Here is a 55568-nt window from a genome sequence, read left to right as displayed (position 1 = left end):
TCATCGAATTTAACATCAAAGAAAAAGCTGAAAATCCGGGGTTTTGGCGCTAGCGGACGTGATGTTGAAGGAGGAAGACATGGACGTTTTCAAAGACTATTTATCAAGTATCGACAGCCCTGACCATCGTCTGCGAATGGAGGAAATCCTGTCGTGGACGTCTGAGCAATTCCCGGGTTTAACACCGCAGATCAAGTGGAACACGCCGATGTTTACCGATCACGGCACGTTTATTATCGGCTTTGCGGCAGCAAAGCATCATGTAAGTGTTTCTCCCGAAGAAGCTGGAATTGCGCATTTTGCCGACGACATTGCCCGTGCCGGCTACAGCGCTACTTCCCGTTTGTTCAGAATTCAATGGACTGAACCGGTGCATTATGAGCTGCTTGAAAGCATGATTCAATTCAATATTCAGGATAAGGCGGACTGCTCAGCGTTTTGGCGGAAATAATGAAAGAAATGTTAAAAAAACAACCCTGAGGAGGGCTGTTTTTTTATTAAACGTAATCCGAAAAATAAGGGATTTGCGTATCCGGCAGACCCTTACGAAACGCACGATGACAGAAATCGTGCGTTCAAAATTCTTTATTTGACGACAGACATGCTGACGCTGCTGCCTGACACTGTCAATTTGGCAAAATCCTGTGTATCAATCACAGGTGTGACTGCTTTATTGTCGATCGTGATGTTCGTAAAGGCTGTCGAGAAGTTTGATTTGATGTAAGGGCGCTGATCCTCTGATGTGACCGCGACGGTGGCGAGCGCTTTCCATTTTGAGACAGAGCCTACATTGGTTTGGGCGAGTTCTGAGATGATGCGGCCGGTGTATCCGTCATTATTCGTGCCCCAATATGTGGCGCGGGTATTGCCGTTCAGATTTTTGTAAATGGTCAGCTGTACGGTGCTGCCGGGCCGGAAGCCTTTCGTATAAGTGAATTGGCTTTCTCCTTCCAGATACCGGACCTGGCCTTGTCCCTTTGAACCGACTTTCATGATCGGTTTCCATACATGATAGGTGTCACTGTACTGAAGCCCGATATCAGCCTCTGTGCCTCCGGTAAATCCTGAGTAAATATAGGCTGTCCCATTTGACACCTGAATCGAGCTTGGAAGCTGAATTTTCGTGACGAGAACTGAGCCCGTGCTGTTCAGATAGGCCCTTCCGCCGATTCCTTTACTGAGCTGGGACGCCGCTTCCGCCGTATTGGGACTGATCACCCCCGGAATATCCGCCGTACATGCGCCGAATAGAACGGCTGTAGTGAGAACACCCGCAACAAGCCCTTTTTTCATCATCATTTCTCCTCCTATCATCATAGTCAGATAGCGCTATCAATTCATATTATAAAAGGTTTTGGGAAAAATTCCATAAAAGATATACGGGCGGACGTAAATTGAAACTATTTTCCTATTCATCTTGTAAATGGAGATTATTTGAACTATGATATGTTCAGTCATACAACATGATTCAGGAAAGGGGATAGGATAGAAATGAAAAAGACGGCAGCTGTGCTTTTGTCTTTCGGCCTGGTGTTCGGTTGTTCATACGGAGCGGGGCAGACGGCAGAAGCGAAAACAAAGGTAAAAACGTATCAAAACTGTAAGGCGCTGAATAAGGTGTATAAGGGCGGCGTGGCCAAATCGTCGAAAGTGAAAAACAAGGGCGGCAGAACAAAGTACAAGCCGTATGTATCAAAAGCGCTTTATAATGCAAATAAAAGACTTGACCGGGATAAAGACTATATCGCATGTGAGAAATAAAAAAACAAGCCTCTTTAAAGAGGCTTGTTTTTTTAAATGGATTCGGCGGTGACGGCGGTTCCGTATCCGATTAATTCGGATGTGTTCTGTCCTGCGGTCAGTTCGAACCGCAGGCCGACGATGGCGTTCGCTCCGAGCTGATCCGCCTCTCTGATCAGCCGCTCTTTCACCGCTTTTTTGGAGTCTTCCAGCATTTCGGTATAGCTTTTCAATTCGCCGCCGACGACAGATTTTAAGCCTGCAAGCAAATCTTTTCCGATGTGACGGGACTGGACGATACTGCTTGTCACCAAGCCTTTTACTTCCGTAATCTGTTTTCCGGCGACGGTTTCGGTCGTTGTCATGATCATGCGGCTTTCCCCCTTCATGTGTCTTACCGCTATTTTATCATTAAGCCGCCTTTTCGGCTGCGCTGATTTGTTTTTTTCTGACTGCGGCGCTGACGGCAAACATGACGGCAATGTTCAGAACCAGCGCGATGATGCCTGTATTCATATCCTTAACGATCTGCGGAAGAAACGGAAAGAGGGTTCCGACGGTTGATTCGGTCAGCGTAATGAAGGCCACTGTTCCGACCCCGGCCGTTATGCCGGCAAAAGCGCCGTGGCTTGTGATGAAACGCCGCTTCGGCAGGCTGAATAAGAGGGCGGGGAAAAGCTGGGTGACAAGGCTGTAGCCCATTAAAAGCAAGGTGACGATGGTATTTCCGCCTTTCAGCGTAAAATATACGGAAATCAGCGCGATAACGGGTACGGCGTATTTTGCGAGCCGTGAGACTTTTTCGTCAGTCGTGCCGGGCAGAATGGCTTTGTACACATTTTTGGCGAACAGCGTGCTTGAGGCCATTAATATCATTGAACCGGGTACAAGCGCCGTCAGGATGCCCGCCGATCCGATCAGCCCGACAAACCAGGGATCAAAGGTTTTCACAGACAGCTTTAATAAGGCGAGATCCGTGTCCGCCCCTTTTAAACCGGGCACCTGCAGAATCGCCGCAAATCCGGTAAAGATGACAAACAGCAGGACGAGCTGATAAAGAGGCATGATGATCGCGTTTTTCCGAAACACCCGCGGATGCTCCGCCGAATAGGAAGCGGCAAAGGTATGAGGCCACATATAAAAGCCGAGGGCGGTCAGCAAAACCGTTGAGCTGAACCAGGAAACGCTCTGTCCGGTTTCCGGCAGCGTGAGAAAACCGGGTTTTGCGGCGTCAATTTGTTTGAACATCTCCGTAAACCCGCCGTAATAATGAATGGGCAGATAAATACCTAAATACAGGACGATGCCTAAAATCATGATATCTTTGACGACGGATATCCACGCTGAACCGTGGATTCCTGAAACCATCACATAAATCGTGATGGAGACAGCGCCGATCCAGACAGCGGCGGAGGGCGGAATCTGTCCGTATGACGTTGCTGAAACAATTAATCCGAGCCCTTTCAGCTGCAGGACGAGATAGGGGATGAGGGATGCGATGCCGACGAGCGATACGAGAATGCCGAGGAGCGGGCTGTTGTATTTTGAAATGAAAAAATCTGATTGCGACATCAGTTTGTGTTGTTTGGCGTAAGTCCACACGGCTGGCAGAAGCCAATATGACAAAATGTAGGCAAGGCAGCCGTACGCGATAATATAAAAGGCCGGGCCTCCTTTTCCGTAAGCCCATCCGCTTCCGCCGAGGAATGTAAAGGTCGTGTATATTTCTCCCGCCATTAATAAAAAGACAAACATCGTGCCGAAGCCGCGTCCGCCCACCGTCCATTGTTCAAGGTCCATATGTTTTCCTTTTCGGGCCCGGATTCCGAGATATACACAAAACAGGAGCACGGCGGCCATTACGGGAAATGCTGCATTCATTCCGTCTCACCCGCCTTGTTTTCTTTGTCCAATTTGTAAACGGCGGCCATCAGAACGGAAGTCAGCACCGCCCAGATGACGACATATGCAAGAATGAAAGGCATTCCGAAAACATAAGGCGTCACCCGGTTGGCAAATGGAATGCCGGCGAGAATTCCGAAAAAGGGCAGGGCGGCGAGAACATGAATCAGTTTCATAACATTCCTCCTTTTCATTGAAAACAGCGTGTCCCGATTATAAAGAAAATCATGTCGAATGTATAGTGTGAATAGTCTGAATTTTATTATCTGAAAAGGAAAAGCAGGCCCGGCTGCTTTTTAAATGGTCGCAAGAGACAGGTAATATTCCAATAAGGCGGTGACCTGTTCCCGTATTCTCGGGTTGAAATAACGGTGTTTTTCTTCATAGCCGTTAATGGTGCATATATAAAGCGTAAATGCTTCGTCTCTTTCCGCTTCGTATATTTTAATTTTACGCTTTCTTAACTCTTTTCGAACATCACTCAAATCCTTTTGTGCTAATTTTAAAGAGCAGCTGATAAGCTGTTTATAGGGTTGTTTTAATTTGAACGGGCACGAATCAAGCGCTTCGAGGTCCCGGTTCAGGATGGCTGCCGCCATGGGCAGAAACAGCCCTTTTTCGATGAGATCGCGGGTGCCGCTCCGAATGTCAGGCATAAATACTCCTTCTTTCTTAAAAACGAGAACGTTTGTTCTTATTTTATACTCGCTTACACGATATTTCAAGACGGAAAATCTCGTAAACATTTTCGTTTTTTGGAGATAATGTGTAGAATAAGGATAGACAAACTCGTTAAGGAGTATAAACGTTGGAGCAATTTTTATCATATTTGACTGAGGAACAGCTGACGGAATGGTTCCAAAGCTATAGAGCTTTCGGCCCGGCGGCTGCGGCTGTATTGCCTTTTATTGAAGCGTTTCTTCCGTTTTTGCCGCTCGTTGTATTTGTGGTGGCGAATACGAATGCATTTGGTTTGTGGGAAGGTTTTTTTCTGTCATGGCTCGGGTCTGCGTCAGGATCGATGCTGATGTTTTATGCCGTCCGCCGTTTCGGACAGAAAAGAGCTTTCGGTTTCATCCGCAGGCATCAGACCATAAGGCGGATGATGCTCTGGGTTGAGCGGCACGGTTTCGGTCCGCTGTTTATTTTACTTTGCTTCCCCTTTACGCCGTCCGCTGCGGTTCATATCGTTGCCGGTCTGTCACGGGTAGGGGCGCTGCAGTTTATATCAGCAGCCGCGATGGGGAAAATGGTTATGATCTTTATGATCAGTTTTATCGGGTATGATCTTCACGCACTCATTACACAGCCTTTCAGGATGGCGGGCGCCATAATGGTGATCGCGGTGCTGTGGTATGCCGGAAAGCATATCGAACGGCGTTTACAGACGAGAATCAGTCAGCATGAGAAAGACGGAGGGAGACAGGAATCTTGAAAAAACGATTTTGGTTTATAGCCGGCGTGCTTATCGTTGTTTTGGCCATACAATTAAAGAATGCCATTTTTATTGATTATAAAGTCGAAGGAATCAGCATGAATCCGACCTTTAAACAAGGAAATGAGCTGATGGTCAACAAGTTTTCCCATCGTTACAAAACGATCCGCCGTTTCGATATTGTTCTGTTTAAAGGCCCGCACCGCAAAGTGCTGATCAAACGTGTCATCGGGCTCCCCGGCGAGTCAATCGCATACAGGGAGGATCAGCTGTATGTGAATGGAAAACGGGTGGCGGAACCGTTTTTAAAACCGTTAAAGTCATCATTGTCCGCCGGGAGCCATGTGACCGGTGATTATACGCTGAAGGAAACGACCGGGCGCAAAAGCATACCGAAGGGACAATACTTTGTTATTGGCGACAACCGCATATACAGCCTCGACAGCCGTCATTTCGGTCCGATTAAGGATAAAGACATTGTCGGAGTCATCAGTGAATCAGACGCCAAGTGAACGGCGTCTTTTTTTCGGAAATGATTGTAAAAAAGCGGAGGAAAGACTATAATGAAAATTGTTACGCGCGAAACAAAAAAGGAGGCGTTTTATTTTTCGTATTTTTGTTACGCGCGCAACAAAAATATGAAAGAGGGCTGATGAAATGAAAACACAGGCTGCCATTATCGGGGGAGGTCCGGTCGGGCTTATGCTTGCATCAGAACTGGCGCTGGCCGGAGTGAAAACGACTGTCATTGAACGATTGAAGAAGACGGTGCCGTATTCCAAAGCGCTTATCATGCATCCGCGCACACTTGAGCTTTTTGCCATGAGAGGCATATTGGAACGCTTCTTGGAAAAAGGGACGAAGGTGTCTTCCGGCCATTTTTCCATGCTGGATACACGGCTGGATTTTTCTCGGCTGGATACGAAGCAGAATTATTCGTTAATGCTGCCACAGGCAGAAACGGAGCGGATGTTGGAGGAGTATGCATCAAGTCTCGGCGCAGACATCATCCGCGGGGCGGAAGCGGTGGCTGTTACCCAGACGGATGACGGAGTGGAGACGGTGTTCCGGGACGAAAGCGGAATCCGCACTCTTCACAGCTTATATGCCGCGGGTACAGACGGAGCGGGGAGCATTGTCCGGAAACAGGCGGGCATCGCTTTTTCGGGCACTGATGCCGACTTAACAGGAACCCTTTGTGATGCCGCTTTGAAACATCCGCCCGAATCTTCCTTTTTTTCAACGTGCCGGCTGGAGGGATCGGTTGTGATTATCCCTCTTACGGACGGACTTTTCCGCGTCCTCATCGTTTCTCCGCACGTCCCGCAAAAGCGGAAGGAAGAGCGGGTCACCGAAGATGAGCTGAAAGAAGACCTGCGGCGGATATGCGGCACTGATTTCGGATTGAGTGATCCGGTATGGATGTCGCGGTTCGGCAATGCCGAGCGTCAGGCTGAGCAGTACCGCTCCGGCCGGATTTTTGTGGCCGGGGATGCGGCGCACATTCATTTTCCCGCAGGCGGCCAAGGCCTGAATACGGGGCTTCAGGATGCCGTCAATCTCGGCTGGAAGCTGGCGGCGCAAATGAAGGGAAAAGCGGCGCCTCATCTTCTGGACAGCTATCATCAGGAAAGGCACAGCACAGGAAAAGAAGTGCTGCACAATATCAAAACGCAGATAAAGCTCATGGATTTTACCGAGTCGGGGATGGCATTAAGAGAAACGATGACCGCTTTGCTGGATTTTCAGGAGTCCAACCGTTTATTGGCGGGAAAAGTATCCGCGCTTGATCTGCATTATGAACCGGATGCGGAGCTGCCGCCGCATACCCTGAACGGAAAACGCCTGCCGGATATCGAACTGACCCTTCATGACGGGCGGCCGGCCCGGCTGTATGATTTTCTCCGCAAGGGCGGCTTTGTGCTTCTGTCATTAAGAGGGAGCATTCCCGCCGGTATTGATACGGACAGCGTGGCGGCAGTCAGGGCGGAGCTTGCTGAAACACGTGCCGATTGGAATGACGTCCACACCGTTTTAATCCGGCCGGACGGCCATGCGGCATGGGCAGCCGGCGGCTCGGGACGTGAAGCGGAAGAAGCCGTTCTGGCCGGTTTGGAGAGATGGGGATTATTCATCTGATAACCTTTTTATGCGCCTGTGTGATTGTTTCTTATGTAACAAAACGTTATAGTAAAAGAAACAATCAATACGGAAGGGTGACTCAGCAGTTGGACAGAAGACAGCCAGACCATGCAAAACACATGATTCTTGAAGGGCTGACCGATATTTTTCACGAGCAGGAGAGGTGTCAGGAGGATATCAGGGCGTCGTTGGCCGGACGGATGGATGAACTCCGCGAAGGAAACGGGAAAAAATTACAATTGACCTTGACGGAAATTCACATTTTGTCGTGTATCGGAGATCATGAACCGATCAATGTCACGTCAATAGCGGAAAAAATGAAGACGACAAAGCCGACCGTGTCGAGAAGCTGCGCGAAGTTTTTGGAAGCCGGCTTTCTGCGCAGAACCCGGCTGAGCGACAATAAAAAAGAAGTCTATTTCCGGCTGACTCCTGCCGGGAAAGAGCTGCATTCCCTTCATCATGAATATCATGAATTGATAAAACAGCGGCTCTTGGCGTTTTTAGACCGCTATACAGATGAAGAACTGTTATTTGCTGAACGGCTGTTCCGTGATCTGTCAGCAAACTGGCGGTCTGTAAATGGCGGCGGAGAGCTGTTCAAATAAAAAACACGCATATGGATGCGTGTTTTTTTATTCGGATCATGTTCCTCTTTCTGCCCGGCCTCTTTCGCCGTGTGCCCGTTTCAGCTGAGAAAGGTGGTGCAGCAGCCGATAGAAGGGCGGAAGCATGGCGATGACGAGAACGATCCGGATGACCTGAACCGCGACGACGAAAGTCGAGTCTTCGTGCAGGGTGATCGAAGTCGCCGCCATCTCGGCGATCCCGCCGGGAGAAAAGGCGAGAACAGATGTAATCATGGAGATGCCCGTTAATTTAGAAACCGCAACCGCGCTCAGAATCATGGCGGCGATTAATCCGACGGAAGAAATAAATCCGACGGTCAGCACTCTCGTCACACCGGTGAACATGCTTTTGTACATTTTTGATCCGATTGTGGCGCCGAGAAAAATTTGTGACAGCTGGTTCGCTTCCGGCGGCCACCAGGCCAGCATGTCTTTGCCCGCCAAGGCGGACACGCCGATTTCCGCAGCAGCAACGCCGATCATGCTGCCGAGCAGCCAAGGGGCGGGGAATTTCAGCCGTTTTGCGCCTTTACTTGCAAGCCAGGCAGCTAAAATAAATCCGGCCGTTAACAAGACGGGAATAAGGCCCGGATGTGAAGCTCCTGCTGAAACGGCTCCGGCTGATGTCTGAGCCGCACCGTTTTGTTTAGTAAATAAGAAAATGACGAGAAACGGTATTGTCATGACGACCAAAAGGACGCGCGTCAGCTGAATAAGGCTTACAATCGCGGTGTTTGCGCCGACTTCCTGGGCGATACCCGGCATGGCGGATAAACCGCCCGGCGCCGTTCCTACAAAGCTTGTCATCATGTCCGTCCGGCTGAACCGAAAGAGCACATATCCGGAAACAAGCGCCATCACGATAGAGAAAATCAGCATGAAGCCTACCGGAAGCCAATGCTCCCGTAAAACCGACAGAACGGACAGGTTCAGTTTCTGGCCGAGTTCGATGCCGAGGATCATTTGTCCCGCCGCAAGCCATCTGCGGTGAATCCCTCTTCTGTCAGGCGCCATGAACAGCCAGCGGGGCCTCGTCATGGAGAGGATGCAGCCGGCGGCAAGCGTTCCGAGCATCCAGGCGATCGACATCCCTGTGAGCGAAAGAAGAAACCCCCCTGCCGCACTGATGAGAATAAACCAGATATCCGTAAGGAGATGTTTGTCTTTCTTCAATGAAAACCCTTCTTCCTGAAACATTCATATTAAATTGTTAAGCTCGTTAACCTTACTATTACTATAGTATAGATTTTGAGATAAATAAATAATGAATTATTTCTCATAATCCATTCATTTTTCTTATCGAAAACACAAAAAAAGCTCCGGAGATGGGTGAGTGCACCCTACTCCGAAACCTCGCCCGCTTTTCCTTTCCACACAAGCGTCAATCCCAGACCGAGAAATAAAACCACACCTGCGAACAGAAACGGGAAGTGAATATTCATATCAAATAAAATACCGCCCAGAGCCGGGCCGAAAATGGTGCCCAAACTCGTGTATGTTGAGTTCATACCGGCAACAAACCCCTGCTGATTTCCTGCGATCTTCGATAGATAAGTAGTCAGTGCCGGGCGCAGTAAATCAAACGCAAGGAAAATGATGCAGGTGACAGCGAGCACGGGCAAAAACCCTGACATCACCGTAGAAACGAAAGCCAGCACAGCGCCGATGATCAGACAAAGCTGAATGACTTTTTTCTCCCCGAGGAAGTTGACAAGTCTGCCGAACGCGAGCACTTGAATGAGGACTGCCACAATGGAGCTGAACGTAATAATAATGGCGATATCCTTTGGCGTGAAGCCGAATTTATGGTTTGTAAATAAGCTGAACACCGTTTCATACGCCGACAGCCCGAATGCCAAAACAAAAACGATGATAAAGGCGATCAAGTAGCTTGGATGAATCGACTTTTTCAAATCTTTTAAGAAGGTTGATTCTTTGGCGCTTTCCATCTGCTTTGCGCGTTCTTCTTTAGTTAACGGCTCTTTCAGCATAAAGACAGAGGAAATCACTGCGATAAATGCAATTCCCGCCGCAAAGAAAAACGGCATACGAACGCCGTGATCGGCAATAAATCCTCCTATGCCGGGCCCGATGATAAACCCTGTGCTGATGGCGGCAGATACATAGCCCATCGCCTTCGATCTTTCCTGCACCGTCGTAATATCTGCGACATACGCTGTAACGGCGGGCATGATAAAAGCGGCACTGATGCCCCCCAGCACCCTTGCGAAATATAAAATAGAGACATGTGTGCCCAATCCGAAGGTCAGCTCGGATAATGCGAACAAAAACAGTCCGGCGAGAATCATGATTTTTCTGCCGAAGCGGTCAACCCATCTCCCCGCAATGGGGGATGCAATTAATTGCGCGACGGCGAAGGCAGCGACAAGGTATCCCATTGTGCTGCCCGTCAAGTGCATCACATTCATAAACAGCGGCATAACGGGAATGATCAATCCGATGCCTAAAAACGCAATAAATATGTTGCTTAATAAGATGATGAGTACAGCCTTTTGTTCTCTGATCGGTTTTTGCATGTTGTTTCTCCTTTGTCAGCTGTCATTCAGTTTATCAGCGTTGATCGACCCGTGAATAAACACGGAGATGGCTTCTTTTTGCAATTCGATTCTTTGCTGAATGGTATCGTTTTTATATAACACATCTAAACCGTAGAAGACGGATAGCAGGATTTTTACTTTTGATTCGACATGATGAATGGACCAGCTTCCGTCTTGATTTCCTTCTTCTAAGATCTCTCTCATCACATCGTCATATTCAATATCAATTTTGTTGAGCCGCTTTACGACCTCCTCTGACGTAAACGCACTCGCATAAAACTCTTCACTTGCTCTCATAAGCGGGTAATTGATGCTCATCCGGCTCAGCAGCTCCGCAAAGCCCGTCAGCTTTTCGGCAGCATCTTTCAGATCAGCTTCCATTTCCCTCCACGTCTCGATCATCACACGGTGATCCTCTTCCATGATATGAAGAAACAGAAACTCTTTTCCTTTAAAATGGTGATAAAGATTGCCTTTACTGATCTCGGCCGCCTCTAAAATATCCCGAATCGATGTTTCTGAATATCCTTTTTTTGCAAATAAGTCACGCGAAGCGGATACGAGCCTGTTCTTCGTCTTTTCGCTCTTTCCGGCACCGCCTTTTGTATTTGTCACTTCACACAGATCCTTTCCGCCTCATTCATATCGTTGTCCCGGCAAAGCGGGGCTCGGTTCGTTTAAAACCGACCAGTTGGTTTATTTTATTATAAAGGGTTTTTGCTGACTATACAATGAAGAAGTTATCCATTGTTTAGTGGAAGTATAAAAACGGCTCGAAAAATAAACCCCATTCTCTCCTGTTGAAAGAACGGGGTTTGCCGTCTATGACTCCCAGCGGGGAGCGTCTGAATCGTTATTTTCCGGTATTTACCTCGGTGTAGCTTGTGTTCGGCGCGTTTGATACCGTTCCCCCTGTATGGTGGAAAGGAGAGTGGGCCATATCGTATAAAAACCAGACGGCATGACGCTGCTCGTCAAATGCCGTGCGGGCAAATAACCGTTTCGCTTCCGGATGCACCGCTCTATCGGATGCCTGTAAATAAAAATCATTCGTTTTCTGCTCATCATAAAACGCCGCCCTCAGTCCTTCTCTGTATGTGTGCGGACAATGCTCCGTCTGTTTCGGCGTCAACTGTTTTCCGGTAATTGACGTATACAGTGAAGAGAAAGCGTGCATGTGGCGCACTTCTTCCTCTCTGATATGTTCGATTCGTCTTCTGATTTCTGCGGTCGGCGCTTTTTCGGCTAATATTGAGTAGCAAATCACAGCGCTGTATTCACCGTTTATGGATTTTACCAGATCCTTTATAAGCACAGAATCGTCACTGCAGATGGCTGTATAATGAAAAAAATTCTCGTGCATTGGACTCACCCCCGGATGTTTATAGGGTATTATACGGCGGCAGCCCGTGACATGTGCGGATGTCATTTTTATTCTTGATCCAGCGGCGATGTAATATGGTCGTCGTATGTGTCGACAAAAAGCCGGCCGTTGCTTCCGCGCACAGCGTATACGACGTCTTCCGGTTTGAGGTTTCTCTTATCCAATTCTTCTCTCAGCCATTTTTCCGATACGTGGTTTTCTTCCAGATTTTTCATCACCAGCCGGCCGTCCATAATCAGCTCAACGGCAAAGTTCTTTTCATGTCCGGCAAAGATGCCGAGATCCTGCCTTGTAACGGGCGCAAATTCCGGTTTGACCTCCACTGACATGCTGCCGTTTGTTTCAATGATGGCAGTCTGAACCTGAGAAATGTCAAATACATCATTTTCACGAAGCTGCTGGTTCAAGTAGTCGAGGGTATAGCGCATCTTTTTCATATTATGCTCAAGTATTTTTCCGTTTTGAATGATAATGGTCGGTTTGCCTGCAAAGAAACCCCTGGCAGCTCTGTTTTTCATAGAAAGATATGCGACAAGATAAATGATAACCACAAAAATCGTGTAAGCACTGACAGTAAAATGAATCGGCAGTTTTGTATTAAACGACAGATTGGCTGTGATGGCGCCGAGCGAGATGGCCGCAATGAAATCAAAAAGCGTCATCTGTGAAATGGTTTGTTTTCCGAGTATACGGGCGCCGATAAACAGAATGCTGAACGACAGAATCGTTCGCACAATCACTTCGGGATATTCTGACATCATATTTAATCCTTTTTTTCTTTAATTTGGTCAAAAACGATATGTTTTAAAACAGTCATCCCGTTTTTACCAGCAGATGAGATTGGTCATTTTCGTCAACTTTCGATAAAATGTAGAAAGATAAAAAGAGAGGGGTCTTCTAATTTGGGTGTTGAGTTTTTAGTAGGCAGATCGGGGAGTGGGAAAACGAGGCTGATTATCGACAGCATTCAAGATGAACTGCGCCGGGAGCCGTTCGGGAAACCGATCATTTTTCTAGTCCCGGATCAAATGACGTTTTTAATGGAATATGAGCTTGCTAAAACGCCGGATATCGGCGGCATGATACGCGCTCAAGTGTTCAGTTTTTCGCGTTTGGCGTGGCGCGTGCTTCAGCATTCCGGGGGCATGAACCGTCCGTTTGTGACGACGACGGGTGTGCAGATGCTTTTAAGGAAACTGATTGAAGAACATAAGCACGATTTTAAAGTGTATCAAAAAGCGAGTGACAAAGCCGGATTCACTGAGCAGGTGGAACGGATGCTGACAGAGTTTAAGCGGTACTGTATTGAGCCTGAAGACGTCCGCCGCATGGCGGAAAGCGGAACGGCGTCAGAGTATCGCGGAGAGCGGATGCTGTCTGAAAAACTTCATGACTTAGGCATTTTATATCAGCAGATGGAAAGAAGCCTCGCCGGACACTATTTGCATTCGGAGGATTATTTGACGCTGCTCGCTCAGCAGATTCCTTTGGCGGACGTTGTAAAAGGCGCCCGTGTTTACGTCGACGGATTCTATCAATTTACGCCGCAGGAATTAAGGGTGCTGGAGCAGCTGATCATGCATGCTGAACATGTCACATTCTCGCTGACGGCGGACAGCCCTTCGGCGGAACAGGCACCGGATGAGCTCGATCTGTTCAGAATGACGGGAAGCACATACTATAAGCTTTATCAGACGGCAAAGGAATTGAATGCCGATATTTCCTGCAAGGAACTGCATGGCACGAAGCGGCATCGGCATGTGCCGGAGCTTGCCTGCATAGAGTCGCAGTACGATGTGCGCCCCGCCGCGGCGTATACCGGCGGACAGGAAGCTTTTACCGTCATGCAGGCGCAAAACAGAAGAGCTGAGCTCGAAGGTATTGCCCGGGAAATTCAATCGCTTGTCCGGGACGGAGGATACCGGTACAAAGATATGGCGATTCTCATCCGTCAGCCGGAAGATTATAAAGATTTGCTGAAGGAAGTGTTTGCCGATTACGGGCTTCCTTATTTTATTGACGGAAAAGCTTCTATGCAGCATCACCCGCTTATTGAATTCATCCGTTCAAGCCTGGATGTCGTGAAGGGGAACTGGAGATATGAAGCGGTGTTCCGCTGTGCGAAAACCGAACTGTTATTCCCGCTTGATCAGCCGGAGCAGAAAATAAGAGAGCAGGTAGATCAGCTTGAAAATTACTGTATCGCCTACGGCATTAAAGGGGAGCGCTGGACGAACGGCGAGCGGTTTGTATACAGGCGCTTCGTATCGCTCGATGAGGATTTCGCGCAGACGGATCAGGAAATCGAGATGGAACACATGCTGAATGAGACGAGAGAGTGGATAGCTGCACCCCTTATCCGGCTGCAGAACCGGATGAAAAAAGCGAAAACGGTTCAAAGCATGGCGGAGGCTCTTTATCTCTTTTTGGAAGATACCGATGTTCCCCTGAAGCTGGACCGGAAAAGGCAGCGTGCCGAAGAGGCCGGAAACATGATCGAAGCGCAGCAGCACGGCCAGGCGTGGGATGCCGTTATCCAGCTTCTCGAGGAGTTTGCCGGCATGATGGGTGAAGATGAAATATCTTTGGCGCTGTTCCAGCAAATGCTTGAAACGGGAACGGAATCGCTTCATTTTTCTTTAATTCCTCCTGCGCTTGACCAAGTATTTGTAGGGAATATGGATCTCTCAAGAATATACGGCACGTCCTGCACATTCGTCATCGGGGCCAATGACGGCGTTCTTCCGGCGCGCCCGGATGAAAACGGCGTGCTGTCTGATGATGACCGGGAGTGGCTGAAAGCGGTCGGAGTGGAGCTGTCTTCCGCGGGGCGTGAGCGGCTGCTTGATGAGCATTTTCTCATCTATATGGCGCTGTCGAGTCCGTCTGACCGTCTTTATGTGTCATACCCGATTGCCGATGCGGAAGGAAAAACGCTCCTGCCGTCAATCGTTGTAAACAGGCTTGGCGAGCTGTTTCCCGATCATCAGGAAAAGCTGTCAGCGGCTGATCCCGAGCAGGTAAGCGAAGAAGAGCAGCTTCAGTATCTCGTCAATAAACAGGTGGCTCAGACGTATACGGCAAGTCAGCTCAGGCTGTGGACAAGAGAGTACGAGATCAGTGACGTATGGTGGAGCGCATACAATGTGCTGATGAAAGAGTCTGATCACCAGCGTGCGAAAAAGCTGTTTTCAAGCCTGTTTTTCCGCAATGAGGCGAAGCGTCTTGAACGGCCTGTTTCGCGCCAGCTTTACGGCGAGCATATTAAAGGAAGCGTCTCCCGGATGGAGGCGTTTAATGCCTGCCAGTTTTCTCATTTTGCATCTCACGGGCTGCAATTAAAAGAGCGGCAGTTTTTCAAGCTGGAAGCGCCGGATATCGGCCAGCTGTTTCACTCCAGTCTGAAGCTGATTTCAGACCGGCTTCGTGAGCAGAAGCTGGAATGGCGCGATCTGACGAAAGATCAGTGCCGGAATTTCTCCTATGAAGCGGTGGAACGGCTTGCGCCAAAGCTGCAAAAAGAGATTCTGCTCAGCTCAAACAGACACTTTTACGTGAAGGAAAAACTGCAGAAGATTGTCACGCGTGTTTCTGGCATATTAAGCGAGCATGCGAAGGCGAGCGGTTTCGTCCCGGTCGGTCTTGAACTCGGTTTCGGCGGAAGCGGACCGCTGCCTCCGCTCACTTTCACGCTGAAAAACGGCTGTACGATGGAACTCGTCGGACGGATCGACCGCGTGGATAAAGCGGAAAGTTCAAAAGGCCTGCTGCTGAGAATCGTTGATTATAAATCAAGCGACAGGGGGCTTGATCTGGCTGAGGTGTATTACGGGCTCGCTCTGCAAATGCTCACATATCTTGACTTATCGATTACACATTCTGCGGATTGGCTCGGCATGAAAGCGACCCCGGCAGGCGTTTTGTATTTCCATATCCATGATCCGATGATTCAGGCCAGTCTGCCGATGGGGCTTGATGAAATCGAGCAGGAAATTTTCAAGAAATTTAAAATGAAAGGCCTTCTCCTCGGTGACCGGGAGGCGATCAGCCTGATGGACACGACTTTGGAGGAAGGGCGTTCAAATATCGTCAATGCCGGTTTGAAAAAGGACGGGTCTTTAAGATCCGACTCAGCGGCGGTCAGCGAACAGGACTTTCATCTGCTGACAGACCATGTGCGGCGGACATTTGAACAGGCGGGCGAAGCGATAACGGACGGGCTTGTGTCCATTACCCCGTATAAGCTGAAAGATAAGACGCCTTGTACGTACTGTGCGTTTAAATCGGTGTGCCAGTTTGATGAGTCGCTTAAGGAAAATGAATACCGCAGCCTGAAAGCGGAAAAAGACGGCACCATACTGGATTGGCTGAAAAAGGAGGCGGATGATGATGCAAATTCCTAAACCGAAAGACAGCATATGGACGGATGACCAATGGAGCGCCATCGTTTCTTCCGGCCGCGATATTCTTGTCGCTGCCGCAGCCGGATCAGGTAAAACGGCCGTGCTCGTGGAACGGATGATCAGAAAGATAACCGCGGAGGAAGATCCTGTTGATGTTGACAGGCTCCTTGTGGTGACCTTTACAAACGCCTCAGCAGCGGAGATGAAGCATCGGATCGCTGAAGCATTAGAAAAAGAGCTCGCCAAAAATCCGGGATCTCTGCATATCAGACGGCAGCTCTCTCTATTAAATCGGGCGAGCATTTCGACGCTTCACTCTTTCTGTCTGCAAGTGCTTAAAAAATATTATTATATGATTGATCTTGACCCCGGTTTTCGGATGGCTGACCAGACGGAAGGCGAATTGCTCGGAGACGAAGTGCTTGATGAGCTGTTTGAAGATAAATACGCAAAAGGGAATCAGGCGTTTTTTGAGCTTGCGGACAGATATACGACAGACAGGCATGATCTGGATCTTCAAGACCTTGTCAAACGGGTGTACGAGTATTCCCGGTCGCATCCTGACCCGGAAGCGTGGCTGCAGAGCTTTGTCCGCTTGTATGACGTGACGGAAGAAAGCAAAATGGAAGAGCTTCCGTTTTACCAGTATGTGAGAGAAGATGCGGAAATGGCGCTCTTCGGGGCAAAACAAAAGCTTGAGAAGGCGCTTGAACTGACAAAAGCGCCCGGCGGGCCGGCCCCGCGCGCTGGTCATTTTCTGGATGACCTTCAGCAGATAGAAGAGCTGATCAGCTGCCGGCATGACTTCGATGCGCTGTATGAACGGGTCCCCGCAGTCTCATTTAAGCGGGCGAAGCCGGTAAAGGGTGATGAATTTGACAAAGCGCTTTTGGACGAAGCGACCGATTTGCGAAACGGCGCGAAGAAACTGATCGAAAAGTTAAAGACCGATTACTTTACAAGAAGTCCGCAAGATCACTTGAAGAGTTTAACAGATATGAAGCCTGTCATCGAAACGCTCGTTCAGCTCGTGATATCGTACGGAAAACGATTTGAAGCGGCGAAACAAGAAAAATCAATTATTGATTTCTCAGATTTGGAACATTACTGCCTGGCAATTTTAACTGCAGTTGATGAAGAAGGCCGGCGGGTGCCGAGCGAAGCGGCCGTTTATTATCAAGACCAGTTTCATGAAGTTCTGGTTGATGAATATCAAGATACCAATCTTGTGCAGGAGTCTATCCTGCAGCTTGTGAAAAGCGGGGATGAAGAGGCGGGAAATCTGTTTATGGTAGGCGACGTTAAACAATCGATCTACCGTTTCAGACTTGCTGAGCCGCTGCTGTTTCTCGGGAAATATAAAAGGTTTACAGAAAGCGGGGAAGGCGCGGGGCAAAAAATTGACCTGAACCAAAATTTCCGCAGCCGTTCCGATATTTTGGACAGTACGAATTTCTTGTTTAAGCAGCTGATGGGCGGAAAAATCGGCGAAGTGGACTACGATGAACAGGCGGCATTGAAGCTCGGCGCATCGTATCCGCCGAATGACGCGGCAAAAACGGAACTGCTGCTGATTGACAGCGCTGATGACGCAGACAGCTCCGAGGATGCCGAAGACTTTGAAACCGTGCATTGGGAAGCGAAAGCGATAGCCGGGGAGATCCGAAAGCTTGTCTCGTCTCCGTTTAAGGTCTATGACGGCAAAACAAAAACACACCGGAATATCCAGTACCGGGATATCGTGATTTTGCTGCGCTCCATGCCGTGGGCGCCGCAATTAATGGAAGAGCTGAAAAACCAGGGCATTCCGGTGTACGCCAATTTGACGTCGGGTTACTTTGAAGCCGTGGAGGTGGCTGCGGCGCTTTCAGTCTTGAAGGTGATTGATAATCCGTATCAGGATATTCCGCTTGCTTCCGTGCTGCGCTCGCCCATCGTCGGCTGTGACGAAAATGAACTTGCGCTGATACGCCTTGAAAAGAAAAAAGCGCCGTTTTATGAAGCGCTGAAAGCATATATAGCGAACGGTGACAGGCATGATGAACTGTATCAAAAACTGAGAACCTTTTATGACAGTCTGCAAAAGTGGCGGTCATTTTCGACGAATCATTCGGTGTCTGAGCTGATTTGGGAAGTATACCGCGATACCGGATATTTTGACTATGCAGGCGGCATGCCCGGCGGAAAGCAGCGCCAGGCCAATCTGCGCGTCTTGTATGACCGGGCGCGCTCGTACGAAGCGACGGCGTTCCGCGGGTTATTCCGCTTTTTGCGGTTTATTGAACGGATGCAGGAGCGCGGCGATGATCTGGGGACCGCCCGTGCGCTCAGCGAGCAGGAGGATGTCGTTCGGCTGATGACGATCCACAGCAGCAAAGGACTTGAATTTCCCGTCGTTTTCACCGCCGGACTCGGCAGAAGTTTTAATATGATGGATCTCAACAAATCATACCTGCTTGATAAAGAGCTCGGTTTCGGCACGAAGTATATTCATCCGGAACTCAGAATCAGCTATCCGACTCTTCCGCTTGTGGCGATGAAGAAAAAGATGCGCAGAGAGCTCTTATCCGAAGAATTGCGCGTATTGTATGTGGCGCTGACCAGAGCGAAGGAAAAGCTGTTTCTCGTCGGTTCCTGCAAAAACCGGGAAAAACAGCTGGCCAAATGGCAGGCGCAAGCAGACCGGGCCGATTGGCTTCTTTCTGAATTCGACCGCTATCAGGCGTCATCTTATTTGGACTTTATCGGGCCGGCGCTCATCCGCCACCGTGACATGGAGGCGCACAGGACGCCGGGACTTTCTTCGACTGAGGATATCGCGCGCGACCCGTCGCGTTTTCACATCCGGATGCTTCAGCAAAGTGAATTGCTGGAAGAGAATCCAAAAGAACGTGCTGAAGAAAAGAGCAAACGTCTCAAGGCGATACAGCAGGGCGAGCCGATTCCTGGTTCGTTTTCATTTGATGATCAGGCGCGCCGTCTGCTTGAATGGGAATATCCGTACCGAGAGCTGACGGCTATCAGAACGAAGCAGTCAGTTTCTGAGCTGAAGAGAAAGCAAGAGTACGAGGATGAATACAGCGGCCGCTCTCTCATCAAACCGTCAGGAGACACGCTTTTATACAGGCGTCCCGGTTTTATGATGAAAGAAGGGCTGACAGCCGCCGAAAAAGGGACGGCGATGCATACGGTGATGCAGCACATACCGCTGACGCACGTTCCGACTGCCGAAGAAGCAGAGCGGACGGTCCGGATGCTTTACGAAAAAGAGCTGCTGACAGAAGAGCAGCAGGAAGCCATTGATATAGAAGAAATTGTCCGGTTTTTCGGAACTGAAATCGGTAAAGACCTTCTCGGAGCGCTGCGGATTGACCGGGAAGTGCCGTTCAGTATGGCGCTTCCGGCCGGCGAGGTGTACAAGGATGCCGAAACGGCCGGTGAACCGCTGCTCGTGCAAGGGATTATTGACTGCCTCTACGAAACTGCGGACGGTCTCTATTTGCTGGACTATAAAACAGATCGGATAGAGGGGAAATTCCGGAATGGATTTGAAGGCGCGGCTCCGATTCTGCAAAAAAGATATGAAACACAAATCGAATTGTATACAAAAGCGGTTGAACAAATTACAAAAACGAAAGTGAAAGGGCGTGCGCTCTATTTCTTCGATGGAGGTCACGTTCTTACACTGTAACGAGATCCGAAGCTCCTTTTTGGAGCGGATCTTTTTTTCTATCAAAAAGTGAGGTGAATGCGGTATGCGCATTTTACATACAGCTGACTGGCACCTCGGCAAAACGCTGGAAGGCAGAAGCCGGCTGAGCGAGCAGGCCGAAGTACTGGAAGAGCTGAATACCATTGTCAAGGAAGAAAACATTGATGCGGTCATTATGGCGGGGGATGTATTCGATACGGTCAACCCGCCTGCGCTCGCTGAACAATTGTATTACGAAAGTCTTTCCGCGCTTTCTGACGGCGGAAAACGCCCGGTTGTCGTCATTGCCGGAAACCATGACAATCCCGACAGGCTGGCGGCGGCTTCTCCGTTAACAAATGAGCGCGGCATTCATTTAATCGGCTATCCGCGGACAGAACCCGTCCATATTGAGGTGCCGTCGGCGGACGAGCTGTTAGCCGTAGCCGCGCTGGCATATCCGTCAGAGGCGAGATTAAACGAAGTGCTTTCTGATACGTTTGAGGAAAAGCTTCTTCGCGATCATTACGATGTGAAAATCAGAGAGGCGTTTGCTCACATGTGCGGGCTGTGCCGGAACGATGCCGTGAAAATCGCGGCGAGCCACATTTATGTCGCGGGGGGAAATCAGACCGATTCAGAGCGCCCGATTGAAGTCGGGGGCGCTTACACGGTCGCCGCTGACAGCCTGCCGGCTGATGCGGCTTACGTGGCTCTCGGCCATCTCCACCGTCCGCAAACGATCAAGCGCGCCAAGACGGCTGCCCGTTATTCAGGCTCTCCGCTCGCATACAGCTTTTCGGAAGCCGGTTATGCCAAATCGGTGACAGTGGTAGAAGCGAAGCCCGGCGGAGAAGCGAAGTGGGAAGAGATTTTCCTGTCTTCCGGTAAACCGCTCGTCAAATGGAAAGCGCAGGGGCTGAGCGAGGTTCACGGCTGGCTTGATGAAGGGCGTGACCGGAATGCCTGGATCGATCTTGATATCCATTTGACGGATCAGCTTTCTCTCGAGGAAATTCATCGGCTGAGAAAGGCGCATCCCGGCTTTATCCATATCAGGCCGGTTTTTGAAGAAAAAGAGACCGAAAATGACCGGATTGAAGTGAAACACACATCAATTGAGGATCGATTTAAGAAGTTTTATGAAAAACAAACGGGCGGCGGCGTGCCGGATGAGGAGATGGTCAAGCTGTTTTTAGAGCTTGCGTCAGCAGATGATGAGGAGGATGCGACATGAAGCCGATTCTGTTAACGATAAAAGGGCTCCACAGCTTCAGGGAGGAACAGACCATTGATTTTGCCGGACTGTCAGGAGCCGGGGTGTTCGGGATTTTCGGGCCGACCGGAAGCGGAAAATCGTCGATCCTTGATGCCATGACACTCGCTTTATACGGAAAAGTGGAGCGCGCCGCAAATAATACGCACGGCATTCTGAATCATGCCGAAGATCAGCTTGCCGTCTCATTTACATTCGCGCTTCAATCCGGCCACCGGGTTTCCTACAAGGTCGAGCGCGTTTTTAAGAGAACGGATGAAACGAAAGTAAAAACCGCCCTCTGCCGGCTGATTGAAATCAAAGACGAACAAACAGTGCTGGCCGATAAAGCGAATGAAGTGAACAAAAAGGTAGAGGAGCTTCTTGGCCTGACCATTGACGACTTTACAAGAGCCGTCGTGCTGCCGCAAGGAAAGTTTGCCGAGTTTCTGTCGCTTAAAGGCGCGGAAAGAAGACATATGCTCCAGCGCCTGTTTAATCTGGAACAGTACGGGGACAGGCTTGTCAAAAAATTGCGGCGGCGGGCGCAGGAAGCGGCAGCGAAAAAAAATGAAATGCTGGCCGAACAATCCGGCCTCGGAGACGCAGGAGAAGATGCGCTGAAGCAGGCTGAACAGCAGTTTCACGAAGCGAACGAACGGCTTGAAGCAGCTGAGAAGAAACGGGTCCGGGCAAAAGAGCGTTTTGAAAATCACCAGGAAATTTGGAACTTGCAGACAGAAAGAGATGAATATGAGCGCCGGGAGAAAAAGCTTGAGGAAAGACGCCCGTACATCACGGATTTGACTGAGCGTCTTAAAGAGGCGGAAACAGCTCTCGCCCTTGAGCCGTACGCAGACCGCTGCACCGAAGCCGTCCGCCGGAAGCAGCGCGCCGAACAGGAACACGAACTGGCCAAACGGAAATCAGAGGCGGAAACCGTTTCATTTACCCGGCAAAATGAAGCCTATGAAGCATGGCGCGCCCATAAGGCCGAACAGGAGCCGAAACTTGTCAAGGAAGAAGAGCTGTATCAAAGACTTTCAGCCATTGAACAAAAACTGCTTGAAGCGAAAAAAGAAGCGGAAAAAACAAATGCGGAGCACAGCAAAAAAGAGGAAGAATACGAAGCCGCCTCGAAACAGCTGGCCGCAGTGAAAGACCGCCTGACCCGCGGCCAAAACAGGCAGAATGAGCTGAAAGAAGAGCTGAAAGCAGTTCAAGTGACCGCCGATGAACGGAAAAAATGCCAGACCGCAGCACAGCTGGCGGCGGGCTTTCAGCAGACACAGGAACAAATCACGAAAGAGCGGGCCAATCTGACAACGCAGCTGAAAAACGTGGAGAAGCTCAACGGAGAAAGCGAGTCGCTCACAGCGAAAGCGAAAACGGAAGAGGAAGACATTACGCGCGCTTATCAAACGCTGCAAACCGTTTACCATATGATCTGTGAAACGGAACGTTCACTGAAAGCCGCAGCCGAACGGGCTGAAAAAACGCAAGCCGATCTCCGCAGGCGCTCAGAGGAAGCGAGAACGGCTGCATTAACAAAAGAATTATCGGAAAAACTGATCGAAGGAAAGCCTTGTCCTGTATGCGGCTCGACGCAGCATGACCGCCCGCGTTCCGCTCATGAAACATTCTCGCCTGATACCGCTGTGCAGGAACATTTGCAGCAGGTGGAAGCACTGCTTTCTGAGGCGGCGGCTCTTTCTCAGGAAGTGCTGACAGCCAAGGTTGCATTAGAAGAACAGTCGGGGCGTTTTACCGAAGAATGTCCGTTTCTGCAAAGCGCCCGGGTTCCGGAGCTGGAAGCCGCTTCTTCCATCAGCGGACGCCCGCTTGATGAAGCGTTCAGCGCCGTCCGCTTGGAATGGAAACAAATGAAACAGGATATGCTGTCGGTAAAAGAGAAGGTCACAAGACTGATCAGCGCGCATCAGCAGACGGTAAAACAAGCTGAGCAGCTTGCCGAACGAATCCGCTACGAGGAAAAAGAAGCCGACCGTCTCAGACATTCATTAGAAGAGCTTGAATCGCTGTCAGAAAGCCGATTGAATCAGTACAACGAAGTCTGCGGTCATATTCCGCCAAACCGGATTGACGCCTGGCAGGCTTCGATAGATGAGAAGGACAGGCAGGCAGAAGAATGTGAGAAGCGCATTGAAACAAGCATCGCATTCCTCAAGGAACATGAAGAGGAGAAAGAACGCCTGCAGGAGATGAAGCATCGGCTTGAACGGGAACGGCTCGAGCTTCACTATGCGTCTGAGCGCCTGCAGCAGGTGATTGACGGATATGAACAAGAGCTCGGAACAGCAGCTGAAGAAACATCAATTTCCGCAAAGCTTGAAGCGGTGCGGCAGGAATTACAGCTGTTAAAATCAAAAGAACAGTCCCTATTCGATGCGCTGAAGCAGGCGCAGCAATCGCTGAATGACGCAAAAGGCCGGGAATCAGGGAGTCTCATGTCACTCAGGGATGCTGAGGCCTCTCTTGAGAAAGCGCAAAACGACTGGCGCGTGAGGTCAAAAGACACCGGGTTTACCGAACCGGACCAAGTTAAAAAAAGTCTGCTTCCGCAAGGGCGTGCAGAGGAAATGAAAAAAGAAATTGATGAGTTTCTGGACACCTCAAAACAGCTATCGGCAAATATCAGCCGTGTTACTGATAAATTAGCCGAGCGCCGGATATCGGAGGAAGAATGGACAGCATCCGTTTCTCTGCTGAAGCAGGCAGAGGCTGAGTCAGGCGCCGCCATGGAGGAAAAAGGAGCACAGGCAAAAGCCTTCGCGGTTATGCAAAAACAGCATAAGCGCTTTAAAGAGATTGAAGCCGAACTGAAAAACTGGCAGACACAGATTGACAGGCTTGATAAGCTCCAGTCTGTATGTAAAGGCAATACATTCGTCGAATTTTTAGCGGAAGAACAGCTGGAAAGCGTGGCTCGGGACGCCTCTGCCCGTCTCGGAGCGCTGACAAGGCAGCGGTATGCCATATTAGTCGATTCAGAAGGCGGTTTCGTCATGCGTGATGACGCGAACGGAGGCGTCAAACGGCCCGTATCAAGCCTTTCCGGCGGGGAGACGTTTCTGACATCGCTGTCGCTTGCGCTGGCCTTGTCCGCCCAGATTCAGCTGCGGGGGCAATACCCGCTGCAATTCTTTTTCTTAGATGAAGGATTCGGGACTCTTGACCAAGGGCTCTTAGACACCGTTGTCACAGCGCTCGAAAAGCTGCAATCGGACAACTTATCCGTCGGAGTGATCAGCCATGTGCAGGAGCTGAGAGCGCGTCTGCCGAAAAAATTAATCGTTCATCCGTCCGAACCGGGCGGGAAAGGCACCCGGGTCACATTAGAGATCATGTAGAAAGGAGAAGGAATTATGGCTGATTCTGCCGAGGGCACATGTGAATTATGCGGCCGCCATCATGTGCGGCTGACGGAGCACCACTTAACGCCTAAGGAAGAAGGCGGCACATTCCTTCCGACCGCAATGCTCTGCATCCCTTGTCATAAACAGGTTCACGCGCTCTATACGAATCAGGAGCTTGCGGCAAGGCTCGCGGGAATAGAAGAGCTGCGGCGTGACCCGAAACTCGCGCGGTTTGTGAAATGGATCAGAAAACAGCCGCCGGAAAAGCTTGTAAAAACAAAAAAAGCAAATGAACGAAAATAACGCTGAACCAAAAGCAGCCCTCTTCTGAAAGAGCGGCTGCTTTTTAGGCGTTTCCGACCACATTTTGATCGCTGACATCGGGGTCTATATAGTTTGTCGCATTGACAACGTTGTTTAATAACAGGAAATCTCCGGTATTGCCTGCTCCCGAACCGAGCGCAGATTTAGAAGAGCTTTTTGGAGAAAGGTAAAAGGAATCACCAAAGTTTACGACTCCGCCCGATATGGAATTGATAGCTATAGGTCCGGTAATTGCTGGCATAAACGACACCCTTTATAGAAGTCTCACCGTCATTATATGTCAGGGCTGCTGTGATTGTGAGCTTGGCGTGAAGATCTGCCTAATATGTTTCAGCCGCGAATCTCCCAGAACGACCGACGTCGATCCGATTTGAACCACGGACGCTGACGATACCCCTTGAACTTTCACATTCCTTACCCGAATTGAAGGATTTTCATGGCAGAATGCGCTTTGGACTCCCGTTTCCGGTAACGGCATGACGGCCGGCTGCCGAAAGATCTGGTATTCTTTTTTGTTAAATGAGCCTTCATCATCTCTGTATACAGCAAGACTGCGCTGATCGGCCAATACTTTGATCCGCATATTGATTTCATTCGTATCGCCTGCTTGAAAGACACTCGCAATCCCGACTGAATTGATTTTGGCGTTCCGGAGGCGTGAAATGCGCTTTAACATTATTCCGGCGCCAGCGGCACAAAAGGCCCGATAATAAGAGATTCCGGAGGCGTGTCAAAGATGGAAGACAGATAGACGGAATCGGTGTCGCCGATTAATAATAAGGAAGAACTGGATACACCGGTAGACCGGATGTCGCCGACTTCAATATTCCGGTTAATCACTGTAAAAATCATGACGGATCATCACCTTTCATTTCACCAGGTATGTGTTTAATAAAGTGCTCGACGGCTCTGACAATATCACGCTTCACATGTTCGGCAATCTGCTCGGCATATTGCGCGGGCGCCGTATTTTCTTCTTTCGGGACATGGGACAGATAATACTGAATCCGGCTGTCCATCTGTTTTCTGATATCTTCAATAATATGATATTTGTTCGTTTCGTCCAGCCTGCTCTCATACTGAGTTTCGAGCTGCTCTAAAAGCGCGGGGATTTCTTCATTCAGGTACATATCGACGTTTTGACGGATTTGCTGCATTTGCTGGCCCGCCTGTTCCTGCTGCATCATTCCGACCTGCGGAGATGTCTGGCCGACTTCGAAGTTTTGCACGGCATTCGGATCAGTCGGATTCAATCCGATATTCAGCGTTCCTTCCAGCCGTTCAATTTTCAGCTGATCAAATTTATACTCGAGCCGATCGATTCTTGTAGAAGGCTGCTGCTTCAGCGTTGAAATTTCATTTTGGAATTCTTTCAGCTGCCGTTCGAGCTCCTGAATCTGCTGCGCCTGCTGCTGGACGAAAGAATTTAAATTCTGCAGGTAGGATGAAACGGATTGATCATACATGACATTCACCTCGCGTCTCGTTTCCTTCATTAAAACTACCGGCTTGGCGGCTGGAGCGGTACAAATGATGAGGTGCCGGGACCTCCCCCTGTTGTTACAGCCTGCTGTCCCGCGGTGACAGGCGGCGCCGGCTCAACATAACTCCCTGTGTTGTACAGATTGGAAAGAGATTTAATTGAACCGGCGCTTCCGATTTGCAGTATGGAGGAATTGCTGACAGATTCTACACGCATGTAATTGATATGGATCGACTGATTGACGTAAAAATTCATACGGCGCCTCCTTTATGCGTTTCCTGCCATCGGCTGATCGATTACATCATTATCGTACACATTCGTTGAATTCCTGTAATTCGTCAGTGTGAGATTGTCTCCGGTATTGAAGCTGCCCGCTCCGGCAAATGTCTTAACCTCTGCTTTTGGAGAAATGGTGATGCAGTCGCCTATATGAACGACTCCGCTCGTACCGACGGCATTAATTTTAAACGCTCCGACAATTGCGGGCATACGAGCACATCCTTTTCGTGAAGATTTTCATGACTGCACTCCAGGAGCTTATCTGGGCTGCCTGCCTAAAATAGCTTATGACAAATGCACATTTTTGTGAGCGGAAAAAACTTTAGACGTAAAAAACACCGGCGCTTTACAGATGCCGGGTCTTATACATAAATGATACAGATTTATATACATATCACGTTTATGAGAAAGCCTCTTTTCTTTCGCGGCCGTGCTGAATCTGTGCGGCCGGGTTCGGCCCGCTGTCTTTCGTTTGTTGGATGAGCCCGCCCCGGCACCCGTTTAAAAGGCTGTCCAGCTCCTGGCTGCACCTGATGGTCTCCGTCGCATTGATTCCGAATTTTTGCGCTGTCTCGAATAAAGTTAATCTTTTTTCTTCAATTTTGTTCATCGTGTGATCTCCAATTCTCGATTATTTTGGAAAACATAGGATGATAATAGTATAACCCATTTTGGCCAAGAAGGTTTTATTTCGTCAATATGACTAAAAAAGTGACAATTTTTGATACTCTTTTACACTTATTTTCAGCCTGTTTAAAAGAGGGATTTCCCGCCCGGAGGAAGAATACATAAAGGAATGCCATTTAAAAATGATGGGGGATTAACATGAAATTTGCGACAGGGGAACTGAACAGCCGAAAATTTGTCGGTCTGATTATTGATGATGACAAAATCTTAGATCTGCAAAAGGCTGAAAAAAAATTGTTTGAACTTGAGACGATTCCGGGTTCGCTGATCGAGTGCATTCAAAAAGGAGATAAGTTTGTCGCGCATGCCGGACAGCTTGCGGAATGGGCGAAAAAACCGAATGACGAGTCGGGTTCATTTATGTATGCGCTGTCTGACGTAAAGCTTTGCGCGCCTATTCCGAGACCTTCAAAGAACGTGATCTGCATCGGGAAAAATTATCGTGATCATGCCGTTGAAATGGGGAGTGAGGCGGATATACCGGAGCATCCCATGGTTTTTACGAAAGCCCCGGCTGCCGTTACAGGACACGGAGAAACAGTGAACAGCCACTTGGACGTAACGGAGCAGCTTGATTATGAAGGGGAGCTTGCGGTAATCATATCAAAAAGCGGATCGCACATCTCCAAAGAACATGCGCTTGATCATATATTCGGCTATACAATTGTAAATGATATAACAGCGCGCGATCTGCAGAAAAAACATAAACAGTTTTTTATCGGCAAAAGCCTCGATACGACATGCCCGATGGGCCCGGTCATTGTACATAAGTCGGCCGTCAGTGATCCGCAAAGCCTGAAAGTTGAAACGCGGGTGAACGGAGAACTGCGCCAATCAGGATCAACGGGTGACATGATTTTTCCGATAGCTGAATTAATTGAGACGCTGTCAAAAGGGATGACGCTTGAAGCCGGTGACATTATAGCGACGGGAACGCCGTCCGGTGTCGGAAAAGGGTTTAAGCCGCCGAAATTTTTAAAGCCGGGGGACCGCATTGACATTACAATTGAACCGATCGGCACGCTGTCGAACCAAATCGGATAATTGTGTGTCTTTCGCACGATTGATAATGCTCCGAGCGGCTTGTTGTGGTACCATAAGTGAGGCAGATTGATCTGATAGGGGGAATTGAACATAATGACACATTGGCATATTACTTCATGGGTCGTTGCGCTTATCCTGGTGTTTGTCAGCTACGGGCTGTACGGTGCCGGAAAAGCGAAGGGCGCAAAAATTACGCATATGATTCTGCGCTTATTCTACATTATTATTATTCTGACCGGAGCTGAGCTTTTTGTCCGTTTTGCGAATTGGAACGGAGAGTACGCCGGAAAAATGCTGCTCGGCATCATTACCATCGGACTGATGGAAATGCTCGTCATCCGCAAGAAAAAAGGCAAATCAACCGGCGGACTGTGGATCGGTTTTATTATCGTGCTCGTCCTGACGGTGCTGCTCGGCCTTCACTTGCCGATCGGTTTTCACGTATTTTAATCAATCGCGCTTGAAAAACCCGGATGCATCCGGGTTTTTTTTAGTTGCGCAACTGGGCCGCTGAATGAGAAATGCCGTGTTGATGAGGCGAAAGAGATGTGCAGGATGCCAAAAGCGTCAATCACTCTTGTTGCCGCAAAAGCTACGGCTGTGATGGGTAAAAGCAAACGCCGGCCGTCAATCAGCGTGAAAAACAAAGCTGAATACATCAGGCGGCACCTATTTAAAAGGTGCCGCCTGTTTGTTACGCGGTGCCGTCTTGTCTTGCCGCTGAATACATAATGGAGCGCCGCCCGTCAGATGCCGTCCATTCAAATCTGTCGTGTTTACCCGAGCTGCCGCGGTGATGCTGCAGGGCGCATTGTGCGTCATCCGCCGAGAAGTGATAAAACGAAACGCCTTCACCGGAAAACAGCGCCTGATTATAGGAAAATACGCAATCATATACAGACAGGCCGAACCCGTGCAGATGGCTGAGAAACAGCAGAAACGTTTCATCGTCCAGCGAATCGAGCAAGGTTAACAGCGGCCGTTTGACCGCCTTTTCATAACGGATTTCTTCCCCGCCGAGCAGGGGGATGGTGTCTGCGCCGATTTCGGCCGAACCGCCGCAAATCCGTGCCGGCTGCCATCTGCCGTCGCGTTTCATCAATACGTCTGCGTTTCCGAGACTGTCTGCAAGCAGGATATCGCCTTCATCGTTTTCGACGAGGCAGATGCCGTCCTCTATCATCAGTGTGCCGCGCCCCCATTTGTTTTTTTCTGAGAAAAGCTGTTTTCGTTTCATAACCGTGCCCGTCTCCTTTGTTTGTTTCTTCTCTTCCGTTCTTTCCAAATCGGGCTTGTCTCATACAACTCTTAGTGGGACAAATCAACTATCTGCGTTTCTTTGCATAAACTGGGTAAAGTGCTGATAGAAACGAATTTGAAACCGACAGAAACGGGATTGGAGCTGATATCACATGTGTGGAATTGCGGGTTGGGTCGATTTTCAAAAGCAGCTCGTCCAAGAGAAACATATTATGAACAATATGATAGACACTCTTTCAAAACGAGGGCCTGATGATTCAAACGTCTGGGGAGAGCCCCATGTTTTATTCGGACATAAAAGACTTTCGGTCGTTGACATTGAAGGCGGCCGCCAGCCGATGGCCTGCACGCATCAAGAGGAAACGTACACCATCATTTATAATGGCGAGCTGTATAACACGGAGGAATTGCGGAAGGAGCTTCAGGCGAGGGGCCACCGTTTTGAGAGGACCTCTGATACAGAAGTGCTGCTGCACAGCTATATTGAGTGGCGGGAGGAGTGCGTGGACCGCTTGAACGGTATTTTCGCTTTTGCCATCTGGGATGAAAAGCGAAAGCGGCTCTTCGGGGCAAGAGACCGGCTCGGCGTCAAGCCGTTTTTTTATAAAGAACACGGCTCTTCCTTTCTGTTTGGGTCGGAATTGAAAGCCATTCTTGCTCATCCTGATGTGAAAGCCCGCACAGACAGCGGCGGACTTGCGGAAGTATTCGGACTCGGGCCGTCCAGAACTCCGGGCTGCGGGGTGTTTAAAGGAATTCACGAGGTGCGTCCCGCCCATGCGTTCACTTTCTCAAAGGACGGTTTGTCCATATGGCGTTATTGGAATGTAAAGAGCGAAAAGCATACAGACAGCTTCGATGAAACCGCCGCTCACATTCGGTACTTATTTCAGGATGCAGTGACACGCCAGCTCGTATCTGACGTGCCGGTTTGCACGTTTTTATCAGGGGGGCTTGATTCGAGCGCGATAACCGCGATAGCCGCCGCTCATTTTGAGAAACAAGGAAGAGATCCCCTTCATACTTATTCAATTGATTATGAGGAGAACAGCAAATTTTTTAAAGCGAGCGCCTTTCAGCCGAATGATGACGGCCCGTGGATCGATAAAATGACAAATGCATTCGGCACACAGCATCATAAGTGCGTGATTACGCAGGATCAGCTGGTTGAACATCTGGAGGAATCCGTTCTCGTCAGAGACCTGCCGGGCATGGCTGATGTTGATTCATCGCTATTATGGTTCTGCCGGGAAATTAAAAAAGATTTTGTCGTGAGCCTTTCCGGAGAATGCGCGGACGAAATTTTCGGCGGATATCCGTGGTTTCACACCGCGGCAGAAGAAGACGGATTTCCTTGGATGAGGTCGACTGAGGAGAGGGTCACGCTCTTGGATGAAAAGTGGCAAAAACGGCTGAATCTTAGAGAATACGTGAATGCGAGATATGAAGAAACCATTGCGGAAACGCCGCTGTTAGACGGTGAGACGGGAACAGATAAAGCGAGACGGCAGCTGTTCTACTTAAATATGCTTTGGTTTATGACCAATCTGCTCGACCGCAAAGACCGCATGAGCATGGGCGCAAGTCTTGAAGTACGGGTGCCGTTCGCCGACCACAGACTTGTGGAATACGTTTGGAATATTCCTTGGGAAATGAAAATGCATGGCAGCCGGGAAAAAGGCATTTTGCGGAAAGCGCTTGAAGGACTGCTTCCTGAAGATATTTTGTACCGCAAAAAAAGCCCTTATCCGAAAACGCATCACCCGAAATACACGCAGGGGGTCACAGAATGGCTGAAAACGATTTTACAACAGAAAGATTCCGTGCTTCACACCCTGCTTGACAGAAAGAAGCTGGAAATGCTGCTGGAGACAGAAGGTTCATCTTTTCAGGTGCCTTGGTTCGGCCAGCTGATGAAAGGCCCGCAGCTGATCGCCCATCTTGCCCAGATCCATACATGGTTTGAGGCGTACCGTATCGATATAGAAGAATAACAGTGCCGCGACCGGTTTCCGCTGAAGGATATCGGTCTTTTTATTGTGAAACATATGGTACACTAAAAAACAGAGGAGTGATACCATGACCGAATACGAAACATGCACCCAGCTTGCCGAGGTGCACTTTCCTTTATATAAACGGACTTTCTCATCCCTGCCGCCAAAAAACAGGCGGGCCGCATGGGCGGTGCTTGCTTTGTTTCACGAAGCTGATCGGCTTGATATGCAGGAACTTGGGGGATTTGAACAGGCGGCACAAGACTTTCTGAACGGGGCACGCGCCGACGGCTTTTTGTGGGAGGCGCTCACTGATGTGCGGCAGCAATTTGCACTTGAAGAAGAGCCGTTGCGTGAGTTTATCGCCGGCCACATCTCTGACAGAGAAAAAGTAACGTATCAAGAGTTTGATGACCTGCTGATGTACGCGGGCCAAACAGGCGGAGCCCTCGGCCTGCTTCTGCTGCCGGTTTGCGCGCGCCGGAACCAAGAGAAACTCCGCCATGCAGCCGTTTCATTAGGAGCAGCCATTCAGCTGACCCGGGTGCTTCTGAGGGTCCATACGGATGAGCGGTCGAAAAAGCGTCTCCCGCGCCAGGTGATGATGCAATTCGGCTATACGGAAGAAGAGCTGGAGAGCCATACCGTCAACAAAGCTTTTATGAATGTATGGGAGTACATCGCATTCGAGGCTGAGGCGTATTTCGAGGAGGCGTCTGAAGAGCTGGAGCTGTTTCCGTTATACTCAAGACCCGCCGTTACCGGTTTGCTGGCACATTACCGGTCAGAGCTCGGTGACATGAGAAAACGGCTTTCGCAAGCATAAAAAAACGCCCGGCTTCTTAACGAAGCTCGGGGCGTTTATGCAATCCCTTTTTGAATCCAAATCCGCGACCGCCATCTTCTGTACATAAGAATGCCTCTGACCCATTCATCCGCGATAAATGAAATCCAGATGCCCATAAGCCCCAATCCGAAATGGATGCCGAACAGATAAGCGAGAGGCAGTCCGATACCCCACATGGAAATCATCGCCATGTAGACGGGGAATTTTGCATCTCCGGCAGCCCGCAGCGAGTTGATGATAATGACATTAAATGAACGGCCGGGCTCAAGAATGATCGTCATGGCGATCAGCATGCTCGCCGTCGCAATAATGTCAGGGCTGCTTGTGAAAATTCCGATCAGCTGCTTTGAAAACAAGGTCATGATCACGGATGTCAAAGCGGCAATGCCAAGCGCCCAGTACAGACTTTTCATGCAGCGGTCATAAGCGTCGTCAAACCGTTTGGCGCCGATATATCTGCCGATCAAAATCTGTGTGCCCTGGCTGATCGCTGTTCCGAACAGCAGGATAAACATGGTGATGTTTTGTGTATAAACCTTTGTTGTAAGCGCCTGAGCGCCCATAATGGCGATAAAATAAGTGACAACCATTTGTGAAATGTTATAAGACAGCTGTTCGCCGGCAGACGGAATCCCGATTTTCAGGAGTTTCCGCAAGTGCTCTTTATGGACGTGAAAAATCTTTTGCCATGTCAGACCGAGTCCGATGCGTTTTTTGATTATCACAATCATCGCGATGAGCCCGATGATCCGCGCAAAGGACGTTGACATCGCAACACCGGCGACGCCTAACACCGGAAGGCCGAGCGGCCCGAAAATGACAAGAAAGTTTCCGGCAATATTTAAAATATTCATCCCGATCGTAACGAACATCGTATCCTTCGTATGACCGTAGCTTTTTAAAATGGCGCTGAACGTCATAATCAAAGCCTGAATGAAGGACAGCCCGCCGACCACCTGCAAAAAGACTTTGGCATCCGGCATCAATTCATTGGAAAGACCCATCACATGAAGCAGCGGAACGGCCGCAAAAAATATGGCGGCGCTGATGGCGAGACTGATGACAAAGTTCGCTCCTATTGATACATAAGCCACTTCCTGCGCCTCTTTTTTCTGTTTAGATCCTAAAAACTGTGAAATCACAATTGTCGTACCCGTTGCGATAAAGCTGAACATCACGATAATTAAATTTAAAATCTGATTGCTGACACCCACGGCCGCCACACTGTTGTCAGAGTATTGGCTAAGCATAAGAGTGTCGGCGTTTCCCATAAACATATATAATGAAACCTCAATAAATATCGGCCAAGTCAGCGCGTATAATGAGAGTTTGTGATCAGAGGATTGTTTGAATGCAGCCCGTTTTAAAATCGCTTGTTTCATTTCTTTTAACCCCTTTCCTGAAAAAATCAACGTTTAAAAGTGTACCTCCATTTTCTTATAATAAAAAGGGAGAGAAACGAAACTTCTTGCAAAAATCCGACTTAAAAAGGAGGGCCGGAAATATGTCCTTTCTCGAGTTCACAGTCCCTCCGTTCCCGGTCTTTATCGCTGCGGGAGAAGGAGTGTTCAAAAAAGGCGAAACCCATGTGAGACGGGTCTTCCCGGTGTTTGATCTGCTGTATGTGAAAGAAGGCGTCCTCTACATTACAGAAGACGAAAACGCCTTTTCCGTTGAAGCGGGAGAATATATTCTGCTTTCTCCCGGGCTTGAACATTACGGAACAAAAGGCAGTGAAGAAACGACATCCTATTCGTGGCTTCATTTTGAAGGAGCGGATTATGAGGTGACGGAAACCACCGGGAACAACTGGTCGGAGCTGAGGCGAAAAAAAGGGAGCTTTGAAGAGCCGTCCCGCTACCGCTTGTCCCTGCCGCAAAAAGGGAAGGTGAGACGCCCGCAGTTTATGGCCGGGCAATTCAGTGTGCTGACAGATGAAAGCGCCGAGAACTCCGACCTGCCGCTCAGAAAGCAGATTCTGTTTGAAGAGCTGCTGCTCCATCTTCAGAAAGAAGCGTTCCAAATCCCGTCCGCAAAGGAAAGAGTCGCATGGGAGGCCGCCCGGTACCTGCAGGAGCACTATCAGGAGAAAACAACCATCAAAGCGCTCTCTTCGGCACTTCATTACAACCAAGACTACGTGACCCGCTGCATGCAGCAGGTGCTCGGCGTCACGCCCGGCCAGTATACGAACAAAGTCAGAATGACGGAGGCGAAACGTCTTTTGTCCGCAACCAATGACAAAATGGGGGCGATCGCGGACGCCATCGGCATGGAGGACCCAACCTATTTTTCCAAACTGTTTAAACAGATTGAAGGCATTTCGCCGCTTGAATACCGCAAATTCGTAAGCCGGAAAACGGACTGACCTAATACCAGAGAACAGAAGAGGGATCGGTAAGCATGAAAATGACAATTTACGACGTGGCCGAAAAAGCGGGCGTCTCCATCTCGACCGTCTCGCGGGTCATCAACAATACGGGGAGGATCAGTGACAAAACCCGCCGGATGGTGCTCCGTGTCATGGAGGAGATGGACTATCATCCGAATGTTCACGCATCCGCTTTGACGGGCAAAAAGACGAATATGATCGGCCTGATCACCCCGGACATTTCAAACCCGTTTTTCGGGGAACTGGCGAAAAGCATTGAAGACAGCGCCGGTGTACTTGGGTTTCATATCATTATCTGCAGCACCGATTATCAGCCTGAAAAAGAAACGAAGTATTTTTCGATGCTGCGGCAGAAGCAGGCGGACGGCATTATATTCGCGACGGGACTTGATCATGATGACAGCGTCACGGCGCTTGATGATATTGTGAAATCGGGCATCCCGCTTGCGATGATTACGCAGGATAAACCGCTCGCGCCGATGGACGTCGTCATTATCGATGACTTTCTCGGCGGCTATACGGCGGCTGAGCATCTCATATCTTTAGGCCATGAAAGAATCGCCTGTATCGTCGGAAACGGTTCGACCACGGGTGAAAGAGACAGAATCAAAGGTTTTCAAAAAGCGATGCGGGAAGCGGGGATGACACTAGATGAATCGCTGATCATACCGACGGAATATTCGCTGGAAAGCGGAAAACAGGCAGCGGGCGAGCTGTTTGACAGAGACCTTCCGACCGCCGTTTTCGCCTTTAATGATGTCTTGTCATGTGCGGCGATACAGGCGGCGCGTTCCCGGGGCATTCGGGTGCCGGAAGACTTGTCCGTCATCGGCTTTGACAATACCATTCTCGCTGAAATGACGGCACCGCCGCTCACGACGATTTCTCAGCCGATCCGCGAAATGGGGCGGCGTGTCGTTGAACTTCTCATTGATGAGATTCAAGGGAAGAAAAAAACAAAAAGCAAAATCATTTTATCTCCGGAACTCGTCATCAGGCATTCTACGGCACCGGTAAAAACGCGCCCTCAGCGATAAGGCGCGTTTTTTTCTGTGAAAAACATTGTCAAACGAGCGAAAAGCATTGTAAAATTAAAACAGCTTTTGAGAAAGCGCTTGCGCAAATACTGCGGATTGCAAGCAAAGAAAGCAAACAGCTTGAGTTGTAAATAAAGCGCTTTCAAAATAATGATTTCTGTTTAATAAGAGAAACCGCTTGCGCCATTACGGCATGCGGCCTCAAGAAAAAGGAGCGGTGATAGATGACAGATCAAGTCAGGTGTGCGGTGCTGGGATTAGGACGATTAGGGTATTTTCATGCGAAGCATTTAGCCGGCGAAGTGCGGGGAGCCGAGCTTGCGGCCGTCTGTGACCCGATGAAGGGGAAGGCGGAAGCGTGTGCGAAAGAATTAGGAATTGCCAAATGGACGGAGAATCCGTATGAACTGCTGGAAGATCTCACGATTGACGCCGTCATCATTGTCACGCCGACAAGCACACATGCGGAAATGATCATGAAGGCGGCTGAAAACGGCAAGCACATCTTTGTTGAAAAGCCGCTCACCCTGAGTCTTGAGGAATCGATAAAAGTCATGAAAAAAATCGAAGAAACGGACGTCATCTGCCAGGTCGGTTTTATGAGGCGGTTTGATCCGGCATACGCCGACGCGAAAAGAAGAATCGACGCCGGGGAAATCGGCAGACCCATTTATTATAAAGGATTTACAAGAGATCAAGGCGCACCGCCCGCGGAATTTATCAAACATAGCGGAGGGCTTTTCATTGACTGCTCGATTCATGATTACGACATCGCGAGATATCTCATGAATGCCGAGGTTACGTCTGTCAGCGGGCACGGGAGGATTTTAAAGCACCCGTTCATGGAGGAGTGCGGCGATGTCGATCAGGCATTAACATATCTTGAGTTTGATTCGGGCGCGGCCGGCGATGTGGAGGCAAGCCGAAATTCTCCGTACGGCCATGACATCCGCGCGGAAATTATCGGGACGGAGGGAAGCATTTTAGTCGGCACGCTGCGGAAAAGCCATGTCACCATTTTAACGGAGTCAGGCAGCAGCTACGAAATTATTCCGGATTTTCAAGCCCGCTTTAAAGACGCTTACCGTCTGGAGCTTGAGCACTTTGCCGAATGTGTGAAAAAAGGGGAAACGCCGATTGTGACAGACATCGATGCCGCGATTAACTTAAAAATCGGGATCGCCGCGACGGAATCTTTTAAAACCGGAAGGCCTGTAAAGCTTACCCCGGGCGCCCCCGGCTATGCCGGATTATGATAGATTCGAAGTAAAAAAGCAAAGGCCCGGCATGCCTTTGCTTTTTTATGATTCATATGAGAAAAAAATGTAGTCAGTCGGCACGCCTTTATAGCCCATTTGGTGAAGCATCGCGCTTATATTGCCGCGATGGTATGTGCCGTGATTCACAATATGCCGGATCACATCGGCATATGTCGTCCGAAGCGTTCCCATGCGCGGATGAGAAATGGAGATCGGGCCTTCCATGTTCTCCGATTCTCTTAAAAATTCGCTGTATTCTTTGTCCAGTTCAGTCATTCTATGTTCAATCGCCTCAAAATCTCCGTCAAGCTTTTCAAATTGATCAAACTGCGAGACGATTTGTTCGTAAGTTTCTCCGTAAAGCACGTGAAGCCAAATGTAATCAGCCCGGCATATATGCACAAGCACGGCGTTCAAAGTCGGAAAAACACTATCCAGTTCCTGCTGTAAGCTTGCCGCGGGCAGGGTCTTCAGATGCTGAATAACTTGCTCATTGGCCCATCTGTGGTAGTGATACAGCTTTAAAATGTCTGACATTCCAATTCCCCCTCTTCCTTCCGGTACATTCAACATGACCTGGCCGAATTCCTTTTATCGAAACAAAAGCGCCGCAAAATAAAAAGCAGCACCCCACATCACCAATGCCGAGCATTGATTCAGGATGCCGAGGAGCCGGCCGCCTGTATCCGCGGTTTCGTTTAATAAAAGATTACGTCACGATGGCGCCGAGCGCTTCTGCGAATGTAACGGCATGAGACGGAGAGATGCGGCATCCTTTCAGCTTATCAAGCGAGACGTGCAGATGATCAAATGTGCACGTGCTGATATCCATATTAAAAAGAGACGTGCCGATGAAGTTTGCGCCGTTCAAATCACAGACGTCAAGATCTGTGTATTCAAGAACGGCATCATTCCACTCACTTTCTGAAAGGCCGCACGAGTCAATACGGACATGCTTCATATTGGAATAGCTGAAGGAGCTGTAATTTGCGAGGCAGTCTTCAAACCGTACATGACGCATGGCGGAATCCGCCAGATTCAAGCCGAGAAGTTTTGAATGCTGAAACGCCGTTCTATGGATGATGCTTCCGCTGAAATCAGCGTTTGAGACATCACATTTGTCAAACAGGACATCCGTACATTCCATATGTCTGAAAGAGACATCCGTAAAAACGGTGTTTCTGAAAATGACTTTTTCGGCGCGCAGGCCGTCCAGTTTGCCGTTTACGATGCCGTTTTCAATGATGACTTCTTTGAGCTCCTCATCCTGAAGCGCTTCAGTGAAAGAAAGCACCGGCAATTCTTTCGGGATTTTCGGTTTTTGGATCGTATTCATCTCATACTCCCTTTTCTAAACATAATAGCTGAAATCGGCAATTGGCAGATATCGTTTTCGCCCCTGCCCACCCTTGCCGAATTGCGTGTTGCTTACTGAACAAAGGGTAATATCAAAGCGGGATCGCGTCAATAGCGGCGCTTATAAAAGCTTCATTTCGTTTGAACTCATCCGGCACGCCGAAAGATAACAAAACAAAGCCCTTATAAGGGATGCCAAGGGCTTTTGTCTGTTTCAGGCGAGTTCTTTATACATGATCACATGCGGGCCGATGCCGGGTATGTCAAAGGGGCTGCCCGTGCTTTTCCAGCCGAGCTTTTCGTAATATCCCTTCACGTGACATCTGGCGTTGCACCAGACAAGCGCCGCCCCCATATCTGCCAGTTTTCGTTCCGCATAGGCGATTAACGTGCTTCCCGCTTTTTGCGTCCGGTATTCTTCAAGCGTTGCCATGCCGCGCAGCTGGTAGGCGGGCGCCGCCTGTAAAGCCTGCTGGTTCTGCGGGTAGAAAGAAGCGATGCTGATCAATGTCCCGTCGTAAAAACCTCCGAGATGAAATGCTCCTTTGACGCTGTCCTGATCATATTTACAATCCTCAATCGTCTGATGGGGGCGCAGCACGCTGTGTCTGATCGCGTATGTGTCTTCTGCGGTGATGGGTTTTACTTCAACCATGAAAAAATCCTCCTTTGCTTGATTCTTTTTCTGTATCGTACCATGAAAAAGCCGCCTGTCATATCAGGCGGCCTCTTCCGCGTCAATGCAAATATACATCAGCCCGCTTTTCATCCTTTTGCTTAATATAAGCTGCAAGTTCTGATGTCAAATCAGAACGGAGAAACGGGGTGATTAAATAAATTCCGTTAAACAGTTCGCACGCCGTGTCGAGAAGCGACTTGGCGATGGCGAGGCCTTCGGTTTTCTGCTTTTGCTTGTCTTCGCCGGCGAGCGCCATTTTTTCCCGGATGCTGTCTGACAGCTTAATGCCCGGGATTTCATGATGAATGAACTCTGCGTTGCGGCTGCTCGTTAACGGCATAATTCCGATATACACCGGTGTTTTGAGATGTTTCGTTTCATGATGAATGTCAATGAGCTGCTGCTCCGAGTAGACAGGCTGGGACACGAAGTAGTCAGCTCCGCACTCGATTTTTTTCTCCAGCCGTTTTACCGCTTTATCAAGATGGCGGACATTCGGATTAAATGCTCCGGCTACGGAAAAGTTCGTTTTCTTGCCGAGCGGTTTCCCTGATAAAGAAATGCCCTCGTTGAATTGTTTAATCAGCCTGATCAAGTCAAAGGACGTTAAATCATAGACGGAGGTAGCCCCCGGAAAGTCGCCGATTTTTGAAGGATCGCCCGTGATGGCTAAAATGTCGGTAAGCCCGAGCGTATCCAGCCCCATTAAATGTGACTGAAGGCCGATGATGTTGCGGTCTCTGCATGTAATGTGAACGAGAGAACGGATATCAAGGCGTTCTTTCAGCAATGAACCGCAGGCGGCATTGCTGATCCGCGGTGTCGCCAATGAATTGTCGGCGAGCGTCAGCGCTTCTATGCCGGTTTCTTTTAATTCAGCCGCCGCTTGCAGAAATTTGTCAAAATTCAATTTTTTCGGCGGATCAAGCTCTACGATAATTGACCGTTTTTGAGCGGCGATTTCGTTTAAACCCGGCTCGGTCCGTTCATTCCGGACGGAGATGACTTCTTCTTCCCGTCTGATTTTCACTTCTTTATCAGTGACGGGAGAAAGTCCGCGGACCGCTTCAGCCATGGCTCTGATATGGTTTGGCGTCGTACCGCAGCAGCCGCCGATAATGCGCGCGCCCTGAGTGCGGAACTGTACGGCGCTCTCCCGGAAATAGGCATCGTCCGTATCATAAACAAGCCGGCCTTCTTCTAAAGACGGGAGGCTGCTGTTCGGATAGACCGATAAATAAGCGTCACGGAATATCGGCACTTCGGTGAGCGCTTCAATCATGTGGTACGGGCCGAGCCGGCAATTGATTCCCGTTATGTCAGCGCCGAGATCGGCAATTGACCTGAGGGCTTCCCGAAGCGGCGTTCCGTCCTGCAGCACGCCCTGTTCGTGCATGGATACGTTCAGCATAATCGGAAGTTCCGTTTCTTTTCTCGCTATCTTCAGCACTTCGCGCGCCTCTTCTAAATCATAGTATGTTTCCAGGAGCAGACCGTCCGGCTCTTCGTAAAGCAATAAATAAAGCTGCTCCCGAAAGCTGCGTTTAATCTCCTCCAGGCTGTAGGCGTTTTTGTTAAATGTGCGGATGCCGCCCATCGTTCCCAATACATAAGCGCCGTCTGAGGAAGCGCGCGCGATTCTGACCGCCTCCTGATTGATTTTTTTCGTTTCATCCTCAAGTCCGTATCTTGAGAGCTTAATAAAATTCGCGCCGTACGTATTTGTCTGGATGATGTCTGCCCCGGCTTCCACGTAAGCCTTATGTATCCGCTTGATTTCCTCGGGCTTTGATACGTTCAGTTCCTCAAAACATCTGTCAATGCCGTAGGAATAGAGGAGAGTGCCCATCGCGCCGTCTCCGATTAAAATCCGTTCTTTTAAGTCTTGTAATAGTCCCATTGTTTGCCTCCTTCGTCACATTCAGCAAGGAAAAAAGAGAAATAAAAAAAGTCTTCTTAAGAAGAAGACTCTGTAATCATTTGTCTCTCTTCTTATCTTCCAAGCTGTTTTTAGCTTGCTGGATTTAGCACCTTGGTCATGGTTTGGGTTAAACCATTACACCGGTTGCTGAAGCGTCGTCGGGCCAGTCCCTCGGCTTCTCTTGATAAGAACGTTCATGTAATTGTCATGGGTTTCCAAAACTTAACTGTGAAAATCCCTTTCTCCAAATTTACCGAAAATAGAGACAATAATCAATAGGAATCACATAATTTATCTAAAATTAATAAATTGAACGTCAATCGGCAGGTCTGCCCCGCGGACGGCTGCAATAATCTGCTGCAGATCATCTTTATTTTTTCCGGTGACGCGCACTTGGTCGTCCTGAATCTGCGACTTTACCTTCAAGCCGGAGTTTTTAATCACCGCGTTGATTTTTTTGGCGCTGTCTTTATCAATGCCCTGTACAAGCTTCGCGCGCTGGCGCACCGTGCCCCCTGAGGCATTTTCGATTTTGCCGTATTCAATGTTTTTCGTCGGCACGTCCCGTTTGATCAGCTTGCCGCTCAGCACATCTTTGAGCTGATTCAGTTTAAACTCGTCATCAGAAATCAGGACAAGTTCTTCCTTTTCTAAAGTTACATCGCTTTTAGATCCTTTAAAGTCATAGCGCGTGCCGATTTCTTTCAGCGTCATCTGAATCGCATTCTGCACTTCGGGAAATTCAACTTTGGATACAATATCAAAAGAACTTTCTTTTGCCATGAGAAAACCTCCTATAACATTTCACTTATGAGTTGATTATAGTAGAATAAAGAGAAATGTCCAACTGCATAAAGCATGAATTTATGCATATTGGAAAAAATGAGAAAAACATCAGCCCCATACGGGCGAATCAGGAAGGACGATAACATGAGACCAGGGCAGCAGCTCACGCTTAGTATAGATCATCAAACCGATTTCGGTTATTTTTTAACCGACGGCGAGGATACGGTTCTTTTACATAACAGTGAAATTACAGAGGATATTGAAGACAGAGATGAAGTGGACGTATTTATTTACGTCGATCATCAGGAAAGACTCGCGGCGACGATGAAAAAGCCGCTCATCAGCTTTTATGACTACGGATGGGTGGAAGTGACGGACGCTGTGGAGGATATGGGCGTATTCGTCGACGTCGGTCTGTCAAAAGACGCGCTCGTCGCAACGGAGCACCTGCCTCCGTACAAATCCGTCTGGCCGCAAAAAGGCGACAGACTGTATTGCATGCTGAAGGTGACAAGCCGCGGACGCATGTTTGCCAAGCCGGCGCCTGAGGATATCATCAGTGAATTATTTACGGATGCAGAGGAAGACGTCATGAATAAAGACCTGACAGGCACGGTGTACAGACTGATCGCATCAGGCTCTTTTCTGATTACCGATGAAGGCATCCGCGCGTTTATTCACCCTTCAGAAAGAAAAGAAGAGCCGAGACTCGGCAGCCGCGTGACGGGGCGTGTCATCGAGGTGAAGGAAGACGGCTCCGTCAACATGTCCCTGCTGCCGAGAAAGCAGGATGCGCTTTCGGTTGACGCGGAGGAGATTCTGACCTATCTGAGATCAAGAAACGGCGCGATGCCTTACGGAGACAAAAGCGATCCTGACGATATCCGCGAACGGTTTCATTTAAGCAAAGCCGCCTTTAAGCGGGCGCTCGGGCACCTGATGAAAAACGGCAAAGTGTATCAGAAAGACGGCTGGACATACGAAAAACAATAAATTTTCTGCAAAAACATCGGTGAACCAAAACCGGTGTTTTTTATTTTCTCAAAAGCTTCTATGCCCTCATTTGTTTATCACCCTGCCGAACATACATATTTTATTGAAATAAAATATTCTGACATCCGAACCGATATATAACTATAGAAAAAAACAAAAGGAGAGTTTCAATGAGAAAAATGGCGATATTTGCGGCTGTACTGCTGCTTGCGCTCAGCACGGCGGGATGTGCCGGCAAATCCGAGGGGGCGGCGGCTGAAAAAACGAAAACAATCGGCATCATGCTGACAGACAACGGCCTCGGCGACCAATCATTTAATGATTCTGGCTTTCAAGGTTTGATGAAAGCAAGAGACGAGCTCGGCATCACATTTGATTACAGAGAAATAAAAGACACCGATACGTACGAAAAAGGACTGACCCAGCTTGTCCGGGAAGGCAATGATCTTGTTGTGGGGCTCGGTTACAGCATGCAGGCGGATTTAGAAAAGGTCGCCAAAAAATATCCGAAGCAGCGGTTTGTGCTGATTGATTCTGTATCAGACCTGGATAATGTCACCTCCGTCACGTTTAAAGAGGATGAAGGAAGCTTCTTAGCCGGAGCGCTCGCGGCTATGACGAGCAAAACCGGCACGATCGGATTTATCGGCGGTTCAGATGCCGATGTCATTAAACGGTTTAAGAAAGGCTATCTGAAAGGCGCGGAATCAGTCAAACCGAACATCCGCGTGCTGTCGGAAATCAGCGGTACGTTTGATGATGATAAGCTCGGGAAACGCATCGCCCAAAACATGATCCGAAAAAAAGCCGATGTCCTGTTTACGGCGGCCGGCTTCACGGGTGTCGGCGCACTGAAAGAAGCGGAGGCGCGAAAAGTATACGCCATCGGTGTTGACAGCGATCAATATTACACCGCCGAGCACGCCGTTATCTCTTCTTTAGTGAAAAACGTCGACCATGTCATCTATGAATTGGCGAAAGATTTAAAAGACAACAAGGAGATCAAAAGCGGTGAGATCGTTTACGGACTGAAGGAAAACGGCATGGACTTAGCCAAGATCAGAGTTGTCAAAAACGCAGGCGGGCTGACGAAAAAGATCACGGATATGAAAAACAGTCTGATTGAAAAAGGAGGCGATCTGAAGTGACATTACGGACAAGGCTGCTCGTTAACGCAGCCGTTACGATGATTTGCTTCGCCGCCGTCATCGGCTTTACCATCGTAAACATGATGAAGATTCAGGCTTCAAATGAAGATGAAGTGGACGCGCTGTTAAACGTCCAGGAAGCAAAAGCCGACCTTAATACGTTAAAAGAAAGCATCACCGGCTATTCCTATACGCTCGCAGACGCCCAGAAAGAAGATGTACAAAGCTATATGAAAAGCAGCTCAAACAAACTGGCGGCGCTCAAAAAAACGATGACGGACGATGCGGACAAAGCCGCTTATGACAAACTCGCCAAAAAATACGAATCGTGGCAGGCGGAGGCGGACGCTGCTCTTGATTCGAAAAGCCCGGCTGAAGCGACAAGGACGGCGGCCCGCATCAACGGTCTTCTGAATGATATTTATATGCTGAATCTGAAAAGCCGGGATCACTATGAAGACATGCAGAAGCAGACGGCTGACCAGATTCAGTTTATCGTTTACAGCGCAGCCGTGCTGACCATCGTGATACTTGCTGTCACCGTCATATCTTCCATCAGGCTGACGAAGAGAATTGCAGGGCCGATCCGCCGCATGGCTGAAAATGCCCGTCGTATTGCAGCGGGGAACCTTGCCGTTGAAATGCTTGATTATAAAGGGAAGGACGAACTGAAAGAGCTGAATGACTCATTCGGAATGATGGCTGAACAGCTCCGCACCTTAATTCAGGCGATCGGAGAGGTCGGCCGTGAAGTCGAGACTTTTGCGGAAGGTTTGACGAAGGAAAACCAGACGCTGAAGGACATGACCGAGCAGGTGTCCGTATCGACGGAAGAAATGGCGCAAGGCTCCCAAACCATTTCAGAAGATCTGCAGCATGCGGTGCAATTCATTGAACAAATGGATGAACATTCAAAGGCGAACGCCGAACGTTCCAAACAAACGACGAGAAGCAGCGAAGAGACGATTGCGGCGGTGGCTGCGGGGCGAGGTGCTTTAGCCGAGACCAAGCAAGCCATTGATAAAAGCAATGAGACATCAAAAGAGATTTCCGAAGCCGCCGATCTCTTCATAGAGCATGCGGCAGGCATCAGTATGATGGCGCAGACCGTTTCCGACATTGCGGGCCAGACCAATCTGCTGTCCTTAAACGCCGCAATCGAGGCGGCCAGAGCAGGCGAGGCCGGAAAAGGATTTGCCGTCGTTGCCGAGGAGATACGGAAGCTCGCAGACGGATCAGCCAAAGCGACCGCGCAGATTTTCGATATGGTAAAGCAAATTGAAGACGGCATCACATCTATTACCGGAGCTGTCACGACCGGCGTCGCTTTAGCGGACAGACAGCAGGAGCTGATGGAGAAAACGTCAGAATCATTCGCCCATATTGAACAAAAAGCCGCCCATATTAAGGCGGAGCTTACTCAATTGGACGGACGGATCATCGAATCGAAACAGCTTGGTGAGCAAGTGCTGCATCATGCCGAAAGCATCAGCGCCGTCGTTCAGGAAACGGCTGCAGGAAGCGAAGAGATTTCTGCCTCCGCGCTTGAGCAGCTGTCTTCTTTTCATAAAATGGCGGAAAGCGTCAATAATCTGGTGAGCCTGACAGAGCGGTTAAACGATCAGGTCCGCCGGTTTACTTTGTAACAGACATCCGTGCGCAAAAAACAGCCCTCTTTCTTCTAAGACAAGAGGGCTGTTTTCCTTTTACAGATGGTCCGGTTTTTTGGAATTCTGGTTTTTTCCCGCCTGCCGGTTTTTTTCGGCAAGCCGGTTCTTTTTCTGATTTACGGCGTTATTGTCCAACGGTTTTTTGTCATCATCTTTCATGCGGCAAAGCCTCCCTTCTGTCCGTTAGGATGCCCGCCCGCATTGAAATTATGGCTTCAGGAAAAAAATCGCGAGCGTGCCCGGCCCGGAGTGGGCGCCGATCGCAGAGCTGATTGAATGAAGAATGATTTCTTTCGGATGGAACGCTTCTTCAATCATTTCCTTCATCCCAATCGCCGTCTCTTCATTATCTGCATAGCTGATTCCCACGGTTTGATCCGCCCAATCGCCGCCTTCTTCCTTCATCATTTCTATAATCCGTTTAAACAGTTTCTTCTGTCCGCGCAATTTTTCGAGCGGCACGAGCCTGCCGTCATCCACATGCAGAATCGGTTTGATGTTCAAAAGCCCCCCGACAAAAGCGGACGTTTTTGAAATTCTGCCGCCCCGCGCGAGATAGGCGACGTCATCGACCGTAAATATATGTTTCATCCGTGCGCAAAAGTTCTTTACAGACGTTTCGATTTCTTGTATTGTATTCCCGTTAACACAGAGTGTTTGCGCGTGCATCACCGCGAGGCCGCAGCCCAGTGAAGCGCATTTGGAATCTACAATCCGTAAATCAAAATCGGGAAATTCCTCTTTTACTTCATTGGCGATCATTACGGCCGTCTGATAGGTGCCGGAAAGACCTGAGGAAAAGGCGATGTATATCGCCGGTTCTCCCAGTTCCGCGTATTGTAAAAATACTTTTTTTATCGTATCCGGTGATGCCTGGGATGTTTTCGGAACTTTCCCGTCCCGCATCGCTTGAAAGATATGATCCGCCTGAATGGTGACCGCGTCCTCATATTCGTTTCCGTCAAGTGTTACGTGCAGCGGAATGAACCCGATCCGGTTTTCTTCAATATAAGATTTCGGCAGGTCAGAGGCGCTGTCAGCAATAAGGTGAACTGTCATCATAATTCCCTTCTTTCCGGTTGGTGAGAGTGATGCCAACTATATCATATAAATTTGGCAAAATAGTGTTCAAAACTTTATTTTAAGGGAAAAGCTAATAATGAAAATGAGCGGAGGAGCAAGCCATGGTACTAGAACAAGTAAAAAAATTAGCAATCGTCGTCATCGGCGCGTTTCTGTATGCGGCGGGACTGAATTTATTCCTGATACCGGCGAATGTATATGCCAGCGGTTTTACCGGTGTCGCCCAGCTGCTGTCAAGCGTCGTTGATCAATACGCCCCCTTTTATATTTCGACAGGAGTTCTCATGTTCCTCTTAAACATTCCCATCGGTGTGTTAGGGTGGCTGAAAGTCGGCAGATCATTCACCGTGTACAGCATATTAAGCGTAGCGCTGACGTCCGTCTTTATGGGGATTCTCCCGGAAATGAGACTGTCACACGATATTCTTCTGAATACCGTATTCGGAGGAGTCATCTCAGCTATCGGCATCGGTTTAACGCTGAAATTCGGCGCTTCGACAGGCGGTCTTGATATCGTGTCGATGGTGCTGGCCAAATGGAAGGATAAACCGGTCGGCACATATTTCTTCATTTTGAACGGGATTATCATTTTGACGGCAGGATTATTGCAAGGATGGGAGAAAGCATTATATACCCTTGTCGCTCTGTATGTCACAACAAGGGTGATTGACGCCATTCACACGCGCCACATGAAACTGACCGCCATGATCGTTACAAAAAAAGCTGATGAAATCAAAGAAGCGATTTACGGGAAAATGGTCCGAGGCATTACGACGGTGCCGGCAAAAGGCGCTTACACAAACGAACAGAAAGAAATGATGATCATCGTCATCACGCGGTACGAATTGTATGACCTTGAGAAAATCGTGAAAGAAGTCGACCCGAAAGCCTTCACAAACATCGTGCAAACGACGGGGATCTTTGGTTTCTTCAGAAAAGACTGATAGGAGCGGATAGAATGAAGTGGCTGTTTGGCCTGTTATTACCGGTCATTTTATTGATCGGATGCAGCAGTCAATCCGGGCAGAAGGAGCCCGCTGAGGAGGTATCCGGAGAGATGAATGAACAGCAAGCGGAATTAGCCGTAAATCCTGTGCAGACAGATCAGCAGATCGAATTTCAAATGTCTTTAAAAAACAAAAGCGAAAGCCCGATCGATTTCACATTCAGCTCAGGGCAGAAATTCGAACTGACCGTACATGACCAACATCACAAAGAACTGTACCGCTATTCAAAAGACAAAATGTTTACCCAGGCGTTTCAGACCGTGACCTTAATGCCGAATGAAACGTATGACTTTTCAGATGTGTGGAAGAACGTGCCCGGTCCGGGAACATACACGGTGAGGGTGACGTTTTTAGGGAAGTCCGATCAGATCGGAAAAAGACTGAAAACGGTAAAAACATTTGAAGTAAAATAAAAAAGCGGCGCCCTCATCTCAAACGGGGCGCCTTTTTTTATTGCAATTTCTCCAGCTGATCCTGAAATTGGTGCAGCTGCTGACGTTCTGCATCCGTCGAATTGGCGTACGCGGAAGACACGGCATTTTTGGCGCGTGAGACAGCTTTTTCCTGGTCGCCGTCCTCGAAACCGTTAGCAATCATGACGGCCTGCTGGACAAATGACTTGGCTTGAGAAAACAGTTCGTTTCTCATTAAAAGTCAACCTGCCTTTCAGCCGAATCTTTTGCTGCATCATGCTGTGCTTCCTCTAATGTAGACCGATATGGAAATCTTGCGTCATGAAGACTGACAGAGTCCTTGCCTTGCTGAATAAACCGTTTTGATTTGTTTCGTTTACCCATTGCAATGTCCCCCTTCCATATTTAGACGAGATGAGTCGTCTGTTTTAGTATGGGCGGAAGGCTTTGTGTTATGAGCGGGAAAACCTCACAGGGAGAAATAGGATTTTAAAAAATCGGCGATTCCGTCCGCTTCATTTGAACCCGTGACGCGATCGGCGGCCTGTTTGACTTCATCCGTGCCGTTTTCCATCGCTACGCCGCACCCGGCAAATCGAAGCATTTCAAGATCGTTGTCTTCGTCGCCGAACGCGATGATCCGTTCTCTCGGCACTTGGTAATAGTCGCTGATTTTCTTCAGGCCGACCGCTTTATTCATCCCGTGTTTAATAATTTCAATCACATGCCAAGGAGCCGCCCATCTTCTGTGGTCAATGACCTCGGCGTGCACATCGGATAAATGCGCGCGTATGTCCGCGACGTCCTCTTCCTTCGCGTGAATCAATACGGACGTCACATCCTCTTGGACCGTTTCGCGCAGATCGCCGAATGTGACATTCGCCGTATTCATATGAAACGCCTCAATTAAATGCTCATCATGATAATGGAAGTACACATCATCAATGATCTCAGCGAGCACATTATGTATTTGGTAGGTCTCTGTAAGTTCGGCAAGCTGTCTGACCACATCGACAGATAAAGACGTGTGGTATCGTCCCCATGACTCGTCTTTCGGGTGGTGGACAAACGCTCCGTTAAAATTGACAATCGGCGTTGTCAGCCCAAGCTCGTCATAATACATCGAACTGGAACGGAAAGGGCGGCCGGTTGAGATGCAGACATGATGGCCCGCTTCTTTCAGCGTCTGAATCGTCCGTGCCGTTTCAGGGGAAATGGTTTTATCATCTTTTAATAAGGTTCCATCCAGATCTAAGGCGATGAGGTAAGGTTTTGTCTCCATAAATAACTCCTTTTGTCATATAATTTGCTGTTTTTCTCTTATGTACAGTGTAGCTTTTTACCATCTTTATTGTCTACATGTTACACTTATGATTATGGTTATCCTAAGGAGGGAGTCAACGTGATTCTTATTGATCATCAAACCGTATCAGGCATTCCGTTTTTACATATTGTAAAAGAAGAAAATCGGGACCGTCCCGCTCCCCTTGTTTTCTTTATTCACGGTTTTACAAGCGCGAAGGAGCATAATCTTCATTTCGCTTACCTGCTTGCTGAAAAGGGTTTCAGAGCCGTGCTGCCGGAAGCTCTTTACCACGGTGAACGCGCTGAACAGCTGTCAGCAGAAGAGCTCGCCGTCCATTTTTGGGACATTGTCTTAAATGAAATCGAGGAGCTTGACGTGCTGAAAAAGGATTTTGAAGCGCGCGGTCTGATTGAAGACGGGCGGATCGGTCTTGCGGGGACGTCAATGGGCGGAATTACGACATTCGGCGCGATGGCTGCGTATGATTGGGTCAAAGCCGGCGTCAGTCTGATGGGAAGTCCGAACTATACGGCATTTTTTCAGCAGCAGATTGACCACATTCAAAAGCAGGACATCGACATTGACGTCACAAAAGAACAGGTCGATGAACTGTTTGCGCGGCTCAAACCGTTCGACCTCAGTCTGGAACCGGAAAAACTCCGCAGCCGCCCGCTGCTGTTCTGGCACGGCGTTCAAGACAAAGTCGTTCCGTATGCACCGACCCGCGGCTTTTATGAAACGATTAAACCTCATTACAGCAGCCGGCCCGACCATCTTCAGTTTCTGAAAGACGAACGGGCTGATCATAAAGTCCCGAGATACGCCGTTTTAGAAACCGTCGCCTGGTTCGATAAGCATTTATAAAGCACAAAGGTGTTAACAAAAGCCGCTTTTGCGTTATACTGAGGAAAAAGGAGTGATGGAACGTGGAAGAAGCATTAAAAGAAAACATCATGGGCGCCTTGGAGCAGGTTGTTGACCCTGAGCTCGGCGTCGATATCGTCAATCTCGGCCTTGTATACGACGTTGATATGGATGACGACGGCCTGACGCACGTTACGATGACACTGACATCAATGGGGTGCCCGCTCGCTCCGATCATCGTCGACGAGGTGAAAAAAGCGCTCGCCGACATTCCGGATGTAAAAGAGACGGAGGTCCACATCGTCTGGAATCCGCCGTGGACAAGAGACAAAATGTCACGCTACGCAAAAATCGCATTAGGGATTCAGTAATAAGAAAATGCACCCCGGATTTTAGGTACATCCTAAAGTTTGGAGGTGCTTTTCTTTTGTCTGCATATAAGCGACAGTGAGGGCTTGTTTTGGATTGCAAACAAACCTTTATATATAAAATTTCATATGAGGTTTATCTTTTTTGTAATAGGACAGTCTGTCCTGGAGTGTACCTGTGCGGAATTCAAATTTATGTCCATCGGGATCAGTAAAATAAATTGACTTTTGATCTTGCTTATCCCTAGGACGCCCATTTAATATATTTACATTTAGATTTTTTAACCTTTGAAGTATTGCATCAAAATCTTTTGGGTCAATTGTAAAGGCCGTATGCGTATAGGATTTATGTATTTCATTTCTTGGTATATCCGCCTCTAAGTTAAGTGCAAGCCAAAGTCCTTTCAGATCAAAATATGCTGTCTTTTGCCCTTTAACCAGAAGTTGTGCATGAAATACTTTCTCATAAAATTCTATGGATTTTTCCAAATCTGAAACAGAAAAAAGAAGATGATTGATCCCTTTTATGTTCATTTTCCCCACCTCATTTAACATCTTTGTTTTAAACAATCCCTTTGGTAATACATCTGCATATATATCGATTATATACTGACTAAAAAATCATTTTTAGGGATTTCTGTGTATTTTTTATGCCCGGTGTTTTCCGGATGACCGTTTTGAACTGTACTAAACATGATTCTGCCGGGCGCCGTTTTGTCTGCTTTGTCGCTGCAGACCGGCGTGCGGAAAGAAGGGCAAGTCACTAAAAAAACCAAGTTTCCCGCCATTCGGGGTTTTTTGCGGTATCGGGTTAAAAAGGAAAAAAACGGACGGAGGCATGATATAATAGACCGGCTGCATGCGAGGGAGGAACCCATGAAGAAAAAATTACTTCTCATTATCCTTAGCATTCTTGTTTATACGGCGCTGTTCGCTGTTTCCGCCTTTCACAAAGAGCCGGAGCGGCAGGCAGGGACAATGACGGATGTCAGCCGTCTCATGCCCGTGAAAATTAAGCAGACGGTCAAAGGAAAAGAGAAAGAAACATTGGTCGAAACGATTAAGGAAGCAAAGAGAAAGCATTTGAAGATCTCAATCGCAGGCGCCCAGCACTCAATGGGCGGCCAGACGTATTATGAAGACGGTATCGTTCTCGACATGACGGGCTACAACAAAATACTCGGTCTCGACCGAAAGAAAAAAATCATCAGAGTGCAGGCGGGAGCGACGTGGAATGATATTCAGCGCTATGTCAATCCGTACGGGCTCGCGGTAAAAGTCATGCAATCGCAAAACATTTTTACGATCGGGGGCTCACTGAGCGCCAACGCCCACGGCCGGGATATCCGGTACGGTTCGCTGATTGATACGGTCAAATCGTTTCATCTTTTAAAGGCGGACGGCAAAGTCATCACCGTTACTCCGAAAGATGACCTGTTTTCAGCCGTCATCGGCGGCTACGGCCTGTTCGGCGTCATCCTTGACGCGGATATTGAGCTGACGGATGATGAGCTTTATGAAATGAAAACGAAACGCATGAACGCTGATACATACAGTCAATATTTTACGCAGCATGTTCAGCGCAACCCCGCCGTGCGCATGCATCTCGCGCGGATCGCAACAGGGGATAAAGGCTTTTTGCACGATATGTATGTGACTGATTACACACTCTCAGACAACCAGAAAGAATTAAAGCGGCACAATGAACTGAAAGAAGATGAGCATCCGGCGCTGACGAAATTCGCGCTCGGCCTCTCCCGCCGGTATGACTGGGGAAGAAATTGGTTCTGGTCAACCCAGCAGTCTTATTTTCTCAGTCAAAACGGCGTGAAAGTCTCCAGGAACAATGTCATGCGGTCAGAATCGAAATTTTTGGAATATGAAAACACGGACAACACCGACGTGCTTCAAGAATACTTCGTGCCCGTCGGCGAATTTGCACCGTACATTCATGATTTACGCAAGACGCTGTCACATGAAGATCTCAATCTCGTAAATATTACGATCCGCTACGTGCAAAAAAATGAAAAAGCCGATCTGTCATACGCAAAGGAAGACATGTTTTCACTCGTTCTTTTAATCAATGAAGGGTTTTCAAAAGACAGCCAGGCGAGTGCAGCGCGGATTGTCAGAAAAATGACGGATACGGCGTTGCGCCACCGCGGCAGCTATTATCTGCCGTATATGCTGTATCAAACGAAAGAGCAGATGCGCGAGGCATATCCGAAAAGCGATATGTTCTTTCAGAAAAAACAAAAATATGATCCCGATGACTTGTTTATGAATTATTTTTATCAGAGGTACAAATCATGAAACACAACCATTTAAAATGGCTGATCCTGTCTCAGAGCAGTGTCTTTTTTGCCGGCAGCCTGATCTTTCCGTTTTATATTTTATTTATTAAAAACATCGGTTCCAGCTACACGCAATTCGGTCTATCATACGGCTTGTTCGGCCTGAGCGGCGCATTGATTCATCCGCTGCTCGGCCGGCTGTCGGCAAGACTGGATCCCCGCTGGTTCCTGATGGCGAATTCGTGGGGGATGGCGGTGCTTCTTCTGACGCTCCCGCACATTACCGGCGTGCACCAGGTTTATGTGGTGCAGGTGCTTTTGGGCCTGTTCGGCGCCATGCAAAAACACGGCGAGAAAATCATGATCGCCGATTACACTGACGGCGGGGAGCGGGGGAAAAAAGTCGGCAGCTATCATTTCTGGACGGCCGTATTTTCAGCTGCCGCCATTATTCTCGGCGGGTTTCTCGCTGATTTCTTCACGGTTTATATTATTTTTTACGCCAGCTCCGTGCTGTTTTTTATAAGCGGGCTGATGATGCTGAAAAAAACAGGCTGATCCGATCAGCCTGTTTTTCTTATGAAACCCCCTCGATCGAGAGGGGGTTTTTTGTCAGCGAAAACCGATGGAAAATGAATGAAAAAATATTAAATATACAATTGAATTAATTTTTATTCATGTTATAATGTTAAATAATTTCACAAAAACCAAGAAGGTGAACCCGTTGAAAATAGGTATTATAGGCGCAACTGGTTATGGAGGCGCCGAACTTGTCAGGATTCTTAACCATCACCCTTATGCAGAAGATTGTATATTATATTCATCGAGCGACGAAGGAAAAGAATATGCCGCTTCATATCCGCATTTGAGGAATATAGCGTCACAATCACTTCAGCCGCTTCATATAGAAACGATTCGAAACGAAATTGATGTCATGTTTATAGCCGCGCCGCCCGGCGTTTCCGGAGAGTGGTCGCCCAAGCTGGCGGAGGCGGGCATCCCGGTCATTGATCTATCCGGCGATCTGCGGATTCAAAACCCGGCCGTGTATGAAAAGTGGTATAAGCGGAAGGCCGCGCCGAAAGGAACGATTCAAAGCGCGGTTTACGGTTTAGCCGAACTGCAAAAAGAAGAGATTCAGACTGCTAAGCTGATTGCCAATCCGGGATGTTTTCCGACGGCTGTGCTGCTCGGGCTCGCCCCGCTGGCGAAGAATAAGCTTTTACAAGATTCATTTCTGATTGTTGATGCGAAAACAGGCGTATCCGGTGCCGGCCGAAAAGCATCCATGGGCACTCATTATTCTGAGCTGAATGATAATTTTAAAATTTATAAGGTTAATGAGCATCAGCATACTCCGGAAATTGAACAGCAATTAGCGGCTTGGCAGCCCGGCACAGGTCCGATCACGTTTTCCGCACATTTGGCGCCGATGACAAGGGGCATTATGGCGACGATGTATACGGAGGCTCCCCCTGGTATGTCTGCTGCACAGGTAAGAGAATTGTATTCCGAATTCTACAAAGATTCATATTTTGTCAGAATCAGGCCGGAAGGTGAATTTCCGGCGACGAAAGAGGTATACGGCAGCAATTTTTGTGATATCAGTGTCACCGTGGATGAAAGAACAAACCGTGCCACCATCGTTTCTGTCATAGATAATCTGATGAAAGGCGCCGCAGGGCAGGCGGTTCAAAATTTAAATATCATGAATGGCTGGCAGGAAGAAACGGGACTTACGATGACGCCAGTCTATCCATAGAACGAAAGAGGGATTCGAAAATATGATTCAGCTGAGTGAGGAAATCACGAAAGTAAAAGGCGGCGTATCTTCGCCGAAAGGGTTTGAGGCAAAGGGCGTGCACTGCGGTCTGCGCTATTCAAAAAAAGATCTCGGAGCGATTATCAGCGAAGCGCCTGCAGTCAGTGCGGCGGTATATACGCAGAGCCATTTTCAGGCAGCGCCCTTGAAAGTGACGCAAGAGAGCTTAAAAAAAGAGGCCGTGCTTCAGGCGGTTATCGTCAACAGCGCGATTGCCAACGCCTGTACGGGAGACCAAGGATTAAAGGACGCCTATGAAATGCGGGACGGCTTCGCGAGCCAGCTCAGCATTGAGCCGGAGCTTGTTGCGGTTTCGTCAACCGGGGTGATCGGCGAGCTTTTAGACATGAAAAAAATTCAGGCGGGCATTGAACAGCTCGGTCAAGCGCCGTCAGTGTCCGGAGCATTTGAAGAAGCCATTTTGACGACGGATACAGTGACGAAACAGACGTGTTATGAACTGGTGATCGGCGGAAACATCATCACGATCGGCGGAGCGGCGAAAGGCTCCGGCATGATCCACCCCAACATGGCGACAATGCTCGGCTTTGTCACAACGGACGCGGCCGTGGAAGAACAGTCGCTCAAAAATGCGCTCAGAGAGATTACGGATGTTTCATTTAACCAAATCACCGTTGATGGAGAAACATCGACGAATGACATGGTGCTTGTGATGGCGAACGGCTGCGCGGGGAATGATTGCCTGACGGAGCAGCACCCTGACTGGCCGGCATTT

Annotated in this window: 60 protein-coding genes and 1 riboswitch (2 of these 61 running past the window's edge); of the genes, 30 read left to right on the top strand and 30 right to left on the bottom strand. The window is 48.8% G+C overall.

What is annotated here, in order from left to right:
• Together AC2CGA_RS05710 and AC2CGA_RS05705 are read left to right on the top strand one after the other, a co-directional pair.
• A protein-coding gene (locus tag AC2CGA_RS05710) for an iron chaperone (RefSeq protein WP_003155175.1) crosses the window boundary here: on the top strand, positions 1-53 show its end. 316 nt of this gene lie to the left of the window's left edge; the window shows 53 of its 369 coding nt (coding positions 317-369); its start codon lies beyond the left edge, outside the window; its stop codon occupies positions 51-53.
• Between the two features lie 26 nt (positions 54-79).
• On the top strand, positions 80-451 hold the full coding sequence (locus AC2CGA_RS05705; protein ID WP_044053077.1) for an iron chaperone: 372 nt from the start codon (positions 80-82) through the stop codon (positions 449-451).
• A gap of 134 nt (positions 452-585) precedes the next feature.
• Here the strand turns inward: AC2CGA_RS05705 and AC2CGA_RS05700 are convergent, their stop codons facing one another.
• Positions 586-1296: a YrpD family protein gene (locus tag AC2CGA_RS05700; RefSeq protein WP_003155170.1), complete on the bottom strand. Its 711-nt coding sequence runs from the start codon at positions 1294-1296 to the stop codon at positions 586-588.
• A 195-nt stretch (positions 1297-1491) separates the two neighbouring features.
• Here AC2CGA_RS05700 and AC2CGA_RS05695 point away from each other — a divergent pair, with 195 nt between their 5' ends.
• Positions 1492-1761, top strand: coding sequence for an excalibur calcium-binding domain-containing protein (locus AC2CGA_RS05695; protein ID WP_003155168.1), 270 nt, complete (start codon positions 1492-1494; stop codon positions 1759-1761).
• A 32-nt stretch (positions 1762-1793) separates the two neighbouring features.
• On the opposite strand, the gene AC2CGA_RS05690 is transcribed toward AC2CGA_RS05695, so the two are convergent.
• From AC2CGA_RS05690 to AC2CGA_RS05675, 4 genes are all read right to left on the bottom strand, one after another.
• Complete coding sequence (locus tag AC2CGA_RS05690) at positions 1794-2111, bottom strand: YbjQ family protein (protein ID WP_025852049.1); 318 nt, start codon at positions 2109-2111, stop codon at positions 1794-1796.
• Between the two features lie 40 nt (positions 2112-2151).
• Positions 2152-3621 (bottom strand): sodium:solute symporter family protein, encoded by a 1470-nt coding sequence (locus AC2CGA_RS05685; RefSeq protein ID WP_025852048.1) that lies wholly within the window; start codon positions 3619-3621, stop codon positions 2152-2154.
• On the bottom strand, positions 3618-3818 hold the full coding sequence (locus AC2CGA_RS05680) for a DUF3311 domain-containing protein (RefSeq protein ID WP_003155162.1): 201 nt from the start codon (positions 3816-3818) through the stop codon (positions 3618-3620). The genes AC2CGA_RS05685 and AC2CGA_RS05680 overlap by 4 nt, the downstream gene beginning before the upstream one ends.
• Before the next feature lie 120 nt (positions 3819-3938).
• Positions 3939-4298: a YhjD family protein gene (locus tag AC2CGA_RS05675; protein WP_012117241.1), complete on the bottom strand. Its 360-nt coding sequence runs from the start codon at positions 4296-4298 to the stop codon at positions 3939-3941.
• 152 nt (positions 4299-4450) lie between these two features.
• Between AC2CGA_RS05675 and AC2CGA_RS05670 the strand changes: the two genes are divergently transcribed.
• From AC2CGA_RS05670 to AC2CGA_RS05655, 4 genes are all read left to right on the top strand, one after another.
• Positions 4451-5077, top strand: coding sequence for a TVP38/TMEM64 family protein (locus AC2CGA_RS05670; protein ID WP_003155159.1), 627 nt, complete (start codon positions 4451-4453; stop codon positions 5075-5077).
• Entirely contained in the window at positions 5074-5589 is a 516-nt protein-coding gene (gene lepB / locus AC2CGA_RS05665; RefSeq protein ID WP_003155158.1) for a signal peptidase I, read from the top strand. The genes AC2CGA_RS05670 and lepB overlap by 4 nt, the downstream gene beginning before the upstream one ends.
• 145 nt (positions 5590-5734) lie before the next feature.
• Positions 5735-7216, top strand: a complete 1482-nt coding sequence (locus AC2CGA_RS05660) for a monooxygenase (protein WP_003155157.1) — start codon at positions 5735-5737, stop codon at positions 7214-7216.
• Between the two features lie 89 nt (positions 7217-7305).
• Complete coding sequence (locus AC2CGA_RS05655) at positions 7306-7827, top strand: MarR family transcriptional regulator (RefSeq protein ID WP_003155156.1); 522 nt, start codon at positions 7306-7308, stop codon at positions 7825-7827.
• Between the two features lie 36 nt (positions 7828-7863).
• On the opposite strand, the gene AC2CGA_RS05650 is transcribed toward AC2CGA_RS05655, so the two are convergent.
• The 5 genes from AC2CGA_RS05650 to AC2CGA_RS05630 form a co-directional block, all read right to left on the bottom strand.
• Positions 7864-9021 carry an AbrB family transcriptional regulator gene (locus AC2CGA_RS05650; protein WP_014304750.1) on the bottom strand — a complete coding sequence of 386 codons (1158 nt, stop codon included), beginning with the start codon at positions 9019-9021 and terminating at the stop codon, positions 7864-7866.
• A gap of 167 nt (positions 9022-9188) precedes the next feature.
• Positions 9189-10385, bottom strand: a complete 1197-nt coding sequence (locus AC2CGA_RS05645; RefSeq protein ID WP_003155154.1) for an MFS transporter — start codon at positions 10383-10385, stop codon at positions 9189-9191.
• Positions 10386-10400: 15 nt separating this feature from the next.
• Positions 10401-11021, bottom strand: coding sequence for a TetR/AcrR family transcriptional regulator (locus AC2CGA_RS05640; RefSeq protein WP_014304751.1), 621 nt, complete (start codon positions 11019-11021; stop codon positions 10401-10403).
• A 238-nt stretch (positions 11022-11259) separates the two neighbouring features.
• Positions 11260-11769 (bottom strand): ferritin-like domain-containing protein, encoded by a 510-nt coding sequence (locus AC2CGA_RS05635; protein ID WP_014304752.1) that lies wholly within the window; start codon positions 11767-11769, stop codon positions 11260-11262.
• Between the two features lie 68 nt (positions 11770-11837).
• Positions 11838-12551 (bottom strand): DUF421 domain-containing protein, encoded by a 714-nt coding sequence (locus tag AC2CGA_RS05630; RefSeq protein WP_081317817.1) that lies wholly within the window; start codon positions 12549-12551, stop codon positions 11838-11840.
• A 141-nt stretch (positions 12552-12692) separates the two neighbouring features.
• On the opposite strand from AC2CGA_RS05630, the gene addB reads away from it, so the two are divergent.
• From addB to AC2CGA_RS05605, 5 genes are all read left to right on the top strand, one after another.
• Entirely contained in the window at positions 12693-16193 is a 3501-nt protein-coding gene (addB, locus tag AC2CGA_RS05625; RefSeq protein ID WP_101311913.1) for a helicase-exonuclease AddAB subunit AddB, read from the top strand.
• Complete coding sequence (addA, locus tag AC2CGA_RS05620; protein ID WP_139885304.1) at positions 16180-19884, top strand: helicase-exonuclease AddAB subunit AddA; 3705 nt, start codon at positions 16180-16182, stop codon at positions 19882-19884. The genes addB and addA overlap by 14 nt, the downstream gene beginning before the upstream one ends.
• Positions 19885-19948: 64 nt before the next feature.
• Positions 19949-21121, top strand: coding sequence for an exonuclease subunit SbcD (sbcD, locus tag AC2CGA_RS05615; RefSeq protein ID WP_003155146.1), 1173 nt, complete (start codon positions 19949-19951; stop codon positions 21119-21121).
• Entirely contained in the window at positions 21118-24510 is a 3393-nt protein-coding gene (gene sbcC / locus AC2CGA_RS05610; RefSeq protein WP_024085102.1) for an exonuclease subunit SbcC, read from the top strand. Before sbcD ends, sbcC begins: the two co-directional genes overlap by 4 nt.
• A 15-nt stretch (positions 24511-24525) precedes the next feature.
• Complete coding sequence (locus tag AC2CGA_RS05605; protein WP_003155144.1) at positions 24526-24819, top strand: hypothetical protein; 294 nt, start codon at positions 24526-24528, stop codon at positions 24817-24819.
• 43 nt (positions 24820-24862) lie between these two features.
• Here AC2CGA_RS05605 and AC2CGA_RS05600 read toward each other — a convergent pair whose 3' ends face one another.
• The 7 genes from AC2CGA_RS05600 to AC2CGA_RS05570 form a co-directional block, all read right to left on the bottom strand.
• Positions 24863-25081: a spore germination protein gene (locus tag AC2CGA_RS05600; RefSeq protein ID WP_003155143.1), complete on the bottom strand. Its 219-nt coding sequence runs from the start codon at positions 25079-25081 to the stop codon at positions 24863-24865.
• Positions 25082-25120: 39 nt separating this feature from the next.
• Positions 25121-25516 (bottom strand): spore germination protein GerPE, encoded by a 396-nt coding sequence (locus AC2CGA_RS05595; RefSeq protein ID WP_003155142.1) that lies wholly within the window; start codon positions 25514-25516, stop codon positions 25121-25123.
• On the bottom strand, positions 25516-25692 hold the full coding sequence (locus tag AC2CGA_RS05590; RefSeq protein ID WP_060386853.1) for a hypothetical protein: 177 nt from the start codon (positions 25690-25692) through the stop codon (positions 25516-25518). Before AC2CGA_RS05590 ends, AC2CGA_RS05595 begins: the two co-directional genes overlap by 1 nt.
• A complete protein-coding gene (gerPC, locus tag AC2CGA_RS05585) occupies positions 25689-26306 on the bottom strand; it encodes a spore germination protein GerPC (RefSeq protein ID WP_003155139.1) in 618 nt (205 codons plus the stop codon). The genes AC2CGA_RS05590 and gerPC overlap by 4 nt, the downstream gene beginning before the upstream one ends.
• Positions 26307-26341: 35 nt before the next feature.
• Positions 26342-26578: a spore germination protein GerPB gene (locus AC2CGA_RS05580; RefSeq protein WP_003155138.1), complete on the bottom strand. Its 237-nt coding sequence runs from the start codon at positions 26576-26578 to the stop codon at positions 26342-26344.
• Between the two features lie 12 nt (positions 26579-26590).
• Positions 26591-26812 carry a spore germination protein gene (locus AC2CGA_RS05575; RefSeq protein ID WP_003155135.1) on the bottom strand — a complete coding sequence of 74 codons (222 nt, stop codon included), beginning with the start codon at positions 26810-26812 and terminating at the stop codon, positions 26591-26593.
• A 190-nt stretch (positions 26813-27002) separates the two neighbouring features.
• The gene (locus AC2CGA_RS05570; protein ID WP_003155132.1) at positions 27003-27212 is read right to left on the bottom strand and encodes an aspartyl-phosphate phosphatase Spo0E family protein; all 210 of its coding nucleotides are present in this window, start codon (positions 27210-27212) and stop codon (positions 27003-27005) included.
• 215 nt (positions 27213-27427) lie between these two features.
• Between AC2CGA_RS05570 and AC2CGA_RS05565 the strand changes: the two genes are divergently transcribed.
• Both AC2CGA_RS05565 and AC2CGA_RS05560 read left to right on the top strand, forming a co-directional pair.
• Positions 27428-28333 carry a fumarylacetoacetate hydrolase family protein gene (locus tag AC2CGA_RS05565; protein WP_014417375.1) on the top strand — a complete coding sequence of 302 codons (906 nt, stop codon included), beginning with the start codon at positions 27428-27430 and terminating at the stop codon, positions 28331-28333.
• A gap of 93 nt (positions 28334-28426) precedes the next feature.
• Positions 28427-28783: a YisL family protein gene (locus AC2CGA_RS05560; RefSeq protein ID WP_003155128.1), complete on the top strand. Its 357-nt coding sequence runs from the start codon at positions 28427-28429 to the stop codon at positions 28781-28783.
• 244 nt (positions 28784-29027) lie between these two features.
• On the opposite strand, the gene AC2CGA_RS05555 is transcribed toward AC2CGA_RS05560, so the two are convergent.
• Positions 29028-29570, bottom strand: coding sequence for a DUF2777 family protein (locus tag AC2CGA_RS05555; protein WP_024085103.1), 543 nt, complete (start codon positions 29568-29570; stop codon positions 29028-29030).
• Between the two features lie 175 nt (positions 29571-29745).
• Between AC2CGA_RS05555 and asnB the strand changes: the two genes are divergently transcribed.
• A complete protein-coding gene (gene asnB / locus AC2CGA_RS05550; RefSeq protein ID WP_003155123.1) occupies positions 29746-31587 on the top strand; it encodes an asparagine synthase (glutamine-hydrolyzing) in 1842 nt (613 codons plus the stop codon).
• A gap of 85 nt (positions 31588-31672) precedes the next feature.
• A complete protein-coding gene (locus AC2CGA_RS05545; protein WP_484480146.1) occupies positions 31673-32413 on the top strand; it encodes a squalene/phytoene synthase family protein in 741 nt (246 codons plus the stop codon).
• A gap of 35 nt (positions 32414-32448) precedes the next feature.
• Here AC2CGA_RS05545 and AC2CGA_RS05540 read toward each other — a convergent pair whose 3' ends face one another.
• Complete coding sequence (locus AC2CGA_RS05540; protein ID WP_484480145.1) at positions 32449-33816, bottom strand: MATE family efflux transporter; 1368 nt, start codon at positions 33814-33816, stop codon at positions 32449-32451.
• Between the two features lie 122 nt (positions 33817-33938).
• On the opposite strand from AC2CGA_RS05540, the gene AC2CGA_RS05535 reads away from it, so the two are divergent.
• From AC2CGA_RS05535 to iolX, 3 genes are all read left to right on the top strand, one after another.
• A complete protein-coding gene (locus AC2CGA_RS05535; protein WP_003155120.1) occupies positions 33939-34802 on the top strand; it encodes an AraC family transcriptional regulator in 864 nt (287 codons plus the stop codon).
• 35 nt (positions 34803-34837) lie between these two features.
• Entirely contained in the window at positions 34838-35863 is a 1026-nt protein-coding gene (locus AC2CGA_RS05530; protein ID WP_003155119.1) for a LacI family DNA-binding transcriptional regulator, read from the top strand.
• A gap of 224 nt (positions 35864-36087) precedes the next feature.
• The gene (gene iolX, locus AC2CGA_RS05525) at positions 36088-37119 is read left to right on the top strand and encodes a scyllo-inositol 2-dehydrogenase (protein WP_003155118.1); all 1032 of its coding nucleotides are present in this window, start codon (positions 36088-36090) and stop codon (positions 37117-37119) included.
• A 45-nt stretch (positions 37120-37164) separates the two neighbouring features.
• On the opposite strand, the gene AC2CGA_RS05520 is transcribed toward iolX, so the two are convergent.
• The 5 genes from AC2CGA_RS05520 to AC2CGA_RS05500 form a co-directional block, all read right to left on the bottom strand.
• Positions 37165-37659 carry a DinB family protein gene (locus AC2CGA_RS05520; protein ID WP_043866973.1) on the bottom strand — a complete coding sequence of 165 codons (495 nt, stop codon included), beginning with the start codon at positions 37657-37659 and terminating at the stop codon, positions 37165-37167.
• Between the two features lie 172 nt (positions 37660-37831).
• Positions 37832-38458, bottom strand: a complete 627-nt coding sequence (locus tag AC2CGA_RS05515) for a pentapeptide repeat-containing protein (RefSeq protein WP_003155116.1) — start codon at positions 38456-38458, stop codon at positions 37832-37834.
• Positions 38459-38692: 234 nt separating this feature from the next.
• Positions 38693-39133, bottom strand: a complete 441-nt coding sequence (locus tag AC2CGA_RS05510; protein WP_007409151.1) for a GNAT family N-acetyltransferase — start codon at positions 39131-39133, stop codon at positions 38693-38695.
• A gap of 82 nt (positions 39134-39215) precedes the next feature.
• Positions 39216-41057 carry a bifunctional homocysteine S-methyltransferase/methylenetetrahydrofolate reductase gene (locus AC2CGA_RS05505; RefSeq protein ID WP_484480144.1) on the bottom strand — a complete coding sequence of 614 codons (1842 nt, stop codon included), beginning with the start codon at positions 41055-41057 and terminating at the stop codon, positions 39216-39218.
• A gap of 89 nt (positions 41058-41146) precedes the next feature.
• Positions 41147-41269, bottom strand: a riboswitch (SAM riboswitch).
• Positions 41270-41369: 100 nt separating this feature from the next.
• The gene (locus AC2CGA_RS05500; RefSeq protein ID WP_003155112.1) at positions 41370-41861 is read right to left on the bottom strand and encodes a YajQ family cyclic di-GMP-binding protein; all 492 of its coding nucleotides are present in this window, start codon (positions 41859-41861) and stop codon (positions 41370-41372) included.
• A 99-nt stretch (positions 41862-41960) separates the two neighbouring features.
• Between AC2CGA_RS05500 and AC2CGA_RS05495 the strand changes: the two genes are divergently transcribed.
• The 3 genes from AC2CGA_RS05495 to AC2CGA_RS05485 all read left to right on the top strand — a co-directional run bounded on the left by AC2CGA_RS05495 (position 41961) and on the right by AC2CGA_RS05485 (position 45651).
• Complete coding sequence (locus AC2CGA_RS05495) at positions 41961-42857, top strand: CvfB family protein (RefSeq protein WP_169539338.1); 897 nt, start codon at positions 41961-41963, stop codon at positions 42855-42857.
• 170 nt (positions 42858-43027) lie between these two features.
• On the top strand, positions 43028-44005 hold the full coding sequence (locus AC2CGA_RS05490; protein WP_327937837.1) for a BMP family lipoprotein: 978 nt from the start codon (positions 43028-43030) through the stop codon (positions 44003-44005).
• Positions 44002-45651, top strand: a complete 1650-nt coding sequence (locus AC2CGA_RS05485) for a methyl-accepting chemotaxis protein (RefSeq protein ID WP_207119773.1) — start codon at positions 44002-44004, stop codon at positions 45649-45651. Before AC2CGA_RS05490 ends, AC2CGA_RS05485 begins: the two co-directional genes overlap by 4 nt.
• Positions 45652-45711: 60 nt before the next feature.
• On the opposite strand, the gene AC2CGA_RS05480 is transcribed toward AC2CGA_RS05485, so the two are convergent.
• Positions 45712-45834 (bottom strand): hypothetical protein, encoded by a 123-nt coding sequence (locus tag AC2CGA_RS05480; protein WP_003155105.1) that lies wholly within the window; start codon positions 45832-45834, stop codon positions 45712-45714.
• 48 nt (positions 45835-45882) lie between these two features.
• Complete coding sequence (locus tag AC2CGA_RS05475; protein ID WP_058905926.1) at positions 45883-46734, bottom strand: DegV family protein; 852 nt, start codon at positions 46732-46734, stop codon at positions 45883-45885.
• Between the two features lie 125 nt (positions 46735-46859).
• Between AC2CGA_RS05475 and AC2CGA_RS05470 the strand changes: the two genes are divergently transcribed.
• Complete coding sequence (locus AC2CGA_RS05470; protein WP_003155101.1) at positions 46860-47702, top strand: YitT family protein; 843 nt, start codon at positions 46860-46862, stop codon at positions 47700-47702.
• A gap of 14 nt (positions 47703-47716) precedes the next feature.
• On the top strand, positions 47717-48178 hold the full coding sequence (locus AC2CGA_RS05465; RefSeq protein ID WP_095318145.1) for a BsuPI-related putative proteinase inhibitor: 462 nt from the start codon (positions 47717-47719) through the stop codon (positions 48176-48178).
• 37 nt (positions 48179-48215) lie between these two features.
• Here the strand turns inward: AC2CGA_RS05465 and AC2CGA_RS05460 are convergent, their stop codons facing one another.
• The 3 genes from AC2CGA_RS05460 to AC2CGA_RS05450 form a co-directional block, all read right to left on the bottom strand.
• Positions 48216-48413: a DUF3813 domain-containing protein gene (locus tag AC2CGA_RS05460; RefSeq protein WP_003155097.1), complete on the bottom strand. Its 198-nt coding sequence runs from the start codon at positions 48411-48413 to the stop codon at positions 48216-48218.
• The gene (locus AC2CGA_RS05455; RefSeq protein ID WP_003155094.1) at positions 48413-48562 is read right to left on the bottom strand and encodes a hypothetical protein; all 150 of its coding nucleotides are present in this window, start codon (positions 48560-48562) and stop codon (positions 48413-48415) included. Before AC2CGA_RS05455 ends, AC2CGA_RS05460 begins: the two co-directional genes overlap by 1 nt.
• 85 nt (positions 48563-48647) lie before the next feature.
• Positions 48648-49460 carry a Cof-type HAD-IIB family hydrolase gene (locus tag AC2CGA_RS05450; protein WP_014304770.1) on the bottom strand — a complete coding sequence of 271 codons (813 nt, stop codon included), beginning with the start codon at positions 49458-49460 and terminating at the stop codon, positions 48648-48650.
• Positions 49461-49580: 120 nt separating this feature from the next.
• Here AC2CGA_RS05450 and AC2CGA_RS05445 point away from each other — a divergent pair, with 120 nt between their 5' ends.
• Complete coding sequence (locus tag AC2CGA_RS05445; RefSeq protein ID WP_007409140.1) at positions 49581-50348, top strand: prolyl oligopeptidase family serine peptidase; 768 nt, start codon at positions 49581-49583, stop codon at positions 50346-50348.
• A gap of 62 nt (positions 50349-50410) precedes the next feature.
• The gene (locus AC2CGA_RS05440) at positions 50411-50719 is read left to right on the top strand and encodes a metal-sulfur cluster assembly factor (RefSeq protein WP_003155088.1); all 309 of its coding nucleotides are present in this window, start codon (positions 50411-50413) and stop codon (positions 50717-50719) included.
• Positions 50720-50827: 108 nt separating this feature from the next.
• Here AC2CGA_RS05440 and fosB read toward each other — a convergent pair whose 3' ends face one another.
• Positions 50828-51250 carry a metallothiol transferase FosB gene (gene fosB, locus AC2CGA_RS05435; protein WP_101311915.1) on the bottom strand — a complete coding sequence of 141 codons (423 nt, stop codon included), beginning with the start codon at positions 51248-51250 and terminating at the stop codon, positions 50828-50830.
• Positions 51251-51592: 342 nt separating this feature from the next.
• Between fosB and AC2CGA_RS05430 the strand changes: the two genes are divergently transcribed.
• The 4 genes from AC2CGA_RS05430 to argJ form a co-directional block, all read left to right on the top strand.
• Positions 51593-53029, top strand: a complete 1437-nt coding sequence (locus AC2CGA_RS05430) for an FAD-binding oxidoreductase (protein ID WP_139885204.1) — start codon at positions 51593-51595, stop codon at positions 53027-53029.
• The gene (locus AC2CGA_RS05425) at positions 53026-53568 is read left to right on the top strand and encodes an MFS transporter (RefSeq protein WP_003155082.1); all 543 of its coding nucleotides are present in this window, start codon (positions 53026-53028) and stop codon (positions 53566-53568) included. The genes AC2CGA_RS05430 and AC2CGA_RS05425 overlap by 4 nt, the downstream gene beginning before the upstream one ends.
• Positions 53569-53734: 166 nt before the next feature.
• Positions 53735-54772, top strand: a complete 1038-nt coding sequence (gene argC, locus AC2CGA_RS05420) for an N-acetyl-gamma-glutamyl-phosphate reductase (RefSeq protein ID WP_014417398.1) — start codon at positions 53735-53737, stop codon at positions 54770-54772.
• A 22-nt stretch (positions 54773-54794) separates the two neighbouring features.
• Positions 54795-55568, top strand: the 5' portion of a protein-coding gene (gene argJ, locus AC2CGA_RS05415; RefSeq protein WP_139885205.1) for a bifunctional ornithine acetyltransferase/N-acetylglutamate synthase. Its footprint extends 444 nt past the window's final position; 774 of the gene's 1218 nt are visible here — the first part of the coding sequence; it begins with the start codon at positions 54795-54797; the stop codon falls past the right edge of the window.

It is taken from the genome of Bacillus sp. SYZHCR11 (genome assembly GCF_057196865.1).
Note: the sequence above shows the minus strand (reverse complement) of the source record. Positions and strands in the feature narration are given on the sequence as shown.

Coding starts and splice junctions, on each gene's coding strand:
- AC2CGA_RS05705 (WP_044053077.1), top strand. CDS start 80: ATGGACGTTTTCAAAGACTATTTATCAAGTATCGACAGCCCTGACCAT.
- AC2CGA_RS05700 (WP_003155170.1), bottom strand. CDS start 1,296: ATGATGAAAAAAGGGCTTGTTGCGGGTGTTCTCACTACAGCCGTTCTA.
- AC2CGA_RS05695 (WP_003155168.1), top strand. CDS start 1,492: ATGAAAAAGACGGCAGCTGTGCTTTTGTCTTTCGGCCTGGTGTTCGGT.
- AC2CGA_RS05690 (WP_025852049.1), bottom strand. CDS start 2,111: ATGATCATGACAACGACCGAAACCGTCGCCGGAAAACAGATTACGGAA.
- AC2CGA_RS05685 (WP_025852048.1), bottom strand. CDS start 3,621: ATGAATGCAGCATTTCCCGTAATGGCCGCCGTGCTCCTGTTTTGTGTA.
- AC2CGA_RS05680 (WP_003155162.1), bottom strand. CDS start 3,818: ATGAAACTGATTCATGTTCTCGCCGCCCTGCCCTTTTTCGGAATTCTC.
- AC2CGA_RS05675 (WP_012117241.1), bottom strand. CDS start 4,298: ATGCCTGACATTCGGAGCGGCACCCGCGATCTCATCGAAAAAGGGCTG.
- AC2CGA_RS05660 (WP_003155157.1), top strand. CDS start 5,735: ATGAAAACACAGGCTGCCATTATCGGGGGAGGTCCGGTCGGGCTTATG.
- AC2CGA_RS05645 (WP_003155154.1), bottom strand. CDS start 10,385: ATGCAAAAACCGATCAGAGAACAAAAGGCTGTACTCATCATCTTATTA.
- AC2CGA_RS05635 (WP_014304752.1), bottom strand. CDS start 11,769: ATGCACGAGAATTTTTTTCATTATACAGCCATCTGCAGTGACGATTCT.
- AC2CGA_RS05630 (WP_081317817.1), bottom strand. CDS start 12,551: ATGATGTCAGAATATCCCGAAGTGATTGTGCGAACGATTCTGTCGTTC.
- addA (WP_139885304.1), top strand. CDS start 16,180: ATGCAAATTCCTAAACCGAAAGACAGCATATGGACGGATGACCAATGG.
- sbcD (WP_003155146.1), top strand. CDS start 19,949: ATGCGCATTTTACATACAGCTGACTGGCACCTCGGCAAAACGCTGGAA.
- sbcC (WP_024085102.1), top strand. CDS start 21,118: ATGAAGCCGATTCTGTTAACGATAAAAGGGCTCCACAGCTTCAGGGAG.
- AC2CGA_RS05605 (WP_003155144.1), top strand. CDS start 24,526: ATGGCTGATTCTGCCGAGGGCACATGTGAATTATGCGGCCGCCATCAT.
- AC2CGA_RS05600 (WP_003155143.1), bottom strand. CDS start 25,081: ATGCCAGCAATTACCGGACCTATAGCTATCAATTCCATATCGGGCGGA.
- AC2CGA_RS05595 (WP_003155142.1), bottom strand. CDS start 25,516: ATGTTAAAGCGCATTTCACGCCTCCGGAACGCCAAAATCAATTCAGTC.
- AC2CGA_RS05590 (WP_060386853.1), bottom strand. CDS start 25,692: ATGATTTTTACAGTGATTAACCGGAATATTGAAGTCGGCGACATCCGG.
- gerPC (WP_003155139.1), bottom strand. CDS start 26,306: ATGTATGATCAATCCGTTTCATCCTACCTGCAGAATTTAAATTCTTTC.
- AC2CGA_RS05580 (WP_003155138.1), bottom strand. CDS start 26,578: ATGAATTTTTACGTCAATCAGTCGATCCATATCAATTACATGCGTGTA.
- AC2CGA_RS05575 (WP_003155135.1), bottom strand. CDS start 26,812: ATGCCCGCAATTGTCGGAGCGTTTAAAATTAATGCCGTCGGTACGAGC.
- AC2CGA_RS05570 (WP_003155132.1), bottom strand. CDS start 27,212: ATGAACAAAATTGAAGAAAAAAGATTAACTTTATTCGAGACAGCGCAA.
- AC2CGA_RS05565 (WP_014417375.1), top strand. CDS start 27,428: ATGAAATTTGCGACAGGGGAACTGAACAGCCGAAAATTTGTCGGTCTG.
- AC2CGA_RS05560 (WP_003155128.1), top strand. CDS start 28,427: ATGACACATTGGCATATTACTTCATGGGTCGTTGCGCTTATCCTGGTG.
- AC2CGA_RS05555 (WP_024085103.1), bottom strand. CDS start 29,570: ATGAAACGAAAACAGCTTTTCTCAGAAAAAAACAAATGGGGGCGCGGC.
- asnB (WP_003155123.1), top strand. CDS start 29,746: ATGTGTGGAATTGCGGGTTGGGTCGATTTTCAAAAGCAGCTCGTCCAA.
- AC2CGA_RS05545 (WP_484480146.1), top strand. CDS start 31,673: ATGACCGAATACGAAACATGCACCCAGCTTGCCGAGGTGCACTTTCCT.
- AC2CGA_RS05540 (WP_484480145.1), bottom strand. CDS start 33,816: ATGAAACAAGCGATTTTAAAACGGGCTGCATTCAAACAATCCTCTGAT.
- AC2CGA_RS05535 (WP_003155120.1), top strand. CDS start 33,939: ATGTCCTTTCTCGAGTTCACAGTCCCTCCGTTCCCGGTCTTTATCGCT.
- AC2CGA_RS05530 (WP_003155119.1), top strand. CDS start 34,838: ATGAAAATGACAATTTACGACGTGGCCGAAAAAGCGGGCGTCTCCATC.
- iolX (WP_003155118.1), top strand. CDS start 36,088: ATGACAGATCAAGTCAGGTGTGCGGTGCTGGGATTAGGACGATTAGGG.
- AC2CGA_RS05520 (WP_043866973.1), bottom strand. CDS start 37,659: ATGTCAGACATTTTAAAGCTGTATCACTACCACAGATGGGCCAATGAG.
- AC2CGA_RS05515 (WP_003155116.1), bottom strand. CDS start 38,458: ATGAATACGATCCAAAAACCGAAAATCCCGAAAGAATTGCCGGTGCTT.
- AC2CGA_RS05510 (WP_007409151.1), bottom strand. CDS start 39,133: ATGGTTGAAGTAAAACCCATCACCGCAGAAGACACATACGCGATCAGA.
- AC2CGA_RS05505 (WP_484480144.1), bottom strand. CDS start 41,057: ATGGGACTATTACAAGACTTAAAAGAACGGATTTTAATCGGAGACGGC.
- AC2CGA_RS05500 (WP_003155112.1), bottom strand. CDS start 41,861: ATGGCAAAAGAAAGTTCTTTTGATATTGTATCCAAAGTTGAATTTCCC.
- AC2CGA_RS05495 (WP_169539338.1), top strand. CDS start 41,961: ATGAGAAAAACATCAGCCCCATACGGGCGAATCAGGAAGGACGATAAC.
- AC2CGA_RS05490 (WP_327937837.1), top strand. CDS start 43,028: ATGAGAAAAATGGCGATATTTGCGGCTGTACTGCTGCTTGCGCTCAGC.
- AC2CGA_RS05480 (WP_003155105.1), bottom strand. CDS start 45,834: ATGAAAGATGATGACAAAAAACCGTTGGACAATAACGCCGTAAATCAG.
- AC2CGA_RS05475 (WP_058905926.1), bottom strand. CDS start 46,734: ATGACAGTTCACCTTATTGCTGACAGCGCCTCTGACCTGCCGAAATCT.
- AC2CGA_RS05470 (WP_003155101.1), top strand. CDS start 46,860: ATGGTACTAGAACAAGTAAAAAAATTAGCAATCGTCGTCATCGGCGCG.
- AC2CGA_RS05465 (WP_095318145.1), top strand. CDS start 47,717: ATGAAGTGGCTGTTTGGCCTGTTATTACCGGTCATTTTATTGATCGGA.
- AC2CGA_RS05460 (WP_003155097.1), bottom strand. CDS start 48,413: ATGAGAAACGAACTGTTTTCTCAAGCCAAGTCATTTGTCCAGCAGGCC.
- AC2CGA_RS05455 (WP_003155094.1), bottom strand. CDS start 48,562: ATGGGTAAACGAAACAAATCAAAACGGTTTATTCAGCAAGGCAAGGAC.
- AC2CGA_RS05450 (WP_014304770.1), bottom strand. CDS start 49,460: ATGGAGACAAAACCTTACCTCATCGCCTTAGATCTGGATGGAACCTTA.
- fosB (WP_101311915.1), bottom strand. CDS start 51,250: ATGAACATAAAAGGGATCAATCATCTTCTTTTTTCTGTTTCAGATTTG.
- AC2CGA_RS05430 (WP_139885204.1), top strand. CDS start 51,593: ATGAAGAAAAAATTACTTCTCATTATCCTTAGCATTCTTGTTTATACG.
- AC2CGA_RS05425 (WP_003155082.1), top strand. CDS start 53,026: ATGAAACACAACCATTTAAAATGGCTGATCCTGTCTCAGAGCAGTGTC.